Origin of the sequence: Streptomyces sp. NPDC005794 (genome assembly GCF_042871445.1) — a bacterium.
Classification (GTDB): domain Bacteria; phylum Actinomycetota; class Actinomycetes; order Streptomycetales; family Streptomycetaceae; genus Streptomyces.
Genome location: NZ_JBIAIN010000030.1, coordinates 1 through 55,332 on the forward strand (window position 1 = coordinate 1; position 55,332 = coordinate 55,332).

Below are 55,332 nucleotides of genomic sequence, written 5' to 3' on the forward strand. Positions count from 1 at the left end.
TCCAACTCCACCTCCTCGATCTCCTCGATACCGACATCGGACAAACCCGCTGGCCACAGACCTGAAACGGTGACCCGCGAAGTCCGGGTCTAGGATTCGCCGCATGAGCTTTGGGCAAGGGGGGCCCTCCTGGGGGCCGGGAGAGAGCCGGACGCCGGACTGGGCGGCACTGGCGGAGGCGTCCGCCGCACGCGGCCGGCGCAGGAAGTGGCTGATGTTCGGGGGCGGCGCACTGGCCACCGCCGCCGTGGCCGCGATCGTCGCCACCGCCGTCATCACGACCGACGGGGGCGGCGGCGCCTCCGGGTCGGACAAGAAGGCCGGCGAGCTGCCTGCGCCCGCCGACCTGCCCTCGGAGAGCTCCGCGCCGGACCCCTCCTTCTCCTCGGTGGCGCCTCCTCCCCCGCCGGACCCGAAGGACTACATAGCCGACGAGAAGAAGGACAAGGCCCCGGTCACCGTCGACGCCTTCTTCCCCGGCAGGAAACTGACCATGGGCGACCGCGTCTACGCCAAGGGCGCCACCGCCCTCGCCGAGAGCTGCGCCACGACGACCCAGGGCGCCCTCGGCTCGATCCTCGACAGCAACGGCTGCGACCAGGTCATCCGCGCGACGTACAGCAAGGACGGCGTCGCGGTGACCATCGGACTCGCCGTCTTCGGCACCGAGGCGGAGGCCAGGAAGGCGGCCCAGCAGGCGTCCGGCGGGATCGCCTCCCTCAGCGGCTCAGGAGTCCCCACCTTCTGCCGCGGCGGATCCGTCTGCCGGCGCACCGCCAACTCCTACGGCCGGTTCGCCTACTTCACGGTCGGCGGCTACGCCGACGGGAAGAACGTCACCACGACGGCCAAGGACGTGTACGCGGTCGGTGACGACCTGACCGACTTCACCTTCCGCCAGATCCGCCACCGCGGCGAGGTTCAGGCCTCGGCGGCCGCCGGGGCCCCCGTCGTCTGACCGCCCGTACGTTCCCCCCACGCACCAGCCCCGTCCCTCCCCTCGACCGAGGACCGCCGCCGTGCGTCTGACCACCCTCTTCACCATCCCGCGCGTCCTGCGCCACAGCGACGCGATAGGCGCCGGCCTGCCGCCGGACGAAGCCGTGGTCCTCGACGCCCCGGACTCCTCGCTGCGGGCCGCCCTCGCCGCGGCGGCGGCGGGTGACCACGCCCCGGCCGCCGAGCTGCTCGCCGCCACCCGGGAACACGCCCAGTGGGAGCGCAGGGACACCTGCGTCTCCCGCCTCGCACGAGCCTCGCTGCATCACCCCGGCTGGCTGGACAGCTGGCTGGAGGAGTCGCCCGAGAGCCCCGACGCCGTCCTGGTCAAGGCCGACCAGTACATCTACGAGGCCTGGGAGATCCGGACCGGGGCCCGCGCCACGCACGTCGAGGCCGACCAGTTCCGGGCATTCCACACGGTGCTGCGGGACGCGGTGCCGGTGATGTCCGCCGCCGCCGAGCTCAACCCCGACGACCCGGTCCCCTGGCGCGTCGCGCTGACCCAGGCCCGGGGCATCCAGGCCCCGCGCGACGTCTTCGACACCTACCTGGCCGAGGCGAACGCCCGCGACCCGCACCACGAGGGCTGCCACGTCCAGGCGCTCCAGTACCTCTGCGACAAGTGGTACGGCTCGCACGAGGAGATGTTCGCCTTCGCCGAGCGTGCGGCGGACCAGGCACCTCCCGGCTCACGGCTCCACGCGCTTCCGCTCCAGGCGGTCGTGGAATACCTGATCGCCGACGAGGAGACGCCCGACCCCGACCCGTACACCCGGCGCGTCGAAGCGGCGGTGACCCGCGCGCAGGCCCTGTCGGAAAGCTACGCCCCGGGTGACCGGGAGGCCGCCGGCTTCCGTAACCACCTGGCACTGGTCCTGTGGTCGATGAACCGCTACGAGGAAGCCCTCACCGCCTTCCGCACCGCCGGGGTGCACGCCACCACCTTCCCGTGGACGTACTTCGGCGACGCCCGCACGGAATTCCTGGAGGCCCGCTCCGACACCCGCGTCGAGCTGGCGATGCGGATCCCCTTCTTCCACCGGTCCCCGGAGCCCCCGGCCGCCGACGCGCCCGACTGGGAGCGGGAGCTGGCACCGCGGTCGGTCGCCATCGCCTCCACCGGCCCCACCGAGGTGGCCCAGGCCGCCCTGATCTGCGGCCACAGCCTGCGGACCGCCCCGGCCGGCAGCCGTCACACGTACGTCGAGATCGTCCTGGACCCGGTACGCGGCACACGCGCGGCCCTCCTCCCCGAGGACCCGCTCACCTCGGCGGCCGACAACTTCACCACGGCCGAGGACTGGCCCGCCCTGGTCCTGCACCGCACCCCGGAACGCAGCAGCTTCACCCTCCTGCACCGGGGCAAGAAGGTGACGGGCCACGCCTGGGAGACCGCCGCGCCCGCCGCCGACCACGCCGACGCGAGCGCGACGGCCGCCGCGCTCGCCCGTGTCTACGGGCTGACCGACCCGCGCCCCCTGGCCCACATCCTGCGGGCCGCCGGCGACCCCGCCCGCCACCAGGGCGAGCTCGTCGCCGCCCTGGGCCTCCCGCCGCTGCCCCCGGGGTACGGCGGCGAGCAGGAGGTCCTCGCGGGGCTCCCGGGTGCGCGGATGCTCGCCCGGCGGGGGTTCCTCGCGGGCATGAGGGACACCATGACCTCGAAGGACGGTGTCCATCCCGAGGCCCCACCCCCGGCCGAGCCCCACCACGCCGGCTGGTGGGTCCTGAGCACACTGGCCCTGCTGGTCTTCACGGCGGCGGCCGTCTACGCCTGGTGGACCCCGGACATCGGCTGGTTCCGTTCCAGCGTGTCCAGCGCCGTCGCCGTGTACTGCGCGGCCAGGCTGCTCCGCGCCCTGCGCCGGAGACCGGTCAGCAGCAGCCCGCCCCCGGCAGCGTCCTGACGTTCCGGGCCTCCACGGCCCTGGCCGCCAGCAACGCGTCGGCCGGATACGCCACTTCCTCCAGCGTCAGCCCGTGCGGCCGCACCACGTGCACCCCCGGGTCCCGCACCTTCGCCGCCAGCACCTCGGCAGGCCACCCGGCCGGCCTGCGCCCGTCCCCGACGAACAGCGCCGCGCCGATCAGCGCCCGCACCATGTTGTGGCAGAACGCGTCCGCCTGCACGGTCGCCGCCAGCACACCGGACTCCGCGTCCCGTGCCCAGTGGAACTTCTGGAGCGTCCGGATGGTCGTGGCACCCTCACGCTTCTTGCAGTACGCGGCGAAGTCGTGCTCCCCCGCCATCAGCGCGGCCGCCTCGTTCATCGCGTCCAGGTCCAGCGGCCGGTCGTGCCACAGCACGTGGCCCCGGGTCAACGGGTCCACCCCACCCGGCCGGTCCCCCACCCGGTACGTGTAACGCCGCCACAGCGCGGAGAAGCGCGCGTTGAACCCCGCCGGGGCCTCGGCCGCCCGCCAGATCCGCACGTCCAGCGGGAGACGCCCCGCGAGCCGCCGCAGCAGCTTCTCCTCGTGCTCGGCCCACACCTCGGCCGGCAGGTCCACGTGCGCCACCTGCCCGCGCGCGTGCACCCCCGCGTCGGTACGCCCGGCGACCGTCAGGTCGTACGTCACCGACGACCGCGTCACGGTGCGCAGCGCGTCCTCGATCTCGCCCTGCACGGTGCGCCTGCTGGTCTGCTTCGCCCAGCCGGAGAAGTCCTTGCCGTCATAGGAAAGGTCCAGCCGTACCCGTACGAATCCGGGCTCTGCCTCGTCACTCACCCGCAGATCCTCTCAAAACCGAACGGGCCCGCACCGCCCCGAAGGGTGATGCGGGCCCGTACCTGGGTCTCAGAACGCTCAGGCGTCCTTGGACTCCTCAGCGGCGGCGTCAGCCGGCTTGGCGTCCTCGACGGTCTCGGCCGGAGCCTCGTCCTTCTTGAGGGCGTCTTCCTTGACGGCGCGCTTCGTCGCAGCCTCGGCCTCACCGGTGGCGGCCTGCGCCACGGTCAGGGCCTCGACCAGCTCGATGACAGCCATCGGGGCGTTGTCGCCACGACGGTTGCCGATCTTGGTGATGCGGGTGTAACCACCGGGGCGGTTCTCGTACCGCGGGGCGATCTCGGTGAAGAGCGTGTGCACGATGCTCTTGTCCGTGATCGACTGCAGCACCAGGCGACGGTTGTGGATGTCGCCCTTCTTCGCCTTGGTGATGAAACGCTCGGCGACCGGACGCAGGCGGCGGGCCTTGGCCTCGGTCGTGGTGATGCGGCCGTGCTCGAACAGCGACTTCGCGAGGTTGATGAGAAGAAGCTTCTCGTGCGCAGCGCTGCCGCCCAGACGGGCGCCCTTGGCGGGCTGAGGCATGGTGTTTCTCCTTGTGTGCTGCACCGGCCGTATCAGGTACCGGTGTCAGTTCCCGCGAGGCGGACGCCCCGCGGAAGTTCTGGATCAAGCCGGGACAGGCAAGCCCGTCCGGCGTTCGAGGACGAAGCCTCGACCCCGGCACGGGGGCACCCGGAAAACCGGGCACCCCCCGCCGGAGGCGATCAGTACTGCTCGGTCTCCACGAAACCGGCGTCCGCGTCGTCGTCCGCGCCGAAGGCGTCAGCCGCGGCGGTCGGGTCGAATCCGGGCGGGCTGTCCTTGAGCGCCAGGCCCATGCCGGCCAGCTTCGCCTTGACCTCGTCGATCGACTTCGCACCGAAGTTGCGGATGTCGAGCAGGTCCGCCTCGGAACGGGCCACGAGCTCGCCCACCGAGTGGATGCCCTCGCGCTTGAGGCAGTTGTACGAACGGACCGTGAGCTCGAGCTCCTCGATCGGCAGCGCCAGATCGGCGGCGAGCGCGGCGTCCGTCGGGGACGGGCCCATGTCGATGCCCTCGGCGTCGATGTTGAGCTCGCGCGCCAGACCGAACAGCTCGACCAGGGTCTTACCGGCCGACGCCATGGCGTCACGGGGACGCATGGCCTGCTTGGTCTCGACGTCGACGATCAGCTTGTCGAAGTCGGTGCGCTGCTCGACACGGGTCGCCTCGACCTTGTACGTGACCTTGAGCACCGGCGAGTAGATGGAGTCGACCGGAATACGGCCGATCTCCTGGCCCACCTGCTTGTTCTGGACGGCGGAGACGTAGCCGCGACCGCGCTCGACGGTCAGCTCCATCTCCAGCTTGCCCTTGCCGTTCAGCGTGGCCAGGACCAGGTCCGGGTTGTGGACCTCGACACCGGCCGGCGGGGCGATGTCAGCAGCGGTGACCAGGCCGGGACCCTGCTTGCGCAGGTACATCACGACCGGCTCGTCGTGCTCCGAGGAGACGACCAGCTGCTTGATGTTGAGGATGAGGTCGGTCACGTCCTCCTTGACGCCCGGCACGGTGGTGAACTCGTGCAGGACACCGTCGATCCGGATGCTGGTGACAGCGGCACCGGGGATCGAGGAGAGGAGGGTGCGACGCAGGGAGTTGCCGAGGGTGTAACCGAAGCCCGGCTCCAGCGGCTCGATGATGAACCGGGAGCGGAACTCGTCGACGACCTCTTCGGTCAGCGACGGACGCTGAGCGATAAGCATGTTGCGATCCTTCAGTCGTGGGCACCCGCTATTTGATGCCCGACAGATGAGACAAGGATACGGGCGGCACGCCCCCGAAGGGACATACCGCCCGCATCCCGCGTTACTGACGCACGACCGTCACCGGCCGTAGCGGATCAGACGCGGCGACGCTTCGGCGGACGGCAGCCGTTGTGCGGCGTCGGGGTGACGTCCTGGATCGAACCGACCTCGAGGCCCGTGGCCTGGAGGGAACGGATCGCGGTCTCGCGGCCGGAGCCCGGACCCTTCACGAAGACGTCAACCTTGCGCATGCCGTGCTCCTGCGCGCGGCGGGCGGCCGACTCGGCGGCCATCTGCGCGGCGAAGGGGGTGGACTTGCGCGAGCCCTTGAAGCCGACGTGGCCGGCGGAGGCCCATGAGATCACGTTGCCCGAGGGGTCCGTGATCGAGACGATGGTGTTGTTGAACGTGCTCTTGATGTGGGCGTGCCCGTGAGCGACGTTCTTCTTTTCCTTGCGACGCACCTTCTTGGCTGCGCCCTGACGACCCTTGGGGGGCATGTCTTGACTCCAGATGGAGAGGGGAGGTGATCGGTCCTACAGCGAAGACCGCTGGTTTCCGCGAACGTCCGGTGGCCCGGACACCCGCGGTACGTCCGCTGAGGACTACTTCTTGCCCGGCTTCTTCTTACCGGCGATGGCGCGACGCGGGCCCTTACGGGTACGCGCGTTGGTGCTGGTGCGCTGACCGTGGACCGGCAGACCGCGGCGGTGCCGGATGCCCTGGTAGCAGCCGATCTCGATCTTGCGGCGAATGTCGCCCTGGATCTCGCGGCGAAGGTCACCCTCGGTGCGGAGGTTGGCGTCCACGTACTCGCGGATCTTGACCAGGTCCTCTTCGGCCAGGTCACGAACGCGGGTGTTGGGGTTCACGCCGGTGGTGGCGAGGATCTCCTTGGACCGGGTACGCCCGATGCCGAAGACGTAGGTGAGGGCAACCTCCACGCGCTTTTCGCGCGGGATGTCAACACCTGAAACGCGTGCCATTCAATGGCTCCAGTTGTTATTTCGGGGGTCTTCCGCAGTGCCACTCCCGAACGCCGACCCCGCCCGTATGGGAAGGAGTGGTACGTCCGGGTCCCCGGCCCCCGCCGGAGGTGTCGTCAGCCGAAGCGTGGACGGGTACTGCGTATGTACGTTTACGTGCGTCGCGCGAAGAACTGCGAGATGCAGGGGGTCGTGCGTCAGCCCTGGCGCTGCTTGTGGCGCAGGTTGTCGCAGATGACCATGACCCGGCCGTGACGGCGGATCACCTTGCACTTGTCGCAGATCTTCTTGACGCTCGGCTTGACCTTCATGGGATGTCAGGTTCTCCGGGTCAGTGCCCTCACCACGCCGAAGCGGGGTGGCGGCAAGATCTACTTGTACCGGTAGACGATCCGGCCACGCGTCAGGTCGTACGGAGACAGCTCCACCACGACCCGGTCATCCGGGAGGATACGGATGTAGTGCATCCGCATCTTGCCGCTGATGTGCGCGAGGACCTTGTGACCGTTCTGGAGCTCCACCCTGAACATCGCGTTCGGGAGGGACTCGATCACGGTGCCCTCAATTTCGATGGCACCTTGCTTCTTGGCCACGCTTCGCCTTTCGAATCGGCTACCTTGATCGACTGTCACACCGCCGCATGAAGACACACGGATGCACGAGAGCCGACGAGTCAGTCTACGTCAGCGGACTCCAAAAGACGAATCCGTCAAGTTTGCCCACTCCAGCTGATCCTTAGACACAGATCAGCCGGGCAGTCCCGGTGAGCGTCAGGCGGGAGGTCCGGCACCAGGCGTCAGCCCAACGGGTCCGGAGCCGCCTCGATCCCGTACTGGGCGAGCTTCGCCCGCCCGCAGTCCGGGGCCGTCAGGACCAGCGGGCCCTGTTCCGTGAGGGCGATCGAGTGCTCCCAGTGCGAGGACCAGGTGCCGTCGGTCGTGAGGACGGTCCACTCGTCGGAGAGGACCTTCGTCTGCGCCGTACCCAGCGAGACCATCGGCTCGATCGCCAGGCAGACGCCGGGGACCAGCTTGATGCCCTTGCCGCGCTTGCGGGAGACGTAGTTCAGCAGGTGCGGGTCCATGTGCATCTCGGTGCCGATGCCGTGGCCGCCGTAGTCCTCGATGATCCCGTACTTACCGGTCGCCGGACGGGGCTGGCGGCGGATGTAGGACTCGATGGCCTTCGAGATGTCGAAGAGCCGGTTGTTCACCTTCATCGCGGCGATCCCGGCCCACATGGACTCCTCGGTCACCCGGGACAGCTCGACGAGCTCCGGAGCGTGACCCGTGCCCACGAAGGCGGTGTACGCCGCGTCGCCGTGCCAGCCGTCGATGATCGCGCCGGCGTCGATCGAGATGATGTCGCCGTCCTTGAGGACGGTCTTCTCGTCCGGGATGCCGTGCACCACGACCTCGTTGACCGAGGTGCAGATCGTCGCGGGGAACCCGCCGTAGCCCAGGAAGTTCGACTTCGCGCCGTGATCGGCGATCACCTTGCGCGCGACCTCGTCCAGGTCCTTCGTGGTGGCGCCGGGGACGGCCGCCTCGCGCGTGGCGGCGTGGATGGCAGCGACCACCAGGCCCGCCTCGCGCATCTTCGCGATCTGCTCGGGGGTCTTGATCTGCACCATCGCTGGGCGCCTTTCTGCGTGCGGAGGGGGATGTGGGCCGTACTCCACGATACGGCGCGAAAACAGTTGGCCGCGACGCCCGAAGGGCGCCGCGGCCGGCCGCAGTGTGGAGACGCGGAGGAGGTCAGCCCTCGTCGGACTTCTTGAGGGCCTCCATGGCACGGTCGGTCACGTCGGTGACCTTGCCGAGCGCGGAGATCGTCACGACCAGGCCCTGGGCCCGGTAGTAGTCGATGATCGGCTCCGTCTGCGTGTGGTACACCTCGAGACGGGTACGGACCGTCTCCTCGGTGTCGTCGTCCCGCTGGTACAGCTCGCCGCCGCAGGCGTCACAGACGCCCTCGGCCTTCGGCGCGTTGTACGTCACGTGGAAGACATGCGCGCTGTCGTTACGGCAGATGCGGCGGCCCGCGATGCGCCTGACCACCTCGTCCTCGGGGACCTCGAGGTCAAGAACCGCGTCGAGCTTGACGCCCTCGCTGAGGAGCATCTCGTCGAGCGCCGCGGCCTGCCCCACGTTGCGGGGAAAGCCGTCCAGGAGGAAGCCGTTCTCGGCGTCCGGCTGGGACATGCGGTCCTTGGCCATCGCGATGGTGACTTCGTCCGGCACCAGCTGTCCCGCGTCCATGAAGGCGCGGGCCTGCTTGCCAAGGTCGGTGCCCTGGCTGATGTTGGCGCGGAAGAGGTCGCCCGTGGAGATGTGCGGAATCGAAAGATTCCTGGCAAGGAACGCAGCCTGCGTTCCCTTGCCGGCACCGGGCGGCCCGACGAGGACGATTCGCATCAGCGGAGGAACCCTTCGTAATTGCGCTGCTGGAGCTGACTCTCGATCTGCTTCACGGTCTCCAGACCCACACCCACGATGATCAGGATGCTCGTCCCGCCGAACGGGAAGTTCTGGTTAGCGCCACCGAAGCCTGCCAACGCCATCGTCGGCACCAGAGCGATCAGACCCAGGTACAGCGAGCCCGGCCAAGTGATCCGGTTGAGCACGTAGCTCAGATACTCGGCAGTAGGCCGACCTGCCCGGATACCCGGGATGAAGCCACCATACTTCTTCATGTTGTCGGCGACTTCCTCGGGGTTGAACGAGATCGCCACATAGAAGAATGCGAAGAACACGATCAACAGGAAGTACGTCGCGATGTAGTACGGGTGGTCGCCCTTGACGAAGTGGTCCTGAATCCAGGTCGCCCAGCCCGCGGTGGAGTTGGAGAACTGAACGATTAGAGCAGGAATGTAGAGCAGCGAAGAAGCGAAGATGACGGGAATCACACCCGCCTGGTTCACCTTCAGCGGGATGTAAGTGGACGTACCGCCGTACGACCGGCGCCCGATCATCCGCTTCGCGTACTGCACCGGAACACGGCGCTGGGCCTGCTCGACGAAGACGACGAGCGCGACCATCACGAAGCCGATGAGGATGACCGTGATGAACTCGATCCAGCCGTCGGCCAGCTTGCCGCTCTCCTTGATGGCCCACAGTGCGCCGGGGAAGCTGGCGGCGATCGAGATGAACATCAGGATCGACATGCCGTTGCCGATGCCGCGGTCGGTGATGAGCTCACCGAGCCACATGACGGCGGCGGTGCCGGCGGTCATGGTGATCACCATGACGATGGTCGTGAAGATCGACTGGTTAGGAACGATCTGGTCGGCGACCGGGCAGCCGCTGAACAGAGCGCCGCTGCGTGCGGTTGCCACCAGGCCGGTGCCCTGGAGGATGGCCAGCGCCACGGTCAGATAACGCGTGTACTGCGTGATCTTGGCCGTGCCCGACTGCCCCTCCTTCTTCAGGGCTTCGAGTCGGGGGATGACGACGGTCAGCAGCTGAAGAATGATGCTGGCCGTGATGTACGGCATGATTCCGAGCGCGAAGATCGTGATCTGCAGCAGTGCACCACCGCTGAACATGTTCACCAGACCGAAGAGGCTGTTGTTGCCCTTGCTTGCCTGATCAACACAAATCTGGACGTTCTCGTAGCTCACCCCCGGTACGGGAATGTGCGCACCGAGACGGTAGAGCACGATGATGCCGAGCGTGAAGAGCAGCTTCTTGCGCAGGTCGGGCGTCTTGAACGCCCGGGCGAACGCGGTGAGCACGGTGCCTCCTGCGACCCCCGCGCAAAAGCGTGAGGTGACGGTCTTGAGGATCGACGATTACGTAACAGCCAAAGGACCCCGGGCTCTTGCCCAGGTCTTACCACAGCAACAGTGCACGCCACCTTACCGGCGTACATGCCCCCCTAGGAACGACCAACCGGGGATGCCCCAAATGAGAGGCATCCCCGGTCGGGTGTTCAGGCCACAGCCTTGTCCGAATTGTCTCAGACGAGTTCGGTGACGGTGCCGCCGGCGGCGGCGATCTTCTCCTTGGCGGAGCCGGAGACGGCGTCAACCGAAACCTGCAGCGCCACGGAGATCTCGCCCTGTCCGAGGACCTTGACGAGGTGGTTGTTACGCACGGCGCCCTTGGCGACCAGGTCGGCCACCGTGACCTCTCCACCCTCGGGGTAGAGCGTCGCGAGCTTGTCCAGGTTCACGACCTGGTACTCCGTGCGGAACGGGTTCTTGAAGCCCTTGAGCTTCGGGAGACGCATGTGGAGGGGCATCTGCCCACCCTCGAAGCGCTCCGGAACCTGGTAACGAGCCTTCGTACCCTTGGTACCACGGCCTGCGGTCTTACCCTTGGACGCCTCGCCACGACCCACACGGGTCTTGGCGGTCTTGGCGCCCGGGGCAGGCCGGAGGTTGTGGGCCTTCAGCGGGCTGTTCTCCGCCATATCAGTCAACCTCCTCAACCGTCACGAGGTGGCGGACGGTCTGAACCATTCCGCGGAACTCGGGGCGGTCCTCCTTGACAACCGAGTCGTTCAGGCGCTTGAGCCCGAGCGACCGCAGGGTGTCACGGTGGTTCTGCTTGCTGCCGATGTACGACTTCGTCTGCGTGATCTTGAGGCGAGCCATTACGCACCCGCTCCCGCACGCGCACGAAGCAGAGCCGCGGGGGCGACGTCCTCGAGGGGCAGACCACGGCGAGCCGCGATCTCCTCGGGACGCTGCAGGCCCTGAAGGGCCGCCACGGTCGCGTGCACGATGTTGATCGGGTTCGAAGAACCGAGCGACTTCGACAGGATGTCGTGAACGCCGGCGCACTCCAGAACGGCGCGCACCGGGCCACCCGCGATCACACCGGTACCGGGGGAAGCAGGCTTGAGCAGAACGACGCCCGCAGCCTTCTCGCCCTGGATCGGGTGAGGGATGGTGCCCTGGATACGCGGGACCTTGAAGAAGCTCTTCTTGGCTTCCTCGACGCCCTTGGCGATGGCCGCGGGAACTTCCTTGGCCTTGCCGTATCCGACACCGACGGTGCCGTCACCATCGCCCACCACGACCAGCGCGGTGAAGCTGAAGCGACGACCACCCTTCACTACCTTGGCGACGCGGTTGATCGCGACGACGCGCTCGACGTACGCGGTCTTCTCGGCGGCTGCGCCACCGTCACGGCCCTTCCGGTCCCGCCGCTCGCCGCCACCGGCACCGCTTCCGCGGCGCTGGGGTCCAGCCATTGGATTTACCTCTCTCTGTTACGTCCGCTGTGCGTTGGAACCGGGGCTTAGAACTTCAGCCCGGCTTCACGGGCGGCGTCAGCCAGAGCGGCAATCCGCCCGGCGTACTGGTTACCACCGCGGTCAAACACGACGGCCTCGACGCCTGCGGCCTTGGCGCGCTCGGCGACCAGGGCGCCGACCTGCTTGGCCTGGGCGCTCTTGTCACCCTCCGCACCACGGATCGACGTGTCCAGGGTCGACGCCGACGCGAGCGTGTGGCCCGCGATGTCGTCGATGACCTGGGCGACGATGTGACGGTTGGAACGCGTCACAACCAGGCGCGGCCGCTCCGGCGAACCGGAGATGTGCTTGCGCACGCGGATGTGGCGGCGCTTGAGGGCGGCACGCTTGTAGGCGTCGCCCTTGGCGATCTTTACACCGTATGCCATGGCTTACTTACCCGCCTTTCCGACCTTGCGGCGGATAACCTCGCCGGCGTACTTGACGCCCTTGGCCTTGTACGGGTCGGGCTTCCGCAGCTTGCGGATCTTCGCCGAAACCTCGCCGACCTTCTGCTTGTCGATGCCCTCGACACTGAACTTCGTGGGCGACTCGACCTTGAAGGTGATGCCCTCGGGGGCCTCGATGAGGATCGGGTGGCTGTAGCCCAGGGCGAACTCCAGGTTGGAGCCCTTCGCCTGGACGCGGTAACCGACACCGCTGATCTCGAGCGCCTTGCTGTATCCCGCGGTCACGCCGGTGATCATGTTCGCCACCAGCGTGCGGGACAGGCCGTGAAGGGCCTTGTTCTGACGCTCGTCGTTCGGGCGGACGACGTTGAGCACGCCGTCCTCACCCTTGGTGACCTCGATCGGCGCTGCGACGGTGTGCGAGAGGGAACCCTTGGGGCCCTTCACCGCGACCGTGCGGCCATCGATGGTGACGTCCACACCGGCGGGAACCTGGATGGGGAGCTTGCCGATTCGCGACATGAGCTGTTCCTCCGTTCCCGACTACCAGACGTAGGCGAGGACTTCCCCACCTACGCCCTTCTTGCTGGCCTGCTGGCCGGTCAGGAGACCGTGGGACGTGGAGATGATCGCCACGCCCAGGCCGCCGAGAACCTTCGGCAGATTGGTGGACTTTGCGTATACACGCAGACCCGGCTTCGAAATGCGCTTGATGCCGGCAATCGAACGCTCGCGGTTCGGCCCGAACTTCAGCTCGAGAACGAGGCTCTTGCCGACCTCGGCGTCCTCGACCTTCCAGCCGGTGATGAAGCCCTCCTGCTGGAGGATCTCCGCGATGTGCGACTTGATCTTGCTGTGCGGCATTGCGACATCGTCGTGATACGCCGAGTTCGCGTTGCGCAGACGCGTGAGCATGTCTGCGATGGGATCAGTCATGGTCATGAGTTGGCCTTCGGCCTCTCTCGCCGGGGTTTCCTGTATGCGCCATCCCTCTCCCCACTCAGTGGCGGGACGGGTGCGGTGCGGGGACCTACGGCGTAGTAAGTCGGTCAGGGCGGCAGGCGCCCAACCCTTCAAGCCTACGGCATGAAAAGCGGGGCTCCTGCCGACCAGATACTTACCGAGAGCTTCTGGTACTCCCAACGCCCGGAGGGCGAAGGAGAATTACCAGGAGCTCTTGGTCACGCCCGGCAGCTCGCCACGGTGAGCCATCTCACGAAGGCACACGCGGCACAGGCCGAACTTGCGGTAGACGGAGTGGGGCCGGCCGCAGCGCTGGCAGCGGGTGTACCCGCGCACGCCGAACTTCGGCTTACGGGCGGCCTTAGCGATCAGAGCCTTCTTCGCCACGGTCAGTTCTCCTTGAACGGGAAGCCGAGGTGACGAAGCAGGGCACGACCCTCGTCGTCGTTGGTCGCCGTGGTGACCACGGTGATGTCCATGCCCCGGACCCGGTCGATCTTGTCCTGGTCGATCTCGTGGAACATGACCTGCTCCGTGAGACCGAAGGTGTAGTTGCCACGGCCGTCGAACTGCTTCGGCGACAGGCCACGGAAGTCACGGATACGCGGAAGCGCGAGCGACAGCGTACGGTCCAGGAACTCCCACATGCGGTCACCACGGAGGGTGACGTGGCAGCCGATCGGCTGCCCCTCGCGCAGCTTGAACTGCGCGATCGACTTGCGGGCCTTCGTGACGGCCGGCTTCTGGCCCGTGATCGTGGTGAGGTCCTTGACGGCACCGTCGATCAGCTTGGAGTCGCGGGCGGCGTCGCCCACACCCATGTTGACCACGATCTTGACCAGACCGGGAACCTGCATGACGTTCTCGTACGAGAACTCCTCACGCAGCTTGCCGGCGATTTCCTCGCGGTAGCGCGTCTTGAGACGCGGCGCAGTGGTGGTCGTCATCAGATGTCCTCACCGGTCCGCTTGGCAACGCGGATCTTCTTGCCCTCGTCGTCAAAGCGGTAGCCGACGCGGGTGACGACCTTGTTGCCGTCCTTCTCCACCACCAGCTGTACGTTGCTGACGTGGATCGGGGCCTCGGTGGTGACAATGCCACCCGTCTGCGAACCGCGAGCCGTCTGACCGGCCTTGGTGTGCTTCTTGACCCGGTTGACACCCTCGACGAGGACACGGTCCTGAGCGGGGAAGGCAACGATGACCTTGCCCTGCTTGCCCTTGTCCTTACCGGTGATGACCTGAACCAGGTCGCCCTTCTTGATCTTCATGCTTACAGCACCTCCGGCGCGAGCGAGATGATCTTCATGAACTTCTTCTCGCGCAGCTCACGGCCCACCGGGCCGAAGATACGGGTGCCGCGGGGGTCGCCGTCGTTCTTGAGAATGACAGCGGCGTTCTCGTCGAAGCGGATGTACGAGCCATCCGGACGACGACGCTCCTTGACGGTGCGAACGATGACGGCCTTGACGACGTCACCCTTCTTCACGTTGCCACCGGGGATCGCGTCCTTGACGGTGGCGACGATGACGTCACCGATGCCCGCGTAGCGGCGACCCGAGCCACCGAGAACACGGATGGTGAGAATTTCCTTCGCACCCGTGTTGTCGGCGACGCGCAGTCGCGACTCCTGCTGGATCACGTCTATCTCCTGATCGTCTGCCGGTTCCCGGCAGGGGCTCCGTTACCGGAAGCCCCTGCCGAGCCTGGCGGAACTGGCCTGAGGGAAGATCCCCTCAGGGATTACTTGGCCTTCTCGAGGATCTCGACGATGCGCCAGCGCTTCGTGGCGGACAGCGGACGCGTCTCCATGATGACAACGCGGTCGCCGACGCCTGCAGCGTTCTGCTCGTCGTGGGCCTTGAGCTTGTTCGTACGGCGGATGACCTTGCCGTACAGCGCGTGCTTGACGCGGTCCTCGACAGCGACGACGACGGTCTTGTCCATCTTGTCGCTGACGACCAGACCCTCACGGGTCTTACGGAAACCGCGGTCGGTGTTGGTCTCAGTCACAGTCTTCTCGCTCATCAGGCGCTCTCCACCGTCTCGATGCCCAGCTCGCGCTCGCGCATCAGGGTGTAGATCCGGGCGATGTCCTTACGGACGGACTTGAGCCGACCGTGGTTCTCGAGCTGCCCCGTCGCCGCCTGGAAGCGGAGGTTGAACAGCTCTTCCTTGGCCTCGCGGAGCTTGTCGAGAAGCTCCTCGCCGCCCAGCTCGCGCAGCTCGGACGCCTTGGTACCGGCCGACATCACGACTCACCTGCCTCGCGCCGAACGATCCGGCACTTCATCGGAAGCTTGTGAGCAGCGCGGGTGAGCGCCTCACGAGCAATCTTCTCGTTCGGGTAGGACAGCTCGAACATCACCCGACCGGGCTTGACGTTCGCGATCCACCACTCGGGAGAACCCTTACCGGAACCCATGCGGGTCTCGGCAGGCTTCTTCGTCAGGGGGCGGTCCGGGTAGATGTTGATCCAGACCTTGCCGCCACGCTTGATGTGGCGGGTCATCGCGATACGAGCTGCCTCGATCTGGCGGTTCGTCACGTACGCCGGGGACAGCGCCTGGATGCCGTACTCGCCGAACGCAACCTGCGTGCCACCCTTGGACATACCGCTGCGCTTCGGGTGGTGCTGCTTGCGGTGCTTGACCCTACGGGGGATCAGCATTTCGGTCAGGCCTCCGTTCCGGTGCTCTCAGCCGGAGCAGCTGCGGCGGGAGCGTCGGCCTTGGGGGCCTCCGCTGCCGGCGCGGACTGCTGCGGCTTGCGGCCGCGACCGCCACGCTCGCCACCACGGCCACCACGGCCGGCCGGGCGGTCAGCGCCGCCACGAGCCGGACGGTTGCCGGCGCGAGCCGCTGCGTTCTCGGCGCGGACCTCGGCGATGTTCTTGACGTCGCCCTTGTAGATCCAGACCTTCACACCGATGCGGCCGAAGGTCGTCTTGGCCTCGAAGAAGCCGTAGTCGACGTTCGCACGGAGCGTGTGCAGGGGCACGCGGCCCTCGCGGTAGAACTCCGAGCGGGACATCTCGGCGCCGCCGAGGCGGCCACCGCACTGGATCTTGATGCCCTTGGCGCCCGCCTTCATCGTGCTCTGCATGCTCTTACGCATGGCACGACGGAAGGAGACACGGGAGGAGAGCTGCTCGGCGACGGCCTGGGCCACCAGCTGAGCGTCCACCTCGGGGTTCTTGACCTCGAGGATGTTCAGCTGGACCTGCTTGCCGGTCAGCTTCTCCAGCTCGCCACGGATGCGGTCGGCCTCGGCGCCACGGCGGCCGATGACGATGCCCGGGCGGGCGGTGTGGATGTCAACGCGGACGCGGTCGCGGGTGCGCTCGATCTCGACCTTCGAGATGCCGGCCCGCTCCATGCCCTTCGTCATCATGCGACGAATGGCGACGTCTTCCTTGACGTAGTCCTTGTACAGCTTGTCGGCGTACCAACGGGACTTGAAGTCCGTGGTAATGCCGAGCCGGAACCCATGCGGGTTAACCTTCTGGCCCATTACCGGGTTCCTTCCTTGCTGCTGACGACCACGGTGATGTGGCTGGTCCGCTTACGGATCCGGTAGGCACGGCCCTGAGCACGCGGACGGAACCGCTTCAGGGTCGGGCCCTCGTCCACGTACGCCTCGCTGATGACCAGCGAAGAGGCGTCAGGGTGGTCGTAGTTGTGTGCAGCGTTGGCGATGGCGCTGTCAAGCACCTTGCCAACCGGCACGCTCGCGGCCTGCGGGGCGAAACGCAGGACCGCCTGAGCCTCCGTGGCATCCATGCCACGAATGAGGTCCACCACGCGGCGGGCCTTCATGGGCGTGACGCGGATGTACCGCGCCTGGGCCCTGGCTTCCATGGTTGTCCCTTCGGTGTGAGTCATAGTCGTTTCCACCCCGCGCTAGCGGCGCTTCGACTTCCGGTCGTCCTTGACGTGGCCGCGGAAGGTGCGAGTCGGCGAGAACTCGCCGAGCTTGTGGCCGACCATCGACTCGGTGACGAACACCGGGACGTGAATCTTGCCGTTGTGCACCGCGATGGTGTGACCCAGCATGGCCGGGATGATCATCGAGCGACGGGACCAGGTCTTGATGACGTTCTTGGTGCCTGCTTCGTTCTGTACGTCCACCTTCTTGACGAGGTGGCCGTCGACGAAGGGCCCCTTCTTGAGACTGCGCGGCATCTAAACCCGCTCCTAGCGCTTCTTGTTCGTCTTGCGGCGGCGGACGATGTACTTGCTCGATGCCTTCTTCGGCGAGCGAGTACGACCCTCCTTCTGACCCCACGGCGAGACCGGGTGACGTCCACCGGAGGTCTTGCCTTCACCACCACCGTGCGGGTGGTCAACCGGGTTCATCGCGACACCGCGGACGGTCGGGCGGACGCCCTTCCAGCGCATGCGGCCGGCCTTGCCCCAGTTGATGTTCGACTGCTCGGCGTTGCCGACCTCACCGATCGTGGCGCGGCAGCGGGCGTCGACCAGCCGGATCTCTCCGGAAGGCATACGAAGGTGGGCCATCGTGCCCTCCTTCGCCAGCAGCTGCACGGAGGCACCCGCGGAACGGGCGAACTTCGCGCCGCCGCCGGGCCGCAGCTCGATGGCGTGGATGGTCGTACCGACCGGGATGTTGCGCAGCGCCAGGTTGTTGCCCGGCTTGATGTCGGCGCCCGGACCGTTCTCGACGCGGTCACCCTGCGACAGACCACGGGGGGCGACGATGTAACGCTTCTCGCCGTCCGCGTAGTGCAGCAGCGCGATGCGCGCGGTGCGGTTCGGGTCGTACTCGATGTGCGCGACCTTGGCCGGCACGCCGTCCTTGTCGTGACGACGGAAGTCGATCACGCGGTAGGCGCGCTTGTGGCCACCACCCTGGTGGCGAACGGTCACACGACCGGCGTTGTTACGGCCGCCCTTGCTGTGCAGGGGGCGGACCAGCGACTTCTCCGGCGTGGACCGCGTGATCTCGACAAAGTCGGCGACGCTGGAGCCACGACGGCCCGGGGTCGTCGGCTTGTACTTGCGGATACCCATTTCTCAGTCCTCGTCCGATTCCGGACGACTCGACCTCCGTCAGGAGGTCGGGCCGCCGAAGATGTCGATACGGTCGCCCTCGGCGAGGGTCACGATGGCGCGCTTCGTGTCGGCGCGCTTGCCGAAACCGGTCTTGGTGCGCTTGCGCTTACCCTGCCGGTTGATCGTGTTGACCCCGGTGACCTTGACCGAGAAGACCGCTTCCACGGCCTGCTTGATCTGGGTCTTGTTGGAGCCGGGCGCGACGATGAACGTGTACTTGTTCTCGTCGAGCAGCGCGTAGCTCTTCTCGGACACGACCGGCTTGACGAGAACGTCGCGCGGGTCCGAGTAGGTCTTGCTCGTGATGGTCGAGCTGGTGACGGTCGCCTCACTCATCAGGCGGCGCTCCCTTCGGTCTCAGCGGTCTGGGGGCCAGACACGAAGGACTCGAAAGCGGCCTGGGTGAAGACCACGTCGTCAGAGACGATCACGTCGTACGTGTTCAGCTGGCCCGGCTCCAGGATGTGCACCTGGGGCAGGTTGCGCGCGGACAGCCACGCGGCCTCGTCGGCACGCTCGACGACCAGGAGCAGGTTGCTGCGCTCCGAGATCTTGCCGAGCAGCGTCTTGACGGCCTTGGTGGAGATCCCACTCTCGACCACGCCGGTGACGACGTGGATGCGGGAGTGACGCGCCCGGTCCGAGAGGGCACCGCGCAGGGCGGCGGCCTTCATCTTCTTCGGGGTGCGCTGCGAGTAGTCACGCGGCTGCGGGCCGTGGACGACGCCACCGCCGACGAACTGCGGCGCGCGGGTCGAACCCTGGCGGGCGCGGCCGGTGCCCTTCTGGCGGTACGGCTTGCGGCCACCACCACGGACTTCGCCACGGCGCTTGGTCTTGTGCGTGCCCTGACGGGCAGCTGCCAGCTGGGCGACGACGACCTGGTGGATCAGCGGAACGCTGGTCTTCGCGTCGAAGATCTCCGCGGGGAGCTCGACGGTACCGGCCTTGTCGCCTGCCGGCGAAAGGATGTCAATGGTGCTCATTACCTCAAGCCCCCTTGGCCGCGGTACGGACCAGGACGAGGCCGCCGTTCGGACCGGGGACCGCGCCCTTGATGAGCAGCAGACCCTTCTCCGCGTCGACCGCGTGGATGGTCAGGTTCTGGGTGGTGACGCGCTCGTTACCCATCCGACCGGCCATGCGCATGCCCTTGAAGACACGCCCAGGGGTGGCACAGCCACCGATCGAACCGGGGGAACGGTGCTTGCGCTGGACGCCGTGGCCGGCGCCGAGGCCCTTGAAGTTGTGACGCTTCATGACACCGGCGAAGCCCTTGCCCTTGCTCTTGCCCGTGACGTCAACCTTGACGCCGGACTCGAACACCTCGGCAGTGACCTCCTGGCCCAGCGTGTACTCGCTGGCGTCAGGGGTGCGGAGCTCCACCAGGTGGCGGCGCGGGGTCACGTCGGCCTTGGCGAAGTGGCCCTTGAGGGGCTTGTTCACCTTGCGCGGGTCGATCTCGCCGAAGGCGATCTGGACCGACTCGTAGCCGTCGCTGTCGTTCGTACGAACCTGCGTCACGACGCACGGACCGGCCTTGACGACGGTCACCGGGACAACCCGGTTGTTCTCGTCCCAGACCTGGGTCATGCCGAGCTTCTCGCCCAGGACGCCCTTGATGTTCTTGCTCATCTCGGCCCGTCCCCTCAGAGCTTGATCTCGATGTCGACGCCAGCCGGCAGGTCGAGGCGCATCAGCGAGTCAACCGTCTTCGGCGTGGGGTCGAGGATGTCGATGAGGCGCTTGTGCGTGCGCATCTCGAAGTGCTCGCGAGAGTCCTTGTACTTGTGCGGCGACTTGATGACGCAGTACACGTTCTTCTCAGTGGGCAGCGGCACCGGGCCCGCGACCGACGCACCAGTGCGCGTCACCGTCTCGACGATCTTCTTCGCCGAGGAGTCGATGACCTCGTGGTCGTAGGCCTTGAGCCGGATGCGGATCTTCTGTCCCGCCATGGCTACTAGTAGTCCTGTCTCTCAATAACGCTCTGGAACCCGGGGCTTCTAACAACTCCGTCTCCGACCCACGCGGTCGGGCGTGTCGCATCCCCTCTACGAAAATCTCCCGAAGGAAATCCCAACCAAGGGGGTGCGGGCCTGAGACCTCGCGGCCGGGGGCGGAACACCCACCGGGTGCCTGGTCTGCGCCCTGCTGAACTTCCCGAAAGATTCCCGTACGTCCGACCCGCATGGGGTCGACGAGTACTGTGGGACTCGCTTCCGGTCCTCCCGGCGGGAGGCGCGCAGCATTGACACTCAACCGAGCAACCTGGCTAGTGTGCCACACGGCTCAGGGGCCTGGCCAATCGGGCCGGGGATCTTACCCCCGACGAGGGAGCGGTCAAACACGGGCACGCTTCTGCAGTGGGCCTGTCCACTCTCCTTTACCCTCTGGGACGGAACGGGCGCGTCCTGTCGCATCAATGTCTCCGACCCACCTGTCTGCCACTTTTCCACCTTGAGGCTTCTCGCAGGGGTCAAGGGGACAAGAGCGGGAGTGCGATCGATGACGGACGTGGCCGTGGGGACAGAACGGGCCGGCTTCGACGCAGCCGAGGGCGGCGCCCCACCGGCGCACGGCCAGCTCGTCACTGTACGAAATCGTCCCTGGGTCGTCACCGAGGTCACACGCTCCACGGTCTCCGTCGAGGACGACGCCCGCGACGAGGAGCTCCGGGTGGTCTGGGAGCTGGAGCAGGGCGCGGTCGTCCATCAGCAGTACGAGCTGCCCTCCCCCACGGACGGCATGGACGGGCCGGAGCGCCTGGACGCCAGACCGCCCTCCAGGCCCCCTGCCGGTCCGGCGCCGAGATTCAGGACTACCAGCTCGCGCCCGTCGTGCGGGCCCGGTGGCGGGGCATGAGCTCCTGCATGACCAGGCCGGCCTCGATCGTCTTGCCGAGGCCGACGTCGTCCGCGATCAGCAGGTTCGTACGTCCTGCCGCACCTTCCGGAGTACCCGCGCCTTCGACCTGCTGGTCGTCGACGAGGTGCACACGTGCGCGCCCTCCGGCACCGGCAGGTACGCCGTCGATTCGCAGCGTACGAAGCCGGGCTCCACGTACCAGGCGCGAGGAAGAAGACCGTCCCCAAGCGGGTGCCCAAGCCCGAAGACGGCATCCAGGACGGGTCTTTCTGACAGCAGCGCGCCCCCGCTCAGACATCAGCCGAGGAGCAGGGGTGCGACTGCGTGCGGGATCAGCGCCTGGCGGCGTACGAGACGAAGCCCGTCCACGCCTCCGACGTGAAGGCGAGCTGCGGTCCCGGCAGGTTCTTCGAGTCGCGGACGTGCACCGCGCAGGACGCAGCCGCAATCTCGACGCAAGAGTCACCTTCACTGCTGCTGCTGTAGCTGCTCTTGAACCACTCCAGCTCAGAAGCGTCCCCGGCAGAGGTCTCGCGCATCATGTCTCTCCCAGCAGTTGCTCGATGAAGGCCATCGACTCCCGTGGCGCGAGAGCCTGGGCCCGGATCATCCCATAGCGCAGCTCAAGGATCCTCCGTGGACGTTGTGGTTGCTGTACAAGCCCATCTCGACCGCGCGCTCCTCCAGCTTCGCCAGCTCCCTGATCTTCTTCGGATACCGGACCTGCGCCACGTCCTCCTTCAGCAGGGCGATCTTCCCGCCCGCCCCCAGTGCCTCGTCCACCTTGTCCAGGAACTCCGGCCGAGGAATCCGCCGCCCGCCCTCCACTTTGTAGACCAGGTTCTCCCCGTACCCGATCGCGACCCCGAGCTCGCCGGCCCGCATCCCCGCCGCCTCCCGCCAGGCCTTGATCTGGCGTCCCACGCCGGCGACCACCGCGACGCCCGACTCGTCATCGGGATCGACATCCCAGCCGGGCTCGTCCGCCCCGCCGTCGCCGTTCCGCTCCGTACCGACCCCGTCCACACTCATCCGTGCCCCACTTCCGACGTGCGTACCGTTCTTCCTCAACCGCCTCTGCCCCCCGCACGTCACTCCGGACAGCCGGGACAACACTGGACAGACCCGGGACAATCACCGTACGCAAGGGCTCCGTCACTGGGCACTCCACGGATGGGTCACAGGCCGGACTTCCGACTACGCCTCACTGTCCACGCGGACACCGGCTGCGGATCGAGGTCACCGACGCCCGGGGTGACCGCCTGCCCGTCGCAACGGCCCCCGACCAGCACGCAGAGGGAGGGCACGGCCTGCTCATCGTCGAGGCCCTCGCCGACCGCTGGGGCGTCGTCCCGGGCCCCGTCCCGCGCAAAACGGTCTGGGCGGAGCTCGGCCTCGCACCGTGACCGGCTCCACCGGGTCGCGGGCACCCGCGACCTGGTCGACCGCGCCCCGGTGACCCGAGACGCGGCCACCCGCGACGTCTAAAGGCCTTAAAGAACTCGGGAAAGAAACCCGACCAAACCCCACCCCACCCCCGTTCTGACCTGCATCACTCGCATGGGTGACATATCGCAACAGGGCTGGATTTGGGGCGGGTTGGCTGACATATGCTCGCCGCGACAACCACAGACACGAGACGGCCCCAGCCGGGACTACGAATCCCGGCCGGGGCCTGACCACGAGGAAGAGAACGCTTCCCCATGGCTACCCCGCAGGTTATCGCGCCCCTGTGCGCCCAGCCCGGCTCGCCCGGCACCCAGCCCGACGTCACGCCGACATCCGGCGTCCTTCACGTCACCGTCCGCCACATCTCCGGCTTCACGGTCATCGGCAACCACCTCGCCCAGCACCGCGGCCTCTCCCTCACCGCGATCGGACTCGCCGCCCACATCCAGTCGCTGCCCGCCGGGGCCAAGGTCGGCATCAAGGTGCTCACCGCCCGCTTCCCGGAGAGCGAAGCCCGCGTCAGCGCCGCCCTGCACGAGCTGGAAGCCACCGGCTACCTCCACCGCAGCCGCGTACGCCTCCCCGACGGCCGCATGGTCACGCGCACGGTCTCGTACAACCAGCCCGGCTCCACCGCCCCCGCGCCACAACCCCGGCCCCGCCGCAGCGAGCCACCAGTCACGCTCGCCGTCCCGCCACCGCCCGCACCGCCCCGCGAGGCAGCGGCTCCGCCCCCGGCACCCGTCGAGGTGCCACCTCCGCCGCCGCCTGCCGCCCCGGAACTCCTACCTCCGGCCGCCCCCGCCTACGTACCGGCTCCCACGGCCTCGAGGAAACAGCCCGCGCCGCTCCCCCAACCCCACGCACCTACCGAGGAGCTCCACCGGGCCGCCACAGCGCTCCTCGCCGACCTCCGCCGCCATGCGCCCCAGCTGACCCTCGCCGAAGCGGACATCGAGGCGCTCGCCCCCGGTGTCGCCGCCTGGCTCGAACGCGACGCCCACCCGGACACCATCCGCCACGCCCTCACCAGCGACCTCCCGACCCCCGTCAAACACCCGGCGAAGTTCGTCCGCAGCCGCATCACCACGCTCCTGCCACCCCCACTCCCCGGCATCGCAGACCTCGCCTCGCCGCCCCGTCGCAAGGTCATCGTGATCCCGCTCCAGAACTGCGACACCTGCGACCGCGCCTTCCGCGCCACCCACCCCGGTCACTGCCGAGACTGCCGAATCGACGCACACCAAGACCTGCACACAGCCGCAGCCTGACAGCCACGGCCACCCTCACCCCGAACGGACCCACATGGTCAGCTCACCCCACGAAGCGATGCACCGCATCTTCCAGGAGTACCCCGGCCTCTTCTCCCGCGTATCCGAAGTCCTCGGCGTCAACATCCCGACGCCCACCTCAGCCACCGTCCTTGCCACCGACCTCACCGAGAACAGCCCCGTGGAACGCCGTGTCGACACTCTCCTGCGCATCGAAACGCAGGACGACGGCCCCTTCCTCCTCGCCATCGAGGCCCAGGGCAAGAAGGACCCCCGCAAGACCGCAAGCTGGCCCTACTACGTCAGCTATCTCCACAACAGATACGGCGCCCTGCCCGTCCTGCTCCTGGTCGTCTGCCAGGACCACGCCACCGCCCAGTGGGCCGCCCGCCCCATCACCATCGGCCTGCGCCAATGGCAGACCCTCACCCTCAACCCACTCGTCGCCGGCCCGCACAACATGCCCGTCATCAAGAACGTCGCCGAGGCCCGCAAGGACCTCGCACTCGCCACTCTCGCGGCCATCACACACGCCGACAATCCGGACGTCGATGCCATACTGAAAACGCTCTCCGCCGCACTACGCGACACACCGGAAAGCATCGCCGAACCCATCGCTGAACTGATCGCACAGGGCCTGGGCAACCGCCCGGCCGCACAACAGTGGAGGAACCTGGTGGCCGTGGACACGTCTTTCTACAAGTCCTTCATGTCCGAAGAAATCCGAGACGAAGGCCGAGCCCAAGGCCGAGCCGAAGGCCTCCTGCTGATCCTCGAAGCACGTGGCATCGCCGTAACCGACGAGCTCCGACAGAAGATCAGCACCTGCGCCGACCCCCAGCTCCTTCACCGATGGCTCCACCGCGCCACCACCGCCACCACCGCCGAAGAAGTCTTCGCCGAGGATCGCTGACCGGGCCCGAGTGGTTCCTCCACCGAGCCTGAGCCTGTCCACTCTCCGGGCGGCCAGGAACCCGGTGTTCGTCTCTGGGAAACTCCCGTCATGTCTGTACGTACCACTCAGGCGTGGTCCCTGCGCCCAGCCGCACCCGATGACATCGAGGCCATGGCCGAGATCCGGGCCGTCGTCATGCGCCCCGACCTGGAACGTCTCGGCCGGTACGACGAACACCGCGTCCGGCAGCGGCTGCGTGACGCCTACGCCCCCGAGCACACCTCCGTGGTGGAGGTCGACGGGGCCGTCGCGGGGTGCGTCGCCCTGCGCCCCTCCGGGGACGGCTGGTGCCTGGAGCACTTCTACCTCACCCCTGAGCTCCAGGGCAGAGGCATCGGCACCGCCGTCCTCACCCGGCTCCTGGCCCGCACCGACGCCGACGGCCTTCCGGTCCGCCTGAACGTCCTCCAGGGCAGCGCGGCCCGCAGGCTGTACGAGCGCCACGGGTTCGTCCTGGAGCGGGAGGACGCGGTGGACGTGTTCATGGTGCGGGCCCCGTAGATCCCGTAGATCCCCGCGGAGTCATGTACGCGTGACCGTTCCGCACGACCCGTCGGGCTGCCACTCGCTGCGGTCGTAGGGATCCACGTCGGGCCCGGCGGGGTCCGGGTCCGGGCTGTCGCTCGGGAAGGACGGATGCAGGAAGCCGTCGTTCACCTCGCAGGAGGTGTTACCGAAGTTCTGCCCGGAGTTCAGCACCGAGAGCTTGCCGCTCGTCGCCACGAACCGCTCCGGGTCGTGCAGCACCGTCGTCAGCCGTCGCCGGACAATCGTGCGCGCCACCTCGTCCCCACCGGTTCTCAGCAGCGGGTAGACGAAGGTGTAGTCGGCGTGCACCTCGACGGAGCCCGCCTTGCCCGCTTCGAAGGTCATCCGCCCGCGGGTCTTGACCACGTCTCCCAGCAGCCGCGCCTCGTCCGGGTCGAACCGGGTGAACGTCATCAACGGGTCCTGCTCCTGGGTCGGTTCGCTCAGCGCGCGCCGCGCGTCCTCCAGGACGTCCGCCTGGAGCGGATCGAGCAGTTCCAGCGCCCGGTCGGGCCGTTCTCCCCGCAGCGTCGCCGGGTCGAGGTTGGCCTCGACGAGGAATTGCCTGGTCGTGCGCAGGGCGTGCTCGACCTGGTCCTTGTCCATCCCCCCGACCGCCTCGGCCTCCGGGAGCTCGATCCCCTCCGGCCCGTCCGCCCAGCGGAGCGCGGGCGAGCCCCGGAACGGCTCGTCGCGCGTGGGCTCGTCCGGGCCCGGTCCGGCGGCGGGCGCACCGGTCGGCAGTGCCGTCTCCGCGGGCAGCGGCGCGGCGTCCACCGCGGTGTCGCCTCCGGGGAGGTGATCGGTCAGCAGGCTCGGCCGCATGGCGACCACGAGGGCCCCCACGACCGCGGCCGTCCCCAGGATCGCGGCGAGACGGCGCCGCTTCTGCCGCCGTCCGTCGCGCCCCTGCCCGACGGGCCGGGTACGCCAGCCGTCCGGCTGCCACGGTTCGGCCGGCCCGCTCGTCCTGCCCCAGCGCCGCCTGCCGCCCCGGGCCCGTGCGGCCTCCTCGTCCAGTGCGCGCAGCCGGTCGGTGACCATACGGGCACGGGCCGAGGGTTCCTTCGGCGCTCCGGCGGTCCCGCTCTCCGCCTGCCGGACGAACTCGGCCCACTCTTCGTCGGTGGGGGAGCCCGCGTCCCCGGGCCGTTCCGGACGGTCTTCCGACGGCGTGCCGTTCGTGCTCACTGCGCTGTCCGCTCCCCCGCTGATGCTGTGATCACCAGTTCATGACGTGATGCTCCGGTGGGCAAGGGACCGAGGGGATCTGTGACGCTCATGTGATCATGCAGTGGCAACCGGCCACCGGGCCGGCCGACAGCACGCCGCGCAGGGCGCGTTGCGTGCGCGTGACCGTCCTGGTTGACAGGTGACGGACGGATACATGTAATGAACGCGGTGCCGCGTGGCGCCGGCCACAGAGCAGTGGGCCGGCCGGCGATCGGGCGAGCACCCTTCAGTCAGGGGATCCGCCATGAGTTCGTACTCCGCGCCCTGTCCATGACGTAACGCAGCCGCACGTCGTCTCCCCTCGCGCTTCCGGCACACGCCCGCGTCCCGAGACCGTGCGGCCGTTCCTCCCTGCGTACGTCATCCCTGGCCATGCCCGCAGTCGCTGCGGTGCGCGCCCGCATCCACCGGAGACACACAGCCGTATGCCCACGTCATTCAATGAATCGGTCATCGAGGAGTTCCGCGCCAACGAGGGGAAGGTCGGCGGCCCGTTCGAAGGCGGGAACCTGCTCCTGCTGACGACCACCGGCGCCAGGTCCGGCGCCGAGCGGACCACCCCCCTCGGTTACGTCCGCCACGGCGAGACCCTCCTCCTCGTCGGGTCCAACCTCGGCGGCCCGAGCCACCCCGCCTGGTACCACAACCTGCTCGCCCACCCCGTGGTGCGGGTGGAGGTCGGCACCCGCACCTTCCAGGCCCTCGCGGTCCCCGCCGAGGGGGCCCGTCGCGAGGAACTGTTCGCGCACGCCGTGCGGGAGGCCCCCGGGTACGGCGACTACCAGGCCGGTACCACCCGCACCCTGCCGGTCGTGGTGCTGGAGCGGGCCGAGCCCGACGGGTGGGACGCTCCCCGCGAAGTCGTCACCCTCGCCGACAAGCTCATGGAGGTCCACACCTGGCTGCGCGGCCAGTTGCGTCAGGTGAAGTCGGAGGTCGACGCCCACTTCGCCGCACGCGCGGCGCACCAGGGGCCCGGCGAACCACCGGCGCCCGGTCTCGGCCTGCAGATCCGGCAGCGCTGCCTGGCGTTCTGCCAGGCCCTGGAGTTCCACCACACCAGCGAGGACGACCATCTGTTCCCCGGAATCGCCCGCTACCACCCCCACCTGACCGACACCTTCGACCGGCTGCGCGAGGAGCACCGCACCGTCGCACGCATCCAAGGCGAGCTGGTGACCCTGCTGGCCGGCATCGCCATCGCCGACCCGCAGCGCTTCCGCACCGAGCTGGACGCGATGTCGACGGAACTGAACGCGCACCTCGACTACGAGGAGGAGTCGGTCCTGCCCGTGCTGGCCGAGGTCCCCTGGCCGCCGGCTCCCCCCGCGCACCTGGCGGAGGACGGCACCGCCTGACCCACGCTCACGGGGCCGGTCGCCCGTCCCGTACGCCACACGGCGCACGGTCCGAGGCAACCGGCCCTCCCCGGTCTCCGTCTGTCCGTGCGGGACGGCCCGACCGGCCGGCCCCCGTCGAGCGACGGGTACGCAGCACGAGGCGGCAGGCCACCCGCTGCGGGGGAAGCGGATGGAGCACACGGCATGACGGATCGACCTCGCGCGCACCTGCACGCCCCGGACCCGCCGGCCACCGGCGCGCCCGTCCCACCCTCCGCACCGGCTGGTCCGCGGCGCCGCGCGGTCGTCGCCGCCCTCGCCGCCGGAACCGGCACCGCGGTCCTCGGCGCCTGCTCCGTCCCGGCACCCCGGCGCACGGATCCCGCGCCCGATCCAGCGCCCGGCCAACCCATCAGCACCGCGCGACGGGCCCTGCTGATGCAGATACTCGCCCACCCGGACGACGACCTGTACTTCATGAACCCGGACACCCGGCGCGCCCTCGACGCCGGGACCCCCCTGGTCTGCGTGTACCTCACGGCCGGCGAGGCCGACGGCGTCAACAGGATCCCCGGCGCACCCCGCCCCGCGCCGGACAAGGCCGCGTACTCCTCCGCCCGCCACCAGGGGCTGCGGCAGGCGTACGCCACCCTGCTCGGGCTGGACAGGTTCACCCCCTGGGAGGTGTCCGTCGCCGAGCTCGGCGACGGACACCGGGCCGAGGTCGACACCCTGACGGCCGGGACGCGCCGGGTCGAGCTGGTCTTCCTCAATACCGCCATGCACACCGGACGGCACCGGCTCGGACTGCCCAGCCTCTGGCAGGACCGTCGGCTCTCCCTGCGCACGGTCGTCGCCGACGACTCACCGCTGCGGCACGCCGGTGCGTACACGTACGACGAACTGATCGACGTCCTCGCCGGGCTCCTGGAGCGCTACCGGCCCACCGTCGTGCACACCCTGGACCCCGACCCGGACATCCAGCACAGCGCCGAGGCGGTCCGGCGCGCCGACAGCGAGCAGCACGGGTACTCCGATCACGCGGACCACACCGCCGCGGCGTGCTTCGGGTGGGCGGCGATGATCCGGTGGGTGGCCGGTGTCACGGCGGGTGGCGGGGACGTGCCCGGCTTCGTCACCACCGCGTTCCGCGGGTACTACAACCGGCACTGGCCCAAGAGCCTGCCGCCCGCCGTGTTGCGTGAGAAGGCCGCCCCGCTTGTCCCGTACGGCGGCTCACCCGGCTGGGAGTGCGGCAATCCGTCGGGATGCGGGGACTACAACGTGGGCGGCGACCGGCCACTGACCAACCGGAAGGGGTGGGTCCGATCCACCCGCCACCGCTATCCGGGCCCCCGGGCCGTCGTCGCCACGGAACCCGGCGGGCGACTCACCGCGTACGCGGTCGTGGGGCTCCGGGTGGTCCGGTGGCGGGAGACCGAGGCGGGCAGTGGCGTCTGGGGCCCACCGCGCGACCTCGGGGGCGGGCCGCTCGCACCCACGCTGGGGTCCGCCACCGCCTTCGACGGACGTCTGCTCCTCTTCGGCCTGAGGTTCACGGCGCTCGGCGGGCACGGCGCCGACAACGAGCGCGAGATCGTGCTGCTGGAGCAGGGCACCCCCGGCGGCGGCTTCCTCGCCTGGCGCGGTCTGGGAAACCCCTCCCCCGGGCGGGACGAGGGGCGGCACATCGGCGTACCGGTCGCCGTCGCGGCGCCGGACGGCCGGGTCCACCTCTTCGTACGCAACGCCGAGAAGGGGCTCAGCACCCGCGTTCGGGAGGGAGGCGGGGCCTGGGGCGGGTGGCGGGACACGGGCGGCGGGGAGATCCAGGACGGGCTCAGCGCCGTGGTGGACGGCGCCGGACGGGTCCACGTCCACGCGGCGGGCCACCACGCGGTGCACCACTGGACCCAGGACGCGCCGGGCGCCGCACTCACCGCCCGTACGCAGATCGACGCCGGCCCCGTGCCCGGTGACGCCCCCGCCGCACGGCCGGCGGCCGACGGATCCGTGGACCTGTTCTACCGGGCGGAGGCACGGGCCGTGACGACGGCCGTGCGGGGCGGGGTGGCCGAGGACCTCACCGGCTTCGACGGGTACGGGGAGCTGACCGCCACCGGCACCGCGCTGCTCGGCCGCACCGGTGAGGGTCTGATACAGCTCCTCTCCGGCACCCGGCGCTCCGTACGTGCGCAGGGGCCCGTCGCCCTGGACGGGCCCGCGCTGCACCTCGGCGCCGACGGACGCCCGGCGGTGGTGGGGCTGGGGCCGGACGCACTGCCGTGGACATGGCGCCCGTAACCAGAAGAGGGGCCCCGCCCCACCGCTCTCGCGGTGGGACGGGGCCCCTCCAGGTGCTCTGTGCGGAGCAACCAGGTCAGACAGTCAGGTGATTACTTGACGATCTTGGTGACCTGGCCGGCGCCCACGGTCCGGCCACCCTCACGGATGGCGAACTTCAGGCCCTCTTCCATGGCGACCGGCTGGATCAGCGCGACGTCCATGAGGGTGTTGTCACCCGGCATGACCATCTCGGTGCCCTCGGGAAGGGTCACCACGCCCGTCACGTCCGTGGTACGGAAGTAGAACTGCGGGCGGTAGTTGTTGAAGAAGGGGGTGTGACGGCCACCCTCGTCCTTCGACAGGATGTAGGCCTGGGCCTGGAACTCGGTGTGCGGCGTGACCGAACCCGGCTTGATGATGACCTGGCCGCGCTCGACGTCCTCGCGCTTGATGCCACGAAGCAGCAGACCGACGTTCTCACCGGCCTGGCCCTCGTCGAGCAGCTTGCGGAACATCTCGATGCCGGTGACCGTGGTGGTGGTCTTCTCCTGCTTGATGCCCACGATGTCAACGGTCTCGTTGACCTTCAGGACACCACGCTCGATGCGGCCGGTGACGACCGTACCGCGACCGGTGATCGTGAAGACGTCCTCGATCGGCATGAGGAACGGCTTCTCGACGTCACGCTCGGGCTGCGGGATGGACTCGTCGACGGCCTTCATCAGGTCGAGAACGGTCTTGCCCCACTCGGCGTCGCCCTCGAGGGCCTTGAGCGCCGACACCTTGACGACCGGAAGGTCGTCGCCCGGGAACTCGTACTCGGAGAGGAGCTCACGGACCTCGAGCTCGACGAGCTCCAGGATCTCCTCGTCGTCCACCATGTCGGCCTTGTTCAGCGCGACAACGATGTACGGCACGCCTACCTGGCGGGCCAGGAGCACGTGCTCCTTGGTCTGCGGCATCGGGCCGTCGGTGGCCGCGACCACGAGGATGGCGCCGTCCATCTGCGCCGCACCCGTGATCATGTTCTTGATGTAGTCGGCGTGACCCGGGCAGTCGACGTGCGCGTAGTGACGCGACTCCGTCTGGTACTCGACGTGCGCGATCGAGATCGTGATACCGCGCTGACGCTCCTCAGGAGCCTTGTCGATCTGGTCGAAGGCCGAGGCCTCGTTCAGGTCCGGGTACGCGTCGTGCAGCACCTTGGTAATGGCGGCCGTGAGGGTCGTCTTACCGTGGTCGATGTGACCGATGGTGCCGATGTTGACGTGCGGCTTAGTCCGCTCGAACTTTGCCTTCGCCACTGGGGTCCTCCTGAGTGGTTCTGTACGCCTTGCTTCATCGGCGCCAGGTGATCTTTGCTGGAATGCCGGTGCCGGGGGCATTCGCCACGCTGCTTACGCGCTGCGACGAATGCCCGACCGGGCTCCGGTGACAAGCCTAAAGCGTGTGCTCGGAAGAGTTACTCGCCCTTGGCCTTCGCGATGATCTCCTCGGCGACGTTCCGCGGAACCTCGGCGTAGGAGTCGAACTGCATCGAGTAGCTTGCGCGACCCGAGGTCTTGCTGCGGAGGTCTCCGACGTAGCCGAACATCTCCGAGAGGGGCACGAGGCCCTTCACGACGCGAGCGCCGCTGCGCTCCTCCATGGCCTGGATCTGGCCACGGCGGGAGTTGAGGTCGCCGATCACATCGCCCATGTAGTCCTCGGGCGTGGTGACCTCGACGGCCATCATCGGCTCGAGGAGCACGGGGGACGCCTTGCGGGCACCCTCCTTGAACGCCTGCGAACCGGCGATCTTGAAGGCGAGCTCCGAGGAGTCGACCTCGTGGTAACCACCGTCGAGAAGGGTGACGCGGACGCCGACCATCTCGTAACCGGCCAGGATGCCGAACTGCATGGCTTCCTGGGCACCCGCGTCCACCGAGGGAATGTACTCACGGGGGATGCGGCCACCGGTGACCTTGTTGACGAACTCGTAGGAGGCGTCGCCACCCTCGATGGGCTCGAGGGCGATCTGCACCTTCGCGAACTGGCCGGTACCACCAGTCTGCTTCTTGTGCGTGTAGTCGATGCGCTCGACGGTCTTGCGGATCGTCTCGCGGTACGCGACCTGGGGCTTGCCGACGTTCGCCTCGACGCGGAACTCGCGCTTCATGCGGTCGACGAGCACCTCGAGGTGAAGCTCGCCCATACCACCGATGATGGTCTGGCCGGTCTCCTCGTCGGAGTGCACCTGGAAGGAGGGGTCCTCCTCCGAGAGGCGCTGGATGGCGACACCCAGCTTCTCCTGGTCACCCTTGGACTTGGGCTCGATGGCGACCTGAATGACCGGCGCCGGGAAGTCCATGGACTCCAGGATCACCGGGTTCTTGTCGTCGGACAGCGTCTCACCCGTGGTGGTCTGCTTCAGGCCCATGACGGCGACGATGTCACCGGCGCCCACCGACGCGATCTCCTCACGCTTGTTCGCGTGCATGCGGTAGATCTTGCCGATGCGCTCCTTCTTGCCCTTGACCGAGTTCAGCACCGCGGTGCCGGCCTCGAGGCGACCGGAGTAGATCCGGACGAAGGTGAGCTTGCCCAGGTGCGGGTCGCTGGCGATCTTGAACGCGAGGCCGGAGAACGGCTCGTCGTCCGAAGGCCGGCGCTTGACGACCAGCTCCGGGTCCTTGACGTCGTGGCCTTCGATGGCCTCGACGTCCAGGGGGGAAGGCAGGTAGCGGACGACCGCGTCGAGCAGGGGCTGGACGCCCTTGTTCTTGAACGCCGTGCCACAGAAGACCGGGGTCACGGTGACGGAGTCGGCCGAGCCCTTCGACGCGAGGGTGATCCGACGGATCGCCTCGTGCAGCTGCTCCTCGGTGGGCTCGACGCCCTCGAGGTACAGCTCCATCATCTGGTCGTCGTTCTCCGCGACGGCCTCAAGGAGCTTGCCGCGCCATTCCTCGGCGGCCTCCTTGTGGGTGTCCGGGATCTCGACGGTGTCGTACATCTCACCCTTGGCGGCCTCTTCCGACCACACGAAGGCCTTCATCGACACGAGGTCGACGACGCCCTTGAAGTCGGCTTCGGCACCGATGGGGAGCTGCATGACGAGCGGAACCGCACCGAGGCGCTCGACGATCATGTCGACGCAGCGGTGGAACTCGGCGCCGGTGCGGTCGAGCTTGTTGACGAAGCAGATGCGCGGCACGCCGTAGCGGTCCGCCTGACGCCAGACGGTCTCGGACTGCGGCTCGACGCCGGCCACACCGTCGAACACGGTGACGGCACCGTCGAGGACGCGGAGCGAACGCTCCACCTCGACGGTGAAGTCGACGTGACCAGGGGTGTCGATGATGTTGATGGTGTGGTCAACATCATTGAGCGGCCAGTGACAGGTCGTCGCGGCGGACGTGATCGTGATGCCGCGCTCCTGCTCCTGCTCCATCCAGTCCATCGTGGCTGCGCCGTCGTGGACTTCACCGATCTTGTACGAAACGCCGGTGTAGAAGAGGATCCGCTCAGTGGTGGTCGTCTTGCCCGCGTCGATGTGGGCCATGATCCCGATGTTGCGGACCTTGGCCAGGTCAAGCGAAGTGGTGGCCATAAGGCTCAATCTTCTCTCGGTCTCGATGGGGTAAGCGACTACCAGCGGTAGTGCGCGAAGGCCTTGTTGGACTCGGCCATCTTGTGGGTGTCCTCGCGCTTCTTGACGGCAGCGCCAAGACCGTTGGAGGCGTCGAGCAGCTCGTTCATGAGGCGCTCGGTCATGGTCTTCTCGCGACGGGCGCGGGAGTAACCGACGACCCAGCGCAGAGCGAGGGTGGCGGCGCGACCGGGCTTGACCTCGATCGGCACCTGGTAGGTGGCGCCACCGACACGGCGGGACTTGACCTCGAGCGAGGGCTTGACGTTCTCAAGCGCGCGCTTCAGCGTGATGACCGGGTCAGCGCCGGTCTTCTCGCGGAGGCCTTCCATGGCGCCGTACACGATCCGCTCGGCGGTGGAACGCTTGCCGTCGAGCAGGATCTTGTTGATCAGCGAGGTGACAAGAGGAGAGCTGTAGACCGGGTCGATGATGACCGGGCGCTTCGGGGCGGGGCCCTTACGAGGCATTCTTACTTCTCCTTCTTGGCGCCGTAGCGGCTGCGGGCCTGCTTGCGGTTCTTGACACCCTGGGTGTCGAGCGAACCGCGGATGATCTTGTAACGAACACCCGGCAGGTCCTTCACACGGCCACCACGCACGAGCACGATGGAGTGCTCCTGCAGGTTGTGCCCCTCACCCGGGATGTAGGCCGTGACCTCGATACCGGAGGTCAGACGCACACGCGCGACCTTACGGAGCGCCGAGTTCGGCTTCTTCGGGGTGGTCGTGAACACACGCGTGCAGACGCCACGCCGCTGGGGCGAACCCTCGAGCGCGGGCGTCTTGTTCTTCTCGACCTTGTCCTGCCGGCCCTTCCGGACCAGCTGCTGGATCGTAGGCACTACTTCTCCGGTTTCTGTGTGCCGTTCGTGAAACTAACCTGGAACACTCGCCGACCCACGCGGTCGGGTGTGTCGAACACTGCACGCCCCCTGCCGGAAGGCAGGAAGAACGCAGATTGCGGTGGCCACTTACGGACTCGCCATGCGGTTGAGGACACGCACCCGAGCCCAGGCACACCCCAGGCACAAGGCTTGAGCGTACCTACCTCACGGAGCTGGGTCAAAACAAATGCCCGGTGCGCGCCCACGGGGGTGCGGGGGAAGCCGTCACGAAACCCTGCGGGCCAAAACCTTCTTTCTCCCGGCGGGCGACGCTCACTGCCAGTAGTTTGGCGTGCTCCGCCGCGTCGGCGGTCGGGCCGCCGCGTCTAGCGGGACGGCACGGGGCCGAGGACGGCCGTCCGCGCCGGGCGGGACAGTCAGCGCGTGAGGCGCAGGGGGGCACGATGACCATGCTGGAGCAGCCGGGAGGCCAAGGGCTGGATGACCGCGTCCCCTTTCTCGCCAGGCTGGAGCGGGAGGACCGCACGGCACTCCTCGCGCTCGGCAGCGTCCTCCGCTTCGGGACGAGGTCCGCGCTCATCCACCAGCAGGAGCCGTCCTCCCACGTCCTGCTGATCACCGAGGGCTGGACCAAGGTCACCGCCTCCGCGGCGAACGGCTACGAGGCGCTCCTGGCCCTGCGCGGCCCCGGCGACATCGTCGGCGAGTCGTCGGCCCTGACCGGCCGCGCGCGCTCGGCCACCGTCACCGCCCTGGAGCCGGTGAAGGCGGTGGCCGTGGAGCACGACCTCTTCAGGGACTACCTGTCCCGGTCCCCCGCCGCGTCCTTCACCCTGCTCGGGCTGACCTCCGACCGCACCCGGGCCGCCGACCGCCGGCGGCTGGAGTTCGCGTCGCTGACCGTGCGGGAGCGGTTCGCCGTACTGCTCCTCGATCTGGCCCGTACCCACGGCGTCCGCACCGAGGAAGGCATCGAGCTCACCGTTCCGCTGAGCAAGCAGGAGCTCGCCGGTTCCGTCGGGGCGTCCCGGGAGATGGTGCAGCGGCTGCTCAAGGATCTGCGTGCCCGGCAGGTGGTGTCGACCGGCCGGCGGACCCTGCTGATCCTGCGGCCGGACGTACTGCGCCGGATAGCCCGGGCCCAGGACCCCACGGGCTGACCCCGCGTGCACCGGCCCCGCCCCGGGCTTGTGTGCACACGGTCACACTTCCAGTGGGTCATCTGCCCTCACCGGTCCGGGCCCGGCGGGCCCAGGCTGCTGCCACGCGCAGATCACCGAGAGGCAGCCATGACCGATCCCGTGAGCCGCACCATCCTGCTGTTCGACATCGAGCGCTTCAGCGACCGCGACGACATCGAGCAGAACTACCTGCGACGCATGCTCTACGGCATCGCCGACCGCACGCTCACGGCGGCCGGGATCGGCGAGGACCGGCGGGTCCGCGCCGACCGGGGCGACGCGGTCATGGAGCTGATCGACGCGAACGCCTCGGTGACCGCGCTGTTGCGGGCACTGCTGACCGAGACCCCGGTACAGCTGCGCGGGGTCAACCGGATGGCGTCGAGCAGTGCCCAGATCCGGCTGCGGGCCGTCCTCGCCACGGGGTACGTCGCGATCGACGAGCGGGACGGCTGGGTGGGCTCCGATCTGAACCACGCCTGCCGGCTGCTGGACGGCGACGTGCTGCGGACCGCGCTGCGTGAGTGCACGGGCGATCTGGCGCTGTGCGTGTCCGAGGACGTGCACCGCGGGATCGTGCGGCACGGCCATCCCGGCATCGCGCCGGAAGAGTTCCGCCCCGTCACCGTGGCCGGCAAGAACGGCCCGATGAAGGCCTGGCTGCACGGCGCGGTGCCAGGGGCGGGAACGGCCGCGGCGGCGTACGGGGACGCCGCGGCCGGCACGGGGGACGCGGCGCACGGGGGCGCCGCGGGCGGGGCGCCGGAGGGGGCGGACGGGGGCTCCTCCGGCAACCCGGCGTCCGGGACTGCGGGCGGCGCCGTGTTCCACTTCCACGGCGGCGCTCCCTCCTTCGGCGGCAGCCTGGTCGGCCGTGACCTGCACGGGGTGAGCGGCGGGCACGTCGGCGGAGACGTCGTGCTCGGCAGTACCGGTGACAACCGCCCCAAGGATGTCCGGGGCGCCCGGCCCGCTGACGGATACCCCGACGGGGGTACGCACCGATGAGCCAGGAGCCGTCCGGCCACGGGCCCGAGCGCACCTCCGACATCCCCGGTGCCGCGTCCGGCGGTGCTCCCGACGGCCCCGGGGATCCGAAGCCCGGGGACAGCGCGCCCTCCTCCGCGCCCGACGCTCCGGAGGAGGATGCGGAACAGCCCCAGGACGCCTGGAGCGCACGCCGTGACCTCTACGCACACAGCCCCGGGATCATGGTCGGCGCGTCGGCGCGCTTCGAGGGCGGGCTGAGCGGCCGCGACCAGCACGGCGTCAGCGGCGGGCACGTCGGCGGTGACGTGATCATGGGCAGCAAGACCGAGATCTACCAGCTCGGGGTGTCCAGCGACACGCACACCTCCGGCCTGGTCCCGCAGGACAGCCTGGACCGGACGGCGGCCCTGTTCGTACCCGGAGGGGACGGGTCGGTGTTCGCAGGCCTCGTGGAGCGGCTGAGAGCGGAACGCGTCCTGGTGCTTTCCGGCCAGCACTTCACCGGCCGCCGCACCGCCGCCCTGATGCTCCTGAACCGGCTGGGCGCCACCCCCGTGCGCTCCCTCGACCGCGACACCACCCCCGCCGCGCTGGCCGGCCTGCTCGACGGCACCCGCGGCCACGTGCTCTGCGACCTCGCCCTCCGCCGCGACCAGCCCCTGCGCGACACGCACCTGCTGTCCCTGCGTGAGAGGCTCGTCGAGCAGGACGCCTACCTGGTGATCACCGTCGATCCGGCCGCGGCGCTGGAGGACGTATCCGTCGCGCACTGGCATCCCCCGCGGTCGCGTGCCGTCCTGGAGGCCCATCTGGCGGCGCTGCTGGACGATCCGGCCGCCCTCGGAGCGGATACCGCGGCGCTGCTGGAGCGCAGCTCCGTCAAGGAGTTCCTCGACCGCGGCCACCAGCTGCGCGAGGTGGCCGCCTTCGCCCGGCTGCTGGCCCGCGTCGCCCTCGGCCGGGCCGCCGGGGACGACCTGGAGCACTTCTCGCTCGCGGCGCTGGAGAGCCAGGTCGAGGAGTGGTTCGGCGATCCGTCGGCCTCCCTCTCCGACAAGGCGTTCCTCGTCTCGCTCGCCGCGTTCAACGAAGCCCCGTACGCCCTGACCGCCGAGCTGAGCGATGTCCTGTACACGCTGCTGCAGAAGACCGAGGACCCCTCCGAGCCGCCCCTCGTGCCTGTCTTCGGCAACGCGGCCGGCGGACGGCTGAACCGGGCGCGCGCCGAGCGGTACGAGGAGAACGAGGTGACCGAGTGGGGCCCGGTCGCCCAGCGCAAGGCCCGGTACCGCGACGACCGCGCCGCCCTCGTCCTGCTGCGTGAGGTGTGGACCGGCCACCCGTCCGCCCGCCCTGCCCTGGTGAGCTGGCTGGACAGACTCGCCGACGACGGACGCCCCCTCGTACGGACCCGCGCCGCCTCCACCGCGGCCGTGCTCGCCGCGTCGGACCTGCCGTCGGCGATGGCCCTCGTCATCACCCGCTGGGCCACGTCACGCCGCTACCGTCAGCGGCTCGTCGCGGTCAACGCGCTCACGCTGGCGCACTTCCTCGGAGCCCCCAACATCCCGCGCATCCTGGGACGTTGGTGCGCAGGCGACGACCGAAGAGAACGCTGGACGGCGATCCGCGCCTACGCCCTGATCGGCCCCGCCCATCCGACGGAGGCTCTGCACGCGCTGCGCTCCGCCGCGCGTACGTACTTCGCGGCGGGCGACGGACTCGGCGGCGACACCGACAGGCTCGCCGAGGAGATCGACGAACTCGCCTCCTCCGTGGCCCTGTTGCTGCTCTCCCCGGCAGGCGGGCAGGTGCTCGCCGAGATGGGAACCTGGCTGGGCGACGAACCGGCCCTGCGCGATCTCGCCCTTCGCGCCTTCCTGTACGCGTGTGCGCACCCCGAGGACGACGATCCGACCTCGCCCCCGGCCACGGCCCCGCTGCTGGAGTGGTACGCCCAGGCAGCCGCCGCGCGCGCCCCGCAGGCCCGGGACCTCGTGGGCCTGTGGACGGCCGCCCTGCGCGACCGCCACCACACGGACGGCGCCCTCGCTGTCCTGCGCACATGGACCTGGTCCGCGGACCGCTCCCCCCGCGCGGCGACGGCCCTGGCCGCCCTGCTGCCCGACCTCGTCGAGACCGAAACCGACCGCAGGCGGCTCGCCCACCTGCTGCGCACGATGCCCGCCGAGGACGGTGGTACGGCGCCGCCGCGGGTCGCGGGCCGTCTGCTGGCCGTCGTCGATCCGGGCTGAACCAGCCGCACCCGTCAAGGAGAAGAGTTCCGATGGCCGACTTCCGCCGTCCGCCCGAATGGCAGCAGAGCGCCGACCGCCACACACAACTGACCGATCCGGTGCTGACCGTGCGGCAGCTGACGCGCTTCGAGTACGTGACCCGCAAGCCGGTCACCCAGGTCGATCACGCGCTGGTGTTCGTCACCTCCAAGGGGGAGTACGACACCTTCCTGCCGCCCCACCGCCCCGTACGCGCAGACCTGGCGACCCGGCGCTACACCGCCGTCTACGAGGTGGACATGGGGATCCATCCGGTGCGGACGGAACTGGCCCTGCCCAGCGACAACGACGCGTTCGAGTTCGGGGTGGCGGTCGACCTGTCCTGGCAGGTCCTGGCACCGGACGTGTTCGTCAGGAGTGGACACCGCCACGTCCCCGAACTCCTGCTGGGCGAACTGCAGCAGGCGGCGCGCCCGGTCACCCGGTCGTTCCCCGTCCACCGCAGTGCCGAGGCCGAACAGGCGGTGCTGCGGGCGGTACAGGCGCAGGGCCAGTTGGGTGCGACGGCCGGTCTCCTGGTCACCTGGACCGTGCGGGTACGCCGGGACGACGACAACATCGCGCACGAGAAGCGCAAACAGGCCATCGAGCACCAGAGCGCGGAGCAGGTCCTCATCGCCCAGCGCGGCATGGACATCGATCTGGAGGTCGACCGCCGCTCCCGGCAGCAGGACCTGCTCCTGACGGGGCGGGCCCTCGAACACCAGCGGCAGCAGCACGAACTGGCCATGCGGCAGCAGGAGCTCCAGCACCGGCACGCGCTTCTCGCGGGGCGCCAGGACCTGGAACTCCAGGCCCTGCAGGCGCAGAAGATCAATTTCTACGCCTATCACCTCCAGCACGGCGGGGTACACGCCTGGGCGCTCCATCTCTCCGAACACCCGGAGGACTCCCGGCTGGTGATGCAGTCCATGCGGGACGACCAGCTACGGCTGATCCAGCAGCAGAAGGAGCTGGTCTCGGAACTGCTCGGAGGCAAGCACGCGGAGGCGTTCGAGCTCGACGGGCCGAAGGAGCTCGCGCTCAGGACCGTCACCGAGATCCTCGCGCAGCGGCTGCCCGGAGTGGCCGACACCGTCCCGAGCCCCGTCCCGCCGGACCAGCTCCTCACGGCGGACGCCGCACCGCCGTCGCAGCCCGGCACCGTCCCCGGGCCCTCCGTCACCGGACCACCGGTGGCCGAATCCCCGCCCTGGCCCGCAGAGGGGACGGTCCACGAGGCACCGCCCTTCGACGGGTACGTACCGGTGCCGCCGGCCTACAGCCCGTCTCCGGGTTGGCAGCCGCTCCACGGCCCGCCGGCCACAGCCGCGCCCACGGCCGCCGTACCCCCGCCGTACGGCTTCCCGCCCCCGCAGCCTCCGGCCGCCCCCGCCACCCCCCCTCCTCCGATGCCCGCCATGCCGTTCGCCGCCGCGCCGCAGGACACCGCCCCCACGCCCGGGAACGAGCCCTCCGCCCCGGACGGGGAAGGCGAGCCGTCATGACCACCCCCGACCCGGCCGGGGTGCCCCCGGAGGTGGCCACCCTGGAGGCAGCGGGCCGGCTGCTCACCGACGCCCGCGGCGAGATCACCCGGGCCGACAGCAAGGCCGCGGTACTCGCCGGTGCGCTCGGCGTGACGGTGGGGGTCCTCAGCGGCTTCCTGACAGCCGGACGATTACGCCCGTGGGACCTCGGCGGACTCGGCAGCGTGCTGTGGTGGGCCGGGGCCTGCTGCGCGGCTCTGGCCCTGCTCTCCCTGCTCATGGCGATCCTGCCGCGGTACCGGCCGAGCACCTGGGCACCGGGCCTGCCGCTCACGTACTTCGCCGACACCCGACGGGCCTCTTCCCAGGGCCTGCTCGCTCAGGCCCTGGCCGACACGGCCCGTTCTCCGGCCGAAGCCCTGCTCGTCTCACTGGCGGAGACCAGCCGCATCGTCGCGGACAAGCACCGCTGGATACGGATCGGCCTGGCCGCCTTCTTCCTGAGCGCCCTCTTCTTCCCGACCGCGGGACTCCTGGGCTGAGCCGCCCCGTCAGCACCACCTCGCCCGCCCCGCACACCCGAGGAGCCGACCCGATGCCCCACCCGCCCGGCCATGACGAACCGCCGCCCGAGTACCCCGGGCCCGCGCCCGCGTACCCCGGCACACCCGCGAGCACCGCGCCCGCGTACCCCCACGTCCCGCTCCCACCCCCTCCTCCCGCATACCCCGCGGTGCTCGGCCCGGCCCCGAACCCGGTGCCGGAGCAGCCGCAGCACCACCCCCACGCGATGGACTTCGAGCAGCGGCGCGTCCATCTCACCGCCCGCCAGCGAGGCGCGGACGCCACCGCGCTGAGCCGGCTCCTCGTCCAGGTGCCCGCGTTCCTCTGCAGCCTCGCCGTGGTGACCGGTCTCGCGACCGCGCTCTTCGGGTCGGCGGCCTGGCTGCCCGTCACCGTCTGGGTGCTCAGCGGCGCCCTGGTCTTCCACCGCCCCACCGAGAGCTTCCTCGCACGGAGACTGCTGCGGCTGCGCGTTCCGACCGCTGCCGAGCGGGCCCGGCTGGAGCCGGTGTGGCGCGAGGTCACGGCGCGGGCAGGCGTCGACCATCAGCGGTACGAGCTGTGGATCGAGGAGAACGACGGCATCAACGCCTACGCGGCCGCCGGCCACATCGTCGGCGTCACCACCTTCTCGCTGAACCACCTGCCCAACGGCCAGCTGGCCGCCGCACTCGCCCACGAACTCGGCCACCACACGGGCGGCCACGCCTGGGCCTCCCTGCTCGGCGAGTGGTACGCGCAGCCCGCCGAGCTGACGTGGCGGGCGATACGCGGGCTGTCGCGGCTCGTCCTGCGCGTGGCACGCGTCATCTCGCTGCCCGCGACAGGATTCCTGGTCCTGCTGTTCGGCTGCGGTCTGCTGGCCTTCGTCGCGGCGGCCTGGATGATCGTCGTGCCGATGGCGGTCGCTCCGTACCTGCTGGCCCTGGTCAACAGGAGGGCCGAGCTCCGCGCCGACGCCCACGCGGCCGGCCTGGGCTTCGCCCACCCCCTCGCCGGGGTCCTGCACACCATGCGGGCGCACGAGGAGGCCCGGTACGCGGCTGCGGGCCCTCGGACCCCCCGAACCGGCGGTCTCGCCAAGCTGCTGTCCTCGCACCCCGACTACGCGGACCGCCTGCAGCGCCTCCAGCCCTACCTGGACACTCCTTCGCCGCGGTGACAGCGGCGCCGGGCACGCCGAAGGGCGGTCACCCCGTGCGAAACGGGGTGACCGCCCTTCGGTCGTATCAAGCGACTCGCTTACTGGTTGTACGGACCGTAGTCGTAGTCCTCCAGCGGAACGGCCTGGCCGGAGCCGGTGCCGAACGGTGAGTAGTCGATGTCGTCGTAGCCGACGGCCGAGTACATCGCGGCCTTGGCCTCCTCGGTCGGCTCGACCCGGATGTTGCGGTAGCGGGACAGACCCGTACCGGCCGGGATGAGCTTACCGATGATGACGTTCTCCTTGAGGCCGATCAGGGAGTCCGACTTGGCGTTGATCGCCGCGTCGGTCAGAACCCTGGTCGTCTCCTGGAAGGACGCCGCCGACAGCCACGACTCGGTGGCGAGCGAGGCCTTGGTGATACCCATCAGCTGCGGACGGCCGGAGGCGGGGTGTCCGCCCTCGGTGACCACACGACGGTTCTCGGTCTCGAACTTCGACCGCTCGACGAGCTCGCCCGGCAGCAGCTCCGCGTCGCCGGACTCGATGATCGTCACACGGCGCAGCATCTGCCGGATGATGATCTCGATGTGCTTGTCGTGGATCGACACACCCTGCGAGTTGTAGACCTTCTGGACTTCGCCGACCAGGTGGACCTGGACCGCGCGCTGACCGAGGATCCGCAGCACGTCGTGCGGGTTGGTGGCACCGACGGTGAGCCTCTGGCCCACCTCGACCGCGTCGCCCTCGCCGACCAGGAGACGGGCACGCTTGGAGATCGGGAACGCCGTCTCCTCGCTGCCGTCGTCCGGGGTGACGACGAGCTTCTTGGTCTTCTCGGTCTCCTCGATCCGGACACGGCCCTTGGCCTCCGAGATCGGGGCGACGCCCTTGGGCGTACGCGCCTCGAAGAGCTCGACGACACGCGGCAGACCCTGGGTGATGTCGTCACCGGCCACACCACCGGTGTGGAAGGTACGCATCGTCAGCTGGGTACCGGGCTCACCGATGGACTGGGCGGCGATGATGCCGACCGCCTCACCGATGTCGACCAGCTTGCCGGTGGCGAGCGAGCGTCCGTAGCAGAAGGCACAGGTGCCGACCGCGGACTCACAGGTCAGGACCGAGCGGGTCTTGACCTCCTCGACGCCGGCGCCCACCAGGGCGTCGATCAGGACGTCACCGAGGTCGACGTTGGCAGGCGCGATGACCTTGCCGTCGACGACGACGTCCTCGGCGAGCATGCGGGCGTAGACCGAGGTCTCGACGTCCTCCGTCTTGCGGAGCACGCCGTCGGCGCCCTTGACGGCGATCTTCAGCTTGAGGCCGCGGTCGGTGCCACAGTCCTCCTCGCGGATGATCACGTCCTGCGAGACGTCCACCAGACGACGGGTCAGGTAACCCGAGTCGGCGGTACGCAGGGCGGTGTCCGCCAGACCCTTACGGGCACCGTGCGTGGAGATGAAGTACTCCAGAACGGTGAGGCCCTCGCGGAAGGACGCCTTGATGGGACGCGGAATCGTCTCGTTCTTGGCGTTCGACACCAGACCACGCATACCCGCGATCTGACGCATCTGCATCATGTTTCCTCGGGCACCCGAGTCGACCATCATGAAGATGGGGTTCGTCTTCGGGAAGTTCGCGTTCATCGCCTCGGCAACCTCGTTGGTCGCCTTGGTCCAGATCGCGATGAGCTCCTGCGTGCGCTCGTCCTTGGTGATCAGACCGCGCTCGTACTGCTTCTGGACCTTCTCGTCCTGCTCCTCGTAGCCCTTGACGATGGCCTTCTTGGCCTCGGGCACGACGACGTCGGAGATGGCCACGGTCACACCGGAGCGGGTCGCCCAGTGGAAACCGGCCGCCTTCAGGTTGTCGAGCGTCGCCGCCACGATGACCTTGGGGTAGCGCTCGGCCAGGTCGTTGACGATCTCGGAGAGCTGCTTCTTGCCCACCGAGTAGTCGACGAACGGGTAGTCCTCGGGCAGCAGCTCGTTGAAGAGCGCGCGGCCCAGGCTCGTACGCAGCCGGAAGGTGTCACCCGGCTGGTACTCGGGCTCGCCTTCTTCGGCGACCGGCGGCACCCAGCCACGCGGCGGGATGGTGCCCACCGGGAAGCGGATGTCGACCTTCGCCTGCAGCGACAGCTCGCGGGCGTCGAAGGCCATGGTGGCCTCGGCCGTGGAGCCGAACGCGCGGTCCGTGCCCTTGACGTTGCGGCCCTCTTCGTCCGTGGTGAGGAAGAAGAGACCCAGCACCATGTCCTGGGTCGGCATGGTGACGGGACGACCGTCGGCCGGCTTCAGGATGTTGTTCGAGGACAGCATCAGGATGCGGGCCTCGGCCTGCGCCTCCGCGGAGAGCGGAAGGTGCACGGCCATCTGGTCACCGTCGAAGTCCGCGTTGAACGCGGTGCAGACGAGCGGGTGGATCTGGATGGCCTTGCCCTCGACCAGCTGCGGCTCGAAGGCCTGGATGCCGAGGCGGTGCAGGGTGGGTGCACGGTTCAGCAGCACCGGGTGCTCGGCGATGACCTCTTCGAGGACGTCGTACACGACGGTGCGGCCACGCTCGACCATGCGCTTGGCCGACTTGATGTTCTGCGCGTGGTTCAGGTCCACCAGGCGCTTCATCACGAACGGCTTGAAGAGCTCCAGCGCCATCGCCTTCGGCAGACCGCACTGGTGCAGCTTGAGCTGCGGACCGACGACGATCACGGAACGCGCGGAGTAGTCCACACGCTTGCCGAGGAGGTTCTGACGGAAACGACCCTGCTTGCCCTTCAGCATGTCGCTGAGGGACTTGAGCGGGCGGTTACCGGGACCGGTGACCGGGCGACCGCGGCGGCCGTTGTCGAACAGCGCGTCGACGGCCTCCTGCAGCATCCGCTTCTCGTTGTTCACGATGATCTCGGGGGCACCGAGGTCAAGGAGACGCTTGAGGCGGTTGTTGCGGTTGATCACACGGCGGTACAGGTCGTTCAGGTCGGAGGTCGCGAAGCGGCCACCGTCCAGCTGCACCATCGGACGCAGGTCCGGCGGGATGACCGGCACGCAGTCGAGCACCATGCCCTTGGGCTTGTTGCTGGTCTGCAGGAACGCGGAGACGACCTTGAGGCGCTTGAGCGCACGGGTCTTCTTCTGGCCCTTGCCGGTGCGGATGATCTCGCGGAGGCGCTCGGCCTCCTCGTCGAGGTCGAAGGACTCGAGGCGCTTCTGCAGGGCGGCAGCACCCATGCAGCCGTCGAAGTACGTGCCGAAACGGTCACGCAGCTCGCGGTAGAGCAGCTCGTCGCCCTCGAGGTCCTGGACCTTGAGGTTCTTGAAGCGGCTCCACACCTCGTCGAGGCGGTCGATCTCGCGCTGCGCACGGTCGCGCAGCTGCTTCATCTCACGCTCGGCACCTTCGCGCACCTTGCGGCGTACGTCGGCCTTGGCGCCCTCGGCCTCGAGCTCGGCCAGGTCGGTCTCGAGCTTCTTGGCGCGGTTCTCGAGGTCCGAGTCGCGGCGGTTCTCGACCTGCTGACGCTCGACGGAGACGTGCGCCTCCAGCGACGGGAGGTCACGCGTGCGGCGCTCCTCGTCGACGAACGTGATCATGTACGCGGCGAAGTAGATGACCTTCTCGAGGTCCTTCGGCGCGAGGTCCAGCAGGTAGCCGAGGCGCGACGGGACGCCCTTGAAGTACCAGATGTGGGTGACGGGAGCGGCAAGCTCGATGTGACCCATGCGCTCACGGCGCACCTTGGCGCGAGTGACCTCGACGCCACAGCGCTCACAGATGATGCCCTTGAAGCGGACACGCTTGTACTTGCCGCAGTAGCACTCCCAGTCCCGGGTCGGACCGAAGATCTTCTCGCAGAAGAGTCCGTCCTTTTCGGGCTTGAGCGTGCGGTAGTTGATGGTCTCCGGCTTCTTCACTTCGCCGTGGGACCAGGTCCGGATGTCGTCCGCGGTGGCAAGGCCGATCCGCAGCTCGTCGAAGAAGTTGACGTCGAGCACTTGTCGTCAATCCCTCTTTCGGGGGTTCGAGCCCCCTCGCTTCACGCGAGAAATCGGGGCACTTCAGCAATGGTCTGAACGGGTCCGGGGAGAGCCGGCCGGATCACGAGGATCCGGCCGGGCAACCCGTCAGACCTCTTCGACGCTGCTCGGCTCGCGCCGGGACAGGTCGATACCGAGCTCCTCCGCCGCGCGGAAGACGTCCTCGTCCGTGTCGCGCATCTCGATGGACATGCCGTCCGAGGACAGCACCTCCACGTTGAGGCAGAGCGACTGCATTTCCTTGATGAGCACCTTGAAGGACTCGGGAATGCCGGGCTCGGGGATGTTCTCGCCCTTGACGATCGCCTCGTAGACCTTCACGCGGCCGGTGACATCGTCGGACTTGATCGTCAGGAGTTCCTGGAGGGCGTATGCGGCGCCGTAAGCCTCAAGGGCCCACACCTCCATCTCACCGAATCGCTGACCACCGAACTGTGCCTTACCACCCAGCGGCTGCTGCGTGATCATGGAGTACGGGCCGGTCGAACGAGCGTGGAGCTTGTCGTCGACCAGGTGGTGCAGCTTGAGGATGTACATGTACCCGATCGAGACCGGGTCCGGGAACGGCTCGCCGGAGCGGCCGTCGAACAGGTTGGCCTTGCCCGAGGGCTGGACCAGCCGGTCGCCGTCGCGGTTCGGGATCGTGGCCTGGAAGAGGCCGGTGATCTCGTCCTCGCGCGCACCGTCGAAGACGGGCGTGGCGACGTTGGTGCCGGGCGCGACCTGGTCGGCGCCGATGGCCTGCAGGCGCTGGGCCCACTCGTCACCGAGGCCGGAGACGTCCCAGCCGCGGCTGGCGAGCCAGCCGAGGTGGATCTCCAGGACCTGTCCCGGGTTCATTCGGGACGGGACACCCAGCGGGTTGAGGATGATGTCGACCGGGGTGCCGTCCTCCAGGAACGGCATGTCCTCGATCGGCAGGATCTTGGAGATGACGCCCTTGTTGCCGTGACGACCGGCGAGCTTGTCACCATCGGTGATCTTGCGCTTCTGCGCGACGTAGACGCGGACCAGCTGGTTCACGCCCGGCGGCAGCTCGTCGCCCTCTTCGCGGTCGAAGACGCGGACGCCGATGACCTTGCCGATCTCGCCGTGCGGGACCTTCAGCGAGGTGTCGCGCACCTCGCGCGCCTTCTCACCGAAGATCGCACGGAGCAGACGCTCCTCCGGGGTCAGCTCGGTCTCACCCTTGGGCGTGACCTTGCCGACGAGGATGTCACCGGCGACGACCTCGGCACCGATACGGATGATGCCGCGCTCGTCGAGGTCGGCGAGGACCTCTTCGGAGACGTTCGGGATGTCCCGGGTGATCTCCTCCGGGCCGAGCTTGGTGTCACGGGCGTCGACCTCGTGCTCCTCGATGTGGATCGAGGAGAGGACGTCGTCCTGCACGAGGCGCTGCGACAGGATGATCGCGTCCTCGTAGTTGTGACCCTCCCACGGCATGAACGCCACGAGCAGGTTCTTGCCGAGCGCCATCTCACCGTTCTCGGTGGCGGGCCCGTCGGCGAGGACCTGGCTCTCGATGACCCGGTCGCCCTCGGAGACGACGACCTTCTGGTTCACCGAGGTGCCCTGGTTCGAGCGCGAGAACTTGGCGATGCGGTACGTGGTGTACGTGCCGTCGTCGTTCGTCACGGTGATGTAGTCCGCGGAGACCTCCTGGACCACACCCGACTTCTCGGCCTTGAGCACGTCGCCGGCGTCGGTGGCACAGCGGTACTCCATGCCCGTGCCGACCAGCGGCGCCTCGCTCTTGATGAGCGGGACGGCCTGACGCATCATGTTCGCGCCCATGAGGGCACGGTTGGCGTCGTCGTGCTCGAGGAACGGGATCATCGCGGTGGCGACCGACACCATCTGGCGCGGCGAGACGTCCATGTAGTCGACGTCGTCGCCGGGGATGTAGTCGATCTCTCCGCCACGACGGCGGACCAGGACACGGGCCTCGGTGAAGCGCATGTCCTCGGAGAGCGTCGCGTTCGCCTGGGCGATCACGAAGCGGTCCTCTTCGTCGGCCGTCAGGTAGTCGACGTCGTCGGTGACGACGCCCTCGACGACCTTGCGGTACGGCGTCTCGATGAAGCCGAACGGGTTGATGCGCCCGTAGGAGGCCAGCGAGCCGATCAGACCGATGTTCGGGCCTTCAGGCGTCTCGATCGGGCACATGCGGCCGTAGTGCGACGGGTGAACGTCACGGACCTCGAAGCCGGCCCGCTCACGGGACAGACCACCCGGGCCGAGGGCGTTGAGACGACGCTTGTGCGTCAGGCCCGACAGCGGGTTGTTCTGGTCCATGAACTGGGACAGCTGGCTGGTGCCGAAGAACTCCTTGATGGAGGCGACGACCGGCCTGATGTTGATCAGGGTCTGCGGCGTGATCGCCTCGACGTCCTGGGTGGTCATGCGCTCACGCACGACGCGCTCCATACGGGCGAGACCCGTACGGACCTGGTTCTGGATCAGCTCACCGACGTTACGGATACGGCGGTTGCCGAAGTGGTCGATGTCGTCGGTCTCGACCATGATCGAGCGACCGGACTCACCGACCGTCTCGGTCTCACCGGCGTGCAGCTTCACCAGGTACTTGATGGTGGCGATGATGTCGTCGCTGGTGAGGACACCGGCGTCGAGCGGCTCGTCGGCGCCGAGCTTCTTGTTCACCTTGTAGCGGCCGACCTTCGCGAGGTCGTAGCGCTTCGGGTTGAAGTAGAGGTTCTCGAGCAGCGTCTGAGCGGCCTCGCGCGTCGGCGGCTCGCCCGGACGCAGCTTGCGGTAGATGTCGAGCAGCGCGTCGTCCTGGCCCTGGGTGTGGTCCTTCTCCAGGGTGGCGCGCATCGACTCGTACTCGCCGAACTCCTCGAGGATCTGCTCGGTGGTCCAGCCGAGAGCCTTCAGGAGGACGGTGACGGACTGCTTGCGCTTGCGGTCGATGCGGACACCGACCATGTCGCGCTTGTCGATCTCCATCTCCAGCCAGGCACCCCGGGACGGGATGATCTTGGCGGAGAAGATGTCCTTGTCGGACGTCTTGTCGATGGAGGAGTCGAAGTAGACACCCGGCGAGCGCACGAGCTGCGACACGACGACACGCTCGGTGCCGTTGATGACGAAGGTGCCCTTGTTGGTCATGAGCGGGAAATCGCCCATGAAGACCGTCTGGGACTTGATCTCGCCGGTCTCGTTGTTGGTGAACTCGGCCGTGACGAAGAGCGGCGCGGCGAACGTGAAGTCGCGCTCCTTGCACTCGTCGATCGAGTTCTTCGGGGGCTCGAAGCGGTGGTCGCGGAAGGTGAGCGACATCGACCCGGAGAAGTCCTCGATCGGCGAAATCTCCTCGAAGATTTCTTCCAGGCCGGACTTGGTGGGGACGTCTTGTCCGCTGTCCAGAGCAGCCTCGACGCGAGCCTTCCACGCGGCGTTGCCCAGGAGCCAGTCAAAGCTCTCGGTCTGCAGCGCGAGGAGGTTCGGAACCTCGAGGGGCTCCTTGATCTTTGCAAAAGAGATGCGCAGCGGGGCGGTGCTGGCACCGTTGTTCGTATTCGAGGTCGAGGCGTTGCGCGAGGCGGCCAAGAGGGGGTCCTTCCGAGGGCTCGGACTCACTACGCGCGTACCGGCCCCAAGCCGCACACAGAGACAGAAAACCCAAGGTCAGGGAATATCCGGCATCGGTGCTAGGCGTGGGCATGCCCCTGGTGACGGGCAGGAGGCAGCTAACAGGCAGCGCAAAGGGTCAGTGTAGCCAAACGCCACACTGATGTCCAGTCGGGGTTCTCAGAGACCCACGTTGCTCTCAACAGCTGTTCTCAACACCTATGAATAGCCCTCGCGCGAGTGTGCGCTCTTCTTTACTGCCCTCTTCGCTCTCGATCCATGCCTCGGATGCGGATCGAGATGACGACGCGTCCTGAGAATTGCGCGCCGCGTGCGGTTCGTCAAGGCCCCGAGGCCCCGGCGGACGACCGTCGATCTTCACCTGCGCCCGGAGGACGCCTGTTGACGGCCCTCCGTGCGCCTGGAGAAAGGAACGGCGAAGATCACCCTACTCGTCGGGGCGGGAAGATCAAGGCAGCCTCCCGGGGCACGCCAAAGGGCGACCACCCGGATGGGTGATCGCCCTTTGCGATGTGACATCCCGGCCTCGCGGCAGGGACGGTCCTGAGGAGTCAGATGACTCGCAGGGTCACTTGACCTCGACGGAGGCGCCGGCGCCCTTGAGGGACTCGGCAGCCTTCTCGGCGGCCTCCTTGGCGACCTTCTCGAGGACGGGCTTCGGGGCGCCGTCCACGAGGTCCTTGGCCTCCTTGAGACCCAGCGAGGTCAGCTCACGCACGACCTTGATGACCTGGATCTTCTTCTCGCCGGCACCCGTGAGGATGACGTCGAACTCGTCCTGCTCGGCCTCGGCCTCGGCGGCGGGGCCACCGGCGGCGGGACCGGCGACGGCGACGGCCGCGGCGGCGGTGACGTCGAACTTCTCCTCGAACGCCTTAACGAACTCGGAGAGCTCGATGAGGGTGAGCTCCTCGAACTGGGCGAGCAGGTCTTCCTGGCTGAGCTTCGCCATGATGGCGTCCTTCCACTAATTCGGCAGGTGCCGGATGTATATGTAGGCGGGCGTACGGGCCCGCTTCGAGCCGGTGAAGCGGAGTGTTACTCCGCCACCTCGGCGTCGGCGGGAGCCGGCGTACCGGCACCGCCCTGCTCGGCCCTCTTGGCGCGAAGCGCTTCCGCGGTGCGGACGAACTTCGACGGCAGAGCCTGGAAGAGCTGCGCAGCCTGAGTCTGCTTGCCCTTCATGGCGCCGGCCAGCTTGGCGAGCAGAACCTCGCGGGACTCGAGGTCCGCGAGCTTCTTGATCTCATCGGCGGACAGCGCCTTACCGTCAAGGACACCGCCCTTGATGATGAGGTTGGGGTTGTCCTTGGCGAAGTCACGAAGACCCTTCGCCGACACCACCGGGTCACCGGTGACGAAGGCAACCGCCGTCGGACCCGAGAACAGGTCGTCCAGCGTGTCGATCCCGGCCTCGTTGGCCGCAATCTTGGTCAGCGTGTTCTTCACCACGGCGTACTGGGCGTTCTCACCGAGCGAACGGCGCAGCTCCTTGAGCTGTGCCACGGTGAGACCCCGGTACTCGGTCAGCACGGCGGCGTTCGAGCTGCGGAACTGGTCCGTCAGCTCGGCTACCGCGGCAGCCTTGTCGGGCCTTGCCATGAGCGTCGGCCTCCTTCCGGGTGATGAGGACCGCTCAGAAGGGGCCGGGAAAAACAAAACGCCCCGGCGCAGGCGCCAGGGCGTAGCTCGACCGAACGAATCCGGGAGCTTTCCACAGTCACCTGCGCAGGTCGCCCGTTCTTGACGGATCCTTCGGTCACCATGTCCTCTTGCGAGGACGCGGCAACGACCAGCGGTCTTTGGCTTCTTCGTGAGAGTACGCGACCGGAGCCGTTCGGAGCAAATCCGTCCCGACTTCGACCGGTGCGAGAGGTTTAAGCGCCTCTCGGGCGGCTCGGGAAGCCGCTCGTACAGGAACGAGGACGGGCCCCACATCCTCCGAGGAGGCTGCGGGGCCCGTCCCATGCCGTGACGCGGCTACCGGATGAGCACGGAGGCTCAGACGGAGGCCGGGTCCTCCTCGACGAGGAGGTTGCGCACGCGGTTGGAGTCCAGCGGGATGCCGGGGCCCATCGTCGTGCTCATGGTCGCCTTCTTGATGAAGCGACCCTTCGCGGCGGACGGCTTCAGACGGAGGATCTCCTCCAGGGCCGCGCCGTAGTTCTCGACCAGCTTCGTGTCATCGAAAGAGGTCTTTCCGATGATGAAGTGGAGGTTCGAGTGCTTGTCGACGCGGAACTCGATCTTTCCGCCCTTGATGTCGTTGACGGCCTTCACGACATCGGGGGTGACGGTGCCGGTCTTCGGGTTCGGCATCAGACCACGCGGACCGAGCACGCGGCCCAGGCGGCCGACCTTGCCCATGAGGTCCGGCGTGGCGACGACGGCGTCGAAGTCCAGACGGCCCTTCGCCACCTCGTCGATGAGCTCGTCGGCGCCGACGATGTCGGCGCCCGCGGCTTCCGCGGCCGCAGCACGGTCACCGGTCGCGAAGACCAGGACCCGGGCGGTCTTGCCGGTGCCGTGCGGGAGGTTCACGGTGCCACGGACCATCTGGTCGGCCTTGCGCGGGTCAACACCCAGGGCAAACGCGACCTCGACGGTGCTGTCGAACTTCGTGGAGGCGGTGTCCTTGGCGACACGGACGGCCTCGAGCGGGGCGTACTGACGCTCCCGGTCGATCTTCGCGTCCGCAGCGCGGAGGTTCTTGCTGCGCTTCACATCTACTCCTGTGGTTTTCAGAGTGTGGAGTCGTGGTGCGGACCAGCGCTTGGTCCTACCACTGTGGGGCTACGGGGCTGACTCAGCCTTCGACCGTGATGCCCATGGAACGGGCGGTGCCAGCGATGATCTTCGACGCGGCGTCGAGGTCGTTGGCGTTCAGGTCGGGGAGCTTGGTCGTGGCGATCTCGCGGACCTGGGCGGCCGTGAGCTTGGCGACCTTGGTCTTGTGCGGCTCGCCGGAGCCCTTGTCCACACCCGCGGCCTTGAGGATCAGCTTGGCGGCCGGCGGAGTCTTCGTGATGAAGGTGAAGGAGCGGTCGTCGTAGACCGTGATCTCCACCGGCACGACCATGCCACGCTGCGACTCGGTCGCGGCGTTGTAGGCCTTGCAGAACTCCATGATGTTGACGCCGTGCTGGCCCAGTGCGGGACCGACCGGCGGCGCCGGGTTGGCCGCACCGGCGTTGATCTGGAGCTTGATAAGCCCCGTGACCTTCTTCTTCTTGGGAGGCATTGCTCTCTCCGGGTCCTAGTGAGAGTGTTTCGCCGCCATTCCGGTCATCCGGATGGAGGCATACCGCACAACGATAACGGGTATAGCTGCGCGACCAAAAACCGAGCAGGTCAGACCGGCTGCGAAGCCGGTCTGACCTGCTCGGTAGGCATGTGTCCGGAGACTGGCGGGAAGCCCGTCAGTTCTTCTGGATCTGGTCGAAGCTGAGCTCGACCGGGGTCTCGCGACCGAAGATCTCGACGAGGCCCTTGACCTTCTTCGAGTCGGCGTTGATCTCGTTGATCGTCGCCTGCAGGGTCGCGAACGGGCCGTCGGTGACGGTGACCGAGTCGCCCACCTCGAAGTCCAGGACCTGGACCTCGACCTTGCGGGCCGGAGCCGGCTTGCCCTCGGCCTCGGCCGCCTCGCGGGCCGCCTTCTCCTCGGCCTCGGGGGCGAGCATCTTGACGATCTCGTCCAGGGTCAGCGGGTACGGGTCGTAGGCGTTGCCCACGAAGCCGGTGACGCCCGGCGTGTTGCGGACAACACCCCAGGACTCGTTCGTCAGGTCCATGCGCACCAGGACGTAACCCGGGAGCTTGTTCTGACGGACGTTCTTCCGCTCACCGTTCTTGATCTGGACGATCTCTTCCTCGGGGACCTCCGCCTGGTAGACGAACTCCTCGACGTTGAGCGAGACGGCGCGCTGCTCCAGGTTCGCCTTCACACGCTTCTCGTAGCCGGCGTACGTGTGGATGACGTACCACTCACCGGGGAGGGTGCGGAGCTCTTCACGCAGGGCCGCGACGGCGTCGACGGGGGCGGCCGGCTCGGCCTCCTCGGCGTCGGACTCGTCCGCTGCCTCGTCGTCCTCCTCGTCCTCGGCGGCCTCGTCGGACTCGACACGCACGGCGTCCTGCTCGGCGGGCTCGCCCGCGGCGGCGTCAGCAGCGTCGACCTGGTCCGGGGCCACGGCATCCGACGCCTCGACGATGTCGAGCTCGTCCTCGGCGGACTCGACGGCGCTCGCCGTGGGCTCGGCGTCGTCGTTCAGGTTCGGGTCAGACACGATGGCTGCTTCTTCCTGGATACAAATGGGTGGAACATGCGAAAGGGGCGCCGATGAGGCGCCCTCCGCGGGGATCAGCCGAAGACGTACTTGATGACCCGCGCAAATCCGAAGTCAATCACGGTGACGAGACCGATCATGACGACCACGAACGCGATCACCACGGCCGTGTACGTCGACAGCTGACTGCGCGTGGGCCATACGACCTTGCGGAGCTCGGCGACGATCTGGCGGTAGAACAGCGCGAGACGGCCCAGAGGGCCCTTCTTGCCGCGCTTGCCGCCCTTCCGGGTCTTCTTCTTCGACTCGGGGGCTTCGTCCTCGGCATCAGGCATGTCGATGGAGCCCACGGCGTCCGTCACGCTACTCACCTGATTCCGGGTCGTGGCCGTGCCGCGCCCGGTGGAGCCGCACGGCGGTGCATTGAAGTACGTACATGCGCACACATCCTGGCGAAGGAGTGTGTAGCAGGGCCGGAGGGACTTGAACCCCCAACCGCTGGTTTTGGAGACCAGTGCTCTACCAATTGAGCTACGACCCTTTGTGGTTTCCACCAACCTACCGCATCTTCCCCGGTGAGCCGGATGGGAAAACGGTGCGGCTGATGAAGGCCAACGACAGGTGAGTGTACGTGTTCGGCGGCGCCGCGTCGAACAGACAACTACCGACCGGTCCTGTCCGGATGCTGTCCAAGCCCTGTCCGGTCCCTGAAACCCCTGTGCCGAGGGCATTTCCGGTCTGCGAGCATGGGGGCATGAGCGCTGCAACTTCTCCGACCGAGCGCCGGGTTTCGGCCCGCGTCGGTGCGATCTCCGAGTCCGCCACCCTCGCCGTCGACGCCAAGGCCAAGGCCCTCAAGGCCGCGGGGCGTCCGGTGATCGGCTTCGGCGCCGGTGAGCCCGACTTCCCGACCCCCGGTTACATCGTGGACGCCGCGATCGAGGCGTGCCGCAACCCGAAGTACCACCGCTACACCCCGGCGGGCGGGCTCCCCGAGCTCAAGGCCGCCATCGTGGCGAAGACGCTGCGCGACTCCGGCTACGAGATCGACGCCTCCCAGGTCCTGGTGACCAACGGCGGCAAGCAGGCCATCT

Annotated in this window: 61 protein-coding genes, 1 tRNA gene and 1 pseudogene (1 of these 63 only partly in view); 15 read left to right on the forward strand and 48 right to left on the reverse strand. The window is 68.3% G+C overall.

All coding sequences use genetic code 11. From position 1 onward, the window contains the following. The first annotated feature begins 103 nt into the window (after positions 1-103). Both ACFYQ5_RS33430 and ACFYQ5_RS33435 read left to right on the forward strand, forming a co-directional pair. Positions 104-958 carry a hypothetical protein gene (locus ACFYQ5_RS33430; RefSeq protein ID WP_389203093.1) on the forward strand — a complete coding sequence of 285 codons (855 nt, stop codon included), beginning with the start codon at positions 104-106 and terminating at the stop codon, positions 956-958. A gap of 61 nt (positions 959-1,019) precedes the next feature. Beyond that, the gene (locus ACFYQ5_RS33435; RefSeq protein WP_389203095.1) at positions 1,020-2,909 is read left to right on the forward strand and encodes a hypothetical protein; all 1,890 of its coding nucleotides are present in this window, start codon (positions 1,020-1,022) and stop codon (positions 2,907-2,909) included. Here ACFYQ5_RS33435 and truA read toward each other — a convergent pair. The 31 genes from truA to rpsJ form a co-directional block, all read right to left on the reverse strand. After that, positions 2,878-3,732 (reverse strand): tRNA pseudouridine(38-40) synthase TruA, encoded by an 855-nt coding sequence (gene truA / locus ACFYQ5_RS33440; protein ID WP_389203097.1) that lies wholly within the window; start codon positions 3,730-3,732, stop codon positions 2,878-2,880. The genes ACFYQ5_RS33435 and truA overlap by 32 nt on opposite strands. Before the next feature lie 78 nt (positions 3,733-3,810). Beyond that, positions 3,811-4,317, reverse strand: a complete 507-nt coding sequence (rplQ, locus tag ACFYQ5_RS33445; protein WP_205018356.1) for a 50S ribosomal protein L17 — start codon at positions 4,315-4,317, stop codon at positions 3,811-3,813. A gap of 182 nt (positions 4,318-4,499) precedes the next feature. After that, entirely contained in the window at positions 4,500-5,522 is a 1,023-nt protein-coding gene (locus ACFYQ5_RS33450; RefSeq protein ID WP_389203099.1) for a DNA-directed RNA polymerase subunit alpha, read from the reverse strand. Between the two features lie 137 nt (positions 5,523-5,659). Beyond that, positions 5,660-6,064 (reverse strand): 30S ribosomal protein S11, encoded by a 405-nt coding sequence (gene rpsK / locus ACFYQ5_RS33455; protein WP_003956432.1) that lies wholly within the window; start codon positions 6,062-6,064, stop codon positions 5,660-5,662. A 105-nt stretch (positions 6,065-6,169) separates the two neighbouring features. Beyond that, the gene (gene rpsM, locus ACFYQ5_RS33460) at positions 6,170-6,550 is read right to left on the reverse strand and encodes a 30S ribosomal protein S13 (RefSeq protein WP_014047799.1); all 381 of its coding nucleotides are present in this window, start codon (positions 6,548-6,550) and stop codon (positions 6,170-6,172) included. A 197-nt stretch (positions 6,551-6,747) separates the two neighbouring features. Beyond that, a complete protein-coding gene (gene rpmJ, locus ACFYQ5_RS33465; RefSeq protein ID WP_003956441.1) occupies positions 6,748-6,861 on the reverse strand; it encodes a 50S ribosomal protein L36 in 114 nt (37 codons plus the stop codon). Between the two features lie 60 nt (positions 6,862-6,921). After that, a complete protein-coding gene (infA, locus tag ACFYQ5_RS33470) occupies positions 6,922-7,143 on the reverse strand; it encodes a translation initiation factor IF-1 (protein WP_014047798.1) in 222 nt (73 codons plus the stop codon). Positions 7,144-7,346: 203 nt separating this feature from the next. Next, positions 7,347-8,183 (reverse strand): type I methionyl aminopeptidase, encoded by an 837-nt coding sequence (gene map, locus ACFYQ5_RS33475; RefSeq protein WP_389203100.1) that lies wholly within the window; start codon positions 8,181-8,183, stop codon positions 7,347-7,349. Positions 8,184-8,307: 124 nt separating this feature from the next. Beyond that, positions 8,308-8,967, reverse strand: coding sequence for an adenylate kinase (locus ACFYQ5_RS33480; RefSeq protein WP_389203101.1), 660 nt, complete (start codon positions 8,965-8,967; stop codon positions 8,308-8,310). Then, the gene (gene secY, locus ACFYQ5_RS33485) at positions 8,967-10,286 is read right to left on the reverse strand and encodes a preprotein translocase subunit SecY (protein ID WP_389203103.1); all 1,320 of its coding nucleotides are present in this window, start codon (positions 10,284-10,286) and stop codon (positions 8,967-8,969) included. The genes ACFYQ5_RS33480 and secY overlap by 1 nt, the downstream gene beginning before the upstream one ends. A gap of 224 nt (positions 10,287-10,510) precedes the next feature. Further along, positions 10,511-10,966 carry a 50S ribosomal protein L15 gene (gene rplO, locus ACFYQ5_RS33490; RefSeq protein WP_014047794.1) on the reverse strand — a complete coding sequence of 152 codons (456 nt, stop codon included), beginning with the start codon at positions 10,964-10,966 and terminating at the stop codon, positions 10,511-10,513. A 1-nt stretch (position 10,967) separates the two neighbouring features. Further along, positions 10,968-11,150 carry a 50S ribosomal protein L30 gene (gene rpmD, locus ACFYQ5_RS33495; protein WP_006126892.1) on the reverse strand — a complete coding sequence of 61 codons (183 nt, stop codon included), beginning with the start codon at positions 11,148-11,150 and terminating at the stop codon, positions 10,968-10,970. After that, the gene (rpsE, locus tag ACFYQ5_RS33500; protein ID WP_014047793.1) at positions 11,150-11,752 is read right to left on the reverse strand and encodes a 30S ribosomal protein S5; all 603 of its coding nucleotides are present in this window, start codon (positions 11,750-11,752) and stop codon (positions 11,150-11,152) included. Before rpsE ends, rpmD begins: the two co-directional genes overlap by 1 nt. Before the next feature lie 47 nt (positions 11,753-11,799). Beyond that, the gene (gene rplR, locus ACFYQ5_RS33505; protein ID WP_033297607.1) at positions 11,800-12,183 is read right to left on the reverse strand and encodes a 50S ribosomal protein L18; all 384 of its coding nucleotides are present in this window, start codon (positions 12,181-12,183) and stop codon (positions 11,800-11,802) included. Between the two features lie 3 nt (positions 12,184-12,186). Continuing rightward, positions 12,187-12,726 (reverse strand): 50S ribosomal protein L6, encoded by a 540-nt coding sequence (gene rplF, locus ACFYQ5_RS33510; RefSeq protein ID WP_147959075.1) that lies wholly within the window; start codon positions 12,724-12,726, stop codon positions 12,187-12,189. 21 nt (positions 12,727-12,747) lie between these two features. After that, a complete protein-coding gene (gene rpsH, locus ACFYQ5_RS33515; protein ID WP_014154584.1) occupies positions 12,748-13,146 on the reverse strand; it encodes a 30S ribosomal protein S8 in 399 nt (132 codons plus the stop codon). A gap of 222 nt (positions 13,147-13,368) precedes the next feature. Further along, the gene (locus ACFYQ5_RS33520; protein WP_003948630.1) at positions 13,369-13,554 is read right to left on the reverse strand and encodes a type Z 30S ribosomal protein S14; all 186 of its coding nucleotides are present in this window, start codon (positions 13,552-13,554) and stop codon (positions 13,369-13,371) included. Between the two features lie 2 nt (positions 13,555-13,556). After that, a complete protein-coding gene (gene rplE, locus ACFYQ5_RS33525) occupies positions 13,557-14,114 on the reverse strand; it encodes a 50S ribosomal protein L5 (protein ID WP_073718383.1) in 558 nt (185 codons plus the stop codon). Continuing rightward, a complete protein-coding gene (rplX, locus tag ACFYQ5_RS33530; protein ID WP_014047788.1) occupies positions 14,114-14,437 on the reverse strand; it encodes a 50S ribosomal protein L24 in 324 nt (107 codons plus the stop codon). Before rplX ends, rplE begins: the two co-directional genes overlap by 1 nt. A 2-nt stretch (positions 14,438-14,439) precedes the next feature. Next, positions 14,440-14,808 (reverse strand): 50S ribosomal protein L14, encoded by a 369-nt coding sequence (gene rplN, locus ACFYQ5_RS33535; RefSeq protein WP_003974257.1) that lies wholly within the window; start codon positions 14,806-14,808, stop codon positions 14,440-14,442. A 101-nt stretch (positions 14,809-14,909) separates the two neighbouring features. Continuing rightward, on the reverse strand, positions 14,910-15,194 hold the full coding sequence (gene rpsQ, locus ACFYQ5_RS33540; protein ID WP_069171155.1) for a 30S ribosomal protein S17: 285 nt from the start codon (positions 15,192-15,194) through the stop codon (positions 14,910-14,912). Further along, the gene (gene rpmC / locus ACFYQ5_RS33545) at positions 15,194-15,418 is read right to left on the reverse strand and encodes a 50S ribosomal protein L29 (RefSeq protein WP_307125433.1); all 225 of its coding nucleotides are present in this window, start codon (positions 15,416-15,418) and stop codon (positions 15,194-15,196) included. The genes rpsQ and rpmC overlap by 1 nt, the downstream gene beginning before the upstream one ends. Next, the gene (gene rplP, locus ACFYQ5_RS33550; RefSeq protein WP_014154587.1) at positions 15,418-15,837 is read right to left on the reverse strand and encodes a 50S ribosomal protein L16; all 420 of its coding nucleotides are present in this window, start codon (positions 15,835-15,837) and stop codon (positions 15,418-15,420) included. Before rplP ends, rpmC begins: the two co-directional genes overlap by 1 nt. A 5-nt stretch (positions 15,838-15,842) precedes the next feature. After that, complete coding sequence (gene rpsC, locus ACFYQ5_RS33555; protein ID WP_014047784.1) at positions 15,843-16,679, reverse strand: 30S ribosomal protein S3; 837 nt, start codon at positions 16,677-16,679, stop codon at positions 15,843-15,845. Then, complete coding sequence (rplV, locus tag ACFYQ5_RS33560) at positions 16,679-17,026, reverse strand: 50S ribosomal protein L22 (protein WP_026290933.1); 348 nt, start codon at positions 17,024-17,026, stop codon at positions 16,679-16,681. The genes rpsC and rplV overlap by 1 nt, the downstream gene beginning before the upstream one ends. A 42-nt stretch (positions 17,027-17,068) precedes the next feature. Further along, positions 17,069-17,350 (reverse strand): 30S ribosomal protein S19, encoded by a 282-nt coding sequence (gene rpsS / locus ACFYQ5_RS33565; RefSeq protein WP_015610726.1) that lies wholly within the window; start codon positions 17,348-17,350, stop codon positions 17,069-17,071. A gap of 12 nt (positions 17,351-17,362) precedes the next feature. Next, the gene (gene rplB, locus ACFYQ5_RS33570) at positions 17,363-18,199 is read right to left on the reverse strand and encodes a 50S ribosomal protein L2 (RefSeq protein ID WP_099173848.1); all 837 of its coding nucleotides are present in this window, start codon (positions 18,197-18,199) and stop codon (positions 17,363-17,365) included. A gap of 39 nt (positions 18,200-18,238) precedes the next feature. Beyond that, positions 18,239-18,577 (reverse strand): 50S ribosomal protein L23, encoded by a 339-nt coding sequence (rplW, locus tag ACFYQ5_RS33575; protein ID WP_031096361.1) that lies wholly within the window; start codon positions 18,575-18,577, stop codon positions 18,239-18,241. Continuing rightward, positions 18,577-19,227, reverse strand: coding sequence for a 50S ribosomal protein L4 (gene rplD, locus ACFYQ5_RS33580; RefSeq protein ID WP_389203105.1), 651 nt, complete (start codon positions 19,225-19,227; stop codon positions 18,577-18,579). Before rplD ends, rplW begins: the two co-directional genes overlap by 1 nt. A 4-nt stretch (positions 19,228-19,231) precedes the next feature. After that, a complete protein-coding gene (gene rplC / locus ACFYQ5_RS33585) occupies positions 19,232-19,876 on the reverse strand; it encodes a 50S ribosomal protein L3 (protein WP_014154591.1) in 645 nt (214 codons plus the stop codon). Positions 19,877-19,890: 14 nt separating this feature from the next. Then, on the reverse strand, positions 19,891-20,199 hold the full coding sequence (gene rpsJ, locus ACFYQ5_RS33590; RefSeq protein ID WP_003948644.1) for a 30S ribosomal protein S10: 309 nt from the start codon (positions 20,197-20,199) through the stop codon (positions 19,891-19,893). 550 nt (positions 20,200-20,749) lie between these two features. Here rpsJ and ACFYQ5_RS33595 point away from each other — a divergent pair. Continuing rightward, positions 20,750-21,106 carry a hypothetical protein gene (locus tag ACFYQ5_RS33595; RefSeq protein ID WP_389203107.1) on the forward strand — a complete coding sequence of 119 codons (357 nt, stop codon included), beginning with the start codon at positions 20,750-20,752 and terminating at the stop codon, positions 21,104-21,106. Here the strand turns inward: ACFYQ5_RS33595 and ACFYQ5_RS33600 are convergent. The 3 genes and pseudogenes from ACFYQ5_RS33600 to ACFYQ5_RS33610 all read right to left on the reverse strand — a co-directional run. Further along, positions 21,063-21,239 carry a hypothetical protein gene (locus ACFYQ5_RS33600; RefSeq protein WP_389203199.1) on the reverse strand — a complete coding sequence of 59 codons (177 nt, stop codon included), beginning with the start codon at positions 21,237-21,239 and terminating at the stop codon, positions 21,063-21,065. The genes ACFYQ5_RS33595 and ACFYQ5_RS33600 overlap by 44 nt on opposite strands. A gap of 202 nt (positions 21,240-21,441) precedes the next feature. Continuing rightward, complete coding sequence (locus tag ACFYQ5_RS33605; RefSeq protein WP_389203109.1) at positions 21,442-21,651, reverse strand: DUF397 domain-containing protein; 210 nt, start codon at positions 21,649-21,651, stop codon at positions 21,442-21,444. Positions 21,652-21,742: 91 nt separating this feature from the next. Next, a pseudogene (locus ACFYQ5_RS33610) lies at positions 21,743-22,141 on the reverse strand (helix-turn-helix domain-containing protein); the annotation flags it as partial. 671 nt (positions 22,142-22,812) lie between these two features. Between ACFYQ5_RS33610 and ACFYQ5_RS33615 the strand changes: the two are divergent. From ACFYQ5_RS33615 to ACFYQ5_RS33625, 3 genes are all read left to right on the forward strand, one after another. After that, positions 22,813-23,829 carry a helix-turn-helix domain-containing protein gene (locus ACFYQ5_RS33615; protein WP_389203110.1) on the forward strand — a complete coding sequence of 339 codons (1,017 nt, stop codon included), beginning with the start codon at positions 22,813-22,815 and terminating at the stop codon, positions 23,827-23,829. 34 nt (positions 23,830-23,863) lie between these two features. Then, complete coding sequence (locus ACFYQ5_RS33620; protein ID WP_389203112.1) at positions 23,864-24,742, forward strand: hypothetical protein; 879 nt, start codon at positions 23,864-23,866, stop codon at positions 24,740-24,742. 90 nt (positions 24,743-24,832) lie between these two features. Further along, positions 24,833-25,285 (forward strand): GNAT family N-acetyltransferase, encoded by a 453-nt coding sequence (locus tag ACFYQ5_RS33625; protein WP_389203114.1) that lies wholly within the window; start codon positions 24,833-24,835, stop codon positions 25,283-25,285. 21 nt (positions 25,286-25,306) lie between these two features. Here the strand turns inward: ACFYQ5_RS33625 and ACFYQ5_RS33630 are convergent, their stop codons facing one another. Further along, complete coding sequence (locus ACFYQ5_RS33630) at positions 25,307-26,503, reverse strand: hypothetical protein (RefSeq protein WP_389203115.1); 1,197 nt, start codon at positions 26,501-26,503, stop codon at positions 25,307-25,309. Between the two features lie 467 nt (positions 26,504-26,970). Here ACFYQ5_RS33630 and ACFYQ5_RS33635 point away from each other — a divergent pair, with 467 nt between their 5' ends. Together ACFYQ5_RS33635 and ACFYQ5_RS33640 are read left to right on the forward strand one after the other, a co-directional pair. Continuing rightward, on the forward strand, positions 26,971-27,903 hold the full coding sequence (locus ACFYQ5_RS33635) for a nitroreductase/quinone reductase family protein (RefSeq protein ID WP_389203116.1): 933 nt from the start codon (positions 26,971-26,973) through the stop codon (positions 27,901-27,903). Between the two features lie 186 nt (positions 27,904-28,089). Continuing rightward, the gene (locus tag ACFYQ5_RS33640) at positions 28,090-30,189 is read left to right on the forward strand and encodes a PIG-L family deacetylase (RefSeq protein WP_389203118.1); all 2,100 of its coding nucleotides are present in this window, start codon (positions 28,090-28,092) and stop codon (positions 30,187-30,189) included. A 92-nt stretch (positions 30,190-30,281) separates the two neighbouring features. Here the strand turns inward: ACFYQ5_RS33640 and tuf are convergent, their stop codons facing one another. From tuf to rpsL, 4 genes are all read right to left on the reverse strand, one after another. Next, a complete protein-coding gene (gene tuf / locus ACFYQ5_RS33645; RefSeq protein WP_329231830.1) occupies positions 30,282-31,475 on the reverse strand; it encodes an elongation factor Tu in 1,194 nt (397 codons plus the stop codon). 158 nt (positions 31,476-31,633) lie between these two features. Next, the gene (fusA, locus tag ACFYQ5_RS33650) at positions 31,634-33,763 is read right to left on the reverse strand and encodes an elongation factor G (RefSeq protein ID WP_389203121.1); all 2,130 of its coding nucleotides are present in this window, start codon (positions 33,761-33,763) and stop codon (positions 31,634-31,636) included. 38 nt (positions 33,764-33,801) lie between these two features. Next, a complete protein-coding gene (rpsG, locus tag ACFYQ5_RS33655; RefSeq protein WP_018101248.1) occupies positions 33,802-34,272 on the reverse strand; it encodes a 30S ribosomal protein S7 in 471 nt (156 codons plus the stop codon). Between the two features lie 2 nt (positions 34,273-34,274). Then, a complete protein-coding gene (gene rpsL, locus ACFYQ5_RS33660) occupies positions 34,275-34,646 on the reverse strand; it encodes a 30S ribosomal protein S12 (RefSeq protein ID WP_003948652.1) in 372 nt (123 codons plus the stop codon). 446 nt (positions 34,647-35,092) lie between these two features. On the opposite strand from rpsL, the gene ACFYQ5_RS33665 reads away from it, so the two are divergent. From ACFYQ5_RS33665 to ACFYQ5_RS33690, 6 genes are all read left to right on the forward strand, one after another. After that, positions 35,093-35,809 (forward strand): Crp/Fnr family transcriptional regulator, encoded by a 717-nt coding sequence (locus ACFYQ5_RS33665; protein WP_389203123.1) that lies wholly within the window; start codon positions 35,093-35,095, stop codon positions 35,807-35,809. Positions 35,810-35,938: 129 nt separating this feature from the next. Beyond that, positions 35,939-36,838, forward strand: a complete 900-nt coding sequence (locus ACFYQ5_RS33670; RefSeq protein ID WP_389203125.1) for a hypothetical protein — start codon at positions 35,939-35,941, stop codon at positions 36,836-36,838. Beyond that, positions 36,835-39,075, forward strand: a complete 2,241-nt coding sequence (locus ACFYQ5_RS33675) for a hypothetical protein (RefSeq protein WP_389203126.1) — start codon at positions 36,835-36,837, stop codon at positions 39,073-39,075. Before ACFYQ5_RS33670 ends, ACFYQ5_RS33675 begins: the two co-directional genes overlap by 4 nt. Before the next feature lie 32 nt (positions 39,076-39,107). Continuing rightward, complete coding sequence (locus ACFYQ5_RS33680) at positions 39,108-40,604, forward strand: hypothetical protein (protein WP_389203127.1); 1,497 nt, start codon at positions 39,108-39,110, stop codon at positions 40,602-40,604. Beyond that, on the forward strand, positions 40,601-41,128 hold the full coding sequence (locus tag ACFYQ5_RS33685) for a Pycsar system effector family protein (protein WP_389203128.1): 528 nt from the start codon (positions 40,601-40,603) through the stop codon (positions 41,126-41,128). The genes ACFYQ5_RS33680 and ACFYQ5_RS33685 overlap by 4 nt, the downstream gene beginning before the upstream one ends. A gap of 53 nt (positions 41,129-41,181) precedes the next feature. Beyond that, the gene (locus ACFYQ5_RS33690) at positions 41,182-42,312 is read left to right on the forward strand and encodes a M48 family metalloprotease (RefSeq protein WP_389203130.1); all 1,131 of its coding nucleotides are present in this window, start codon (positions 41,182-41,184) and stop codon (positions 42,310-42,312) included. Positions 42,313-42,392: 80 nt separating this feature from the next. Here the strand turns inward: ACFYQ5_RS33690 and ACFYQ5_RS33695 are convergent, their stop codons facing one another. From ACFYQ5_RS33695 to ACFYQ5_RS33735, 9 genes are all read right to left on the reverse strand, one after another. Further along, entirely contained in the window at positions 42,393-46,292 is a 3,900-nt protein-coding gene (locus ACFYQ5_RS33695) for a DNA-directed RNA polymerase subunit beta' (RefSeq protein WP_389203131.1), read from the reverse strand. Positions 46,293-46,421: 129 nt separating this feature from the next. Next, positions 46,422-49,907: a DNA-directed RNA polymerase subunit beta gene (gene rpoB / locus ACFYQ5_RS33700; RefSeq protein ID WP_389203133.1), complete on the reverse strand. Its 3,486-nt coding sequence runs from the start codon at positions 49,905-49,907 to the stop codon at positions 46,422-46,424. 610 nt (positions 49,908-50,517) lie between these two features. Continuing rightward, positions 50,518-50,901 carry a 50S ribosomal protein L7/L12 gene (rplL, locus tag ACFYQ5_RS33705; protein WP_103517760.1) on the reverse strand — a complete coding sequence of 128 codons (384 nt, stop codon included), beginning with the start codon at positions 50,899-50,901 and terminating at the stop codon, positions 50,518-50,520. Between the two features lie 86 nt (positions 50,902-50,987). Next, positions 50,988-51,551, reverse strand: coding sequence for a 50S ribosomal protein L10 (gene rplJ, locus ACFYQ5_RS33710; RefSeq protein ID WP_389203135.1), 564 nt, complete (start codon positions 51,549-51,551; stop codon positions 50,988-50,990). 399 nt (positions 51,552-51,950) lie between these two features. Then, entirely contained in the window at positions 51,951-52,673 is a 723-nt protein-coding gene (rplA, locus tag ACFYQ5_RS33715) for a 50S ribosomal protein L1 (RefSeq protein ID WP_389203137.1), read from the reverse strand. A gap of 82 nt (positions 52,674-52,755) precedes the next feature. Next, the gene (gene rplK / locus ACFYQ5_RS33720) at positions 52,756-53,190 is read right to left on the reverse strand and encodes a 50S ribosomal protein L11 (protein WP_024494105.1); all 435 of its coding nucleotides are present in this window, start codon (positions 53,188-53,190) and stop codon (positions 52,756-52,758) included. 178 nt (positions 53,191-53,368) lie between these two features. Beyond that, positions 53,369-54,238: a transcription termination/antitermination protein NusG gene (gene nusG / locus ACFYQ5_RS33725; RefSeq protein WP_389203139.1), complete on the reverse strand. Its 870-nt coding sequence runs from the start codon at positions 54,236-54,238 to the stop codon at positions 53,369-53,371. Between the two features lie 74 nt (positions 54,239-54,312). After that, positions 54,313-54,600 (reverse strand): preprotein translocase subunit SecE, encoded by a 288-nt coding sequence (gene secE / locus ACFYQ5_RS33730; protein ID WP_329231815.1) that lies wholly within the window; start codon positions 54,598-54,600, stop codon positions 54,313-54,315. A 106-nt stretch (positions 54,601-54,706) separates the two neighbouring features. After that, positions 54,707-54,779: transfer RNA gene (locus tag ACFYQ5_RS33735), tRNA-Trp, on the reverse strand. A 213-nt stretch (positions 54,780-54,992) separates the two neighbouring features. On the opposite strand from ACFYQ5_RS33735, the gene ACFYQ5_RS33740 reads away from it, so the two are divergent. Beyond that, positions 54,993-55,332, forward strand: partial view of a pyridoxal phosphate-dependent aminotransferase gene (locus ACFYQ5_RS33740; RefSeq protein WP_389203141.1) — the beginning only. The gene runs 887 nt beyond the window's last position; 340 of the gene's 1,227 nt are visible here — the first part of the coding sequence; it begins with the start codon at positions 54,993-54,995; its stop codon lies off the right edge, out of view.

Coding starts and splice junctions, on each gene's coding strand:
- ACFYQ5_RS33430 (WP_389203093.1), top strand. CDS start 104: ATGAGCTTTGGGCAAGGGGGGCCCTCCTGGGGGCCGGGAGAGAGCCGG.
- rplQ (WP_205018356.1), bottom strand. CDS start 4,317: ATGCCTCAGCCCGCCAAGGGCGCCCGTCTGGGCGGCAGCGCTGCGCAC.
- ACFYQ5_RS33450 (WP_389203099.1), bottom strand. CDS start 5,522: ATGCTTATCGCTCAGCGTCCGTCGCTGACCGAAGAGGTCGTCGACGAG.
- rpsK (WP_003956432.1), bottom strand. CDS start 6,064: ATGCCCCCCAAGGGTCGTCAGGGCGCAGCCAAGAAGGTGCGTCGCAAG.
- rpsM (WP_014047799.1), bottom strand. CDS start 6,550: ATGGCACGCGTTTCAGGTGTTGACATCCCGCGCGAAAAGCGCGTGGAG.
- rpmJ (WP_003956441.1), bottom strand. CDS start 6,861: ATGAAGGTCAAGCCGAGCGTCAAGAAGATCTGCGACAAGTGCAAGGTG.
- map (WP_389203100.1), bottom strand. CDS start 8,183: ATGGTGCAGATCAAGACCCCCGAGCAGATCGCGAAGATGCGCGAGGCG.
- ACFYQ5_RS33480 (WP_389203101.1), bottom strand. CDS start 8,967: ATGCGAATCGTCCTCGTCGGGCCGCCCGGTGCCGGCAAGGGAACGCAG.
- rplO (WP_014047794.1), bottom strand. CDS start 10,966: ATGGCGGAGAACAGCCCGCTGAAGGCCCACAACCTCCGGCCTGCCCCG.
- rpmD (WP_006126892.1), bottom strand. CDS start 11,150: ATGGCTCGCCTCAAGATCACGCAGACGAAGTCGTACATCGGCAGCAAG.
- rpsE (WP_014047793.1), bottom strand. CDS start 11,752: ATGGCTGGACCCCAGCGCCGCGGAAGCGGTGCCGGTGGCGGCGAGCGG.
- rplR (WP_033297607.1), bottom strand. CDS start 12,183: ATGGCATACGGTGTAAAGATCGCCAAGGGCGACGCCTACAAGCGTGCC.
- rplF (WP_147959075.1), bottom strand. CDS start 12,726: ATGTCGCGAATCGGCAAGCTCCCCATCCAGGTTCCCGCCGGTGTGGAC.
- rpsH (WP_014154584.1), bottom strand. CDS start 13,146: ATGACCATGACTGATCCCATCGCAGACATGCTCACGCGTCTGCGCAAC.
- rplE (WP_073718383.1), bottom strand. CDS start 14,114: ATGACGACCACCACTGCGCCGCGTCTCAAGACGCGCTACCGCGAGGAA.
- rplX (WP_014047788.1), bottom strand. CDS start 14,437: ATGAAGATCAAGAAGGGCGACCTGGTTCAGGTCATCACCGGTAAGGAC.
- rpsQ (WP_069171155.1), bottom strand. CDS start 15,194: ATGAGCGAGAAGACTGTGACTGAGACCAACACCGACCGCGGTTTCCGT.
- rpmC (WP_307125433.1), bottom strand. CDS start 15,418: ATGTCGGCCGGTACCAAGGCGTCCGAGCTGCGCGAGCTGGGCGGCGAG.
- rplP (WP_014154587.1), bottom strand. CDS start 15,837: ATGCTGATCCCCCGTAGGGTCAAGCACCGCAAGCAGCACCACCCGAAG.
- rpsC (WP_014047784.1), bottom strand. CDS start 16,679: ATGGGCCAGAAGGTTAACCCGCATGGGTTCCGGCTCGGCATTACCACG.
- rplV (WP_026290933.1), bottom strand. CDS start 17,026: ATGGAAGCCAGGGCCCAGGCGCGGTACATCCGCGTCACGCCCATGAAG.
- rpsS (WP_015610726.1), bottom strand. CDS start 17,350: ATGCCGCGCAGTCTCAAGAAGGGGCCCTTCGTCGACGGCCACCTCGTC.
- rplB (WP_099173848.1), bottom strand. CDS start 18,199: ATGGGTATCCGCAAGTACAAGCCGACGACCCCGGGCCGTCGTGGCTCC.
- rplW (WP_031096361.1), bottom strand. CDS start 18,577: ATGAGTGAGGCGACCGTCACCAGCTCGACCATCACGAGCAAGACCTAC.
- rplD (WP_389203105.1), bottom strand. CDS start 19,227: ATGAGCACCATTGACATCCTTTCGCCGGCAGGCGACAAGGCCGGTACC.
- rplC (WP_014154591.1), bottom strand. CDS start 19,876: ATGAGCAAGAACATCAAGGGCGTCCTGGGCGAGAAGCTCGGCATGACC.
- rpsJ (WP_003948644.1), bottom strand. CDS start 20,199: ATGGCGGGACAGAAGATCCGCATCCGGCTCAAGGCCTACGACCACGAG.
- ACFYQ5_RS33595 (WP_389203107.1), top strand. CDS start 20,750: ATGACGGACGTGGCCGTGGGGACAGAACGGGCCGGCTTCGACGCAGCC.
- ACFYQ5_RS33605 (WP_389203109.1), bottom strand. CDS start 21,651: ATGATGCGCGAGACCTCTGCCGGGGACGCTTCTGAGCTGGAGTGGTTC.
- ACFYQ5_RS33615 (WP_389203110.1), top strand. CDS start 22,813: ATGGCTACCCCGCAGGTTATCGCGCCCCTGTGCGCCCAGCCCGGCTCG.
- ACFYQ5_RS33620 (WP_389203112.1), top strand. CDS start 23,864: ATGGTCAGCTCACCCCACGAAGCGATGCACCGCATCTTCCAGGAGTAC.
- ACFYQ5_RS33625 (WP_389203114.1), top strand. CDS start 24,833: ATGTCTGTACGTACCACTCAGGCGTGGTCCCTGCGCCCAGCCGCACCC.
- ACFYQ5_RS33635 (WP_389203116.1), top strand. CDS start 26,971: ATGCCCACGTCATTCAATGAATCGGTCATCGAGGAGTTCCGCGCCAAC.
- ACFYQ5_RS33640 (WP_389203118.1), top strand. CDS start 28,090: ATGACGGATCGACCTCGCGCGCACCTGCACGCCCCGGACCCGCCGGCC.
- fusA (WP_389203121.1), bottom strand. CDS start 33,763: ATGGCCACCACTTCGCTTGACCTGGCCAAGGTCCGCAACATCGGGATC.
- rpsG (WP_018101248.1), bottom strand. CDS start 34,272: ATGCCTCGTAAGGGCCCCGCCCCGAAGCGCCCGGTCATCATCGACCCG.
- ACFYQ5_RS33665 (WP_389203123.1), top strand. CDS start 35,093: ATGACCATGCTGGAGCAGCCGGGAGGCCAAGGGCTGGATGACCGCGTC.
- ACFYQ5_RS33670 (WP_389203125.1), top strand. CDS start 35,939: ATGACCGATCCCGTGAGCCGCACCATCCTGCTGTTCGACATCGAGCGC.
- ACFYQ5_RS33675 (WP_389203126.1), top strand. CDS start 36,835: ATGAGCCAGGAGCCGTCCGGCCACGGGCCCGAGCGCACCTCCGACATC.
- ACFYQ5_RS33680 (WP_389203127.1), top strand. CDS start 39,108: ATGGCCGACTTCCGCCGTCCGCCCGAATGGCAGCAGAGCGCCGACCGC.
- ACFYQ5_RS33685 (WP_389203128.1), top strand. CDS start 40,601: ATGACCACCCCCGACCCGGCCGGGGTGCCCCCGGAGGTGGCCACCCTG.
- ACFYQ5_RS33690 (WP_389203130.1), top strand. CDS start 41,182: ATGCCCCACCCGCCCGGCCATGACGAACCGCCGCCCGAGTACCCCGGG.
- rplL (WP_103517760.1), bottom strand. CDS start 50,901: ATGGCGAAGCTCAGCCAGGAAGACCTGCTCGCCCAGTTCGAGGAGCTC.
- rplJ (WP_389203135.1), bottom strand. CDS start 51,551: ATGGCAAGGCCCGACAAGGCTGCCGCGGTAGCCGAGCTGACGGACCAG.
- rplK (WP_024494105.1), bottom strand. CDS start 53,190: ATGCCTCCCAAGAAGAAGAAGGTCACGGGGCTTATCAAGCTCCAGATC.